This window comes from Pseudomonas sp. P1.31 (genome assembly GCF_001269815.1).
Classification (GTDB): domain Bacteria; phylum Pseudomonadota; class Gammaproteobacteria; order Pseudomonadales; family Pseudomonadaceae; genus Aquipseudomonas; species Aquipseudomonas rustica.
This window is the reverse complement of the sequence record NZ_LHVN01000005.1, coordinates 1-57,671: the sequence shown is the minus strand read 5'-3', so window position 1 is coordinate 57,671 and position 57,671 is coordinate 1. Positions and strand designations below refer to the sequence as shown.

General features: G+C 59.4%; 50 protein-coding genes and 1 tRNA gene (1 of these 51 running past the window's edge). 28 read left to right on the top strand and 23 right to left on the bottom strand.

What is annotated here, in order from left to right:
• The 12 genes from AD669_RS02885 to AD669_RS02830 all read left to right on the top strand — a co-directional run.
• Positions 1–857, top strand: the 3' portion of a protein-coding gene (locus tag AD669_RS02885; protein ID WP_053116884.1) for a PepSY domain-containing protein. The gene continues 523 nt to the left of window position 1, outside the view; only the last 857 of its 1,380 coding nucleotides appear in the window; the start codon falls outside the window, past its left edge; its stop codon occupies positions 855–857.
• 151 nt (positions 858–1,008) lie between these two features.
• Positions 1,009–3,132, top strand: coding sequence for a TonB-dependent siderophore receptor (locus AD669_RS02880; protein WP_053116883.1), 2,124 nt, complete (start codon positions 1,009–1,011; stop codon positions 3,130–3,132).
• A 113-nt stretch (positions 3,133–3,245) separates the two neighbouring features.
• Positions 3,246–4,034: an ABC transporter ATP-binding protein gene (locus AD669_RS02875; RefSeq protein WP_053116882.1), complete on the top strand. Its 789-nt coding sequence runs from the start codon at positions 3,246–3,248 to the stop codon at positions 4,032–4,034.
• Entirely contained in the window at positions 4,031–4,978 is a 948-nt protein-coding gene (locus AD669_RS02870) for an ABC transporter substrate-binding protein (RefSeq protein ID WP_053116881.1), read from the top strand. The genes AD669_RS02875 and AD669_RS02870 overlap by 4 nt, the downstream gene beginning before the upstream one ends.
• Positions 4,975–5,985, top strand: coding sequence for an iron ABC transporter permease (locus AD669_RS02865; protein WP_053116880.1), 1,011 nt, complete (start codon positions 4,975–4,977; stop codon positions 5,983–5,985). The genes AD669_RS02870 and AD669_RS02865 overlap by 4 nt, the downstream gene beginning before the upstream one ends.
• 221 nt (positions 5,986–6,206) lie before the next feature.
• On the top strand, positions 6,207–6,629 hold the full coding sequence (locus tag AD669_RS02860; RefSeq protein WP_053116879.1) for a hypothetical protein: 423 nt from the start codon (positions 6,207–6,209) through the stop codon (positions 6,627–6,629).
• A gap of 257 nt (positions 6,630–6,886) precedes the next feature.
• Entirely contained in the window at positions 6,887–8,152 is a 1,266-nt protein-coding gene (gene urtA / locus AD669_RS02855) for an urea ABC transporter substrate-binding protein (RefSeq protein WP_053116878.1), read from the top strand.
• A 143-nt stretch (positions 8,153–8,295) separates the two neighbouring features.
• The gene (gene urtB / locus AD669_RS02850; protein ID WP_053116877.1) at positions 8,296–9,798 is read left to right on the top strand and encodes an urea ABC transporter permease subunit UrtB; all 1,503 of its coding nucleotides are present in this window, start codon (positions 8,296–8,298) and stop codon (positions 9,796–9,798) included.
• Positions 9,798–10,877, top strand: coding sequence for an urea ABC transporter permease subunit UrtC (urtC, locus tag AD669_RS02845; RefSeq protein ID WP_053116876.1), 1,080 nt, complete (start codon positions 9,798–9,800; stop codon positions 10,875–10,877). Before urtB ends, urtC begins: the two co-directional genes overlap by 1 nt.
• Positions 10,874–11,743, top strand: a complete 870-nt coding sequence (gene urtD, locus AD669_RS02840; protein WP_008078129.1) for an urea ABC transporter ATP-binding protein UrtD — start codon at positions 10,874–10,876, stop codon at positions 11,741–11,743. The genes urtC and urtD overlap by 4 nt, the downstream gene beginning before the upstream one ends.
• A gap of 132 nt (positions 11,744–11,875) precedes the next feature.
• A complete protein-coding gene (gene urtE / locus AD669_RS02835; RefSeq protein WP_053116875.1) occupies positions 11,876–12,574 on the top strand; it encodes an urea ABC transporter ATP-binding subunit UrtE in 699 nt (232 codons plus the stop codon).
• Positions 12,575–12,617: 43 nt separating this feature from the next.
• Complete coding sequence (locus AD669_RS02830) at positions 12,618–13,457, top strand: urease accessory protein UreD (protein ID WP_053116874.1); 840 nt, start codon at positions 12,618–12,620, stop codon at positions 13,455–13,457.
• A 92-nt stretch (positions 13,458–13,549) separates the two neighbouring features.
• Here the strand turns inward: AD669_RS02830 and AD669_RS02825 are convergent, their stop codons facing one another.
• On the bottom strand, positions 13,550–14,965 hold the full coding sequence (locus AD669_RS02825; RefSeq protein ID WP_053116873.1) for a PLP-dependent aminotransferase family protein: 1,416 nt from the start codon (positions 14,963–14,965) through the stop codon (positions 13,550–13,552).
• Positions 14,966–15,055: 90 nt separating this feature from the next.
• Between AD669_RS02825 and AD669_RS02820 the strand changes: the two genes are divergently transcribed.
• Positions 15,056–15,994 carry a DMT family transporter gene (locus tag AD669_RS02820; RefSeq protein ID WP_053116872.1) on the top strand — a complete coding sequence of 313 codons (939 nt, stop codon included), beginning with the start codon at positions 15,056–15,058 and terminating at the stop codon, positions 15,992–15,994.
• A gap of 115 nt (positions 15,995–16,109) precedes the next feature.
• Here AD669_RS02820 and prpD read toward each other — a convergent pair whose 3' ends face one another.
• The 6 genes from prpD to AD669_RS02790 form a co-directional block, all read right to left on the bottom strand.
• Positions 16,110–17,594 carry a 2-methylcitrate dehydratase gene (gene prpD, locus AD669_RS02815; RefSeq protein ID WP_053116871.1) on the bottom strand — a complete coding sequence of 495 codons (1,485 nt, stop codon included), beginning with the start codon at positions 17,592–17,594 and terminating at the stop codon, positions 16,110–16,112.
• A 357-nt stretch (positions 17,595–17,951) separates the two neighbouring features.
• A complete protein-coding gene (gene prpF, locus AD669_RS02810) occupies positions 17,952–19,154 on the bottom strand; it encodes a 2-methylaconitate cis-trans isomerase PrpF (protein WP_053116870.1) in 1,203 nt (400 codons plus the stop codon).
• A 54-nt stretch (positions 19,155–19,208) separates the two neighbouring features.
• Positions 19,209–21,803 (bottom strand): Fe/S-dependent 2-methylisocitrate dehydratase AcnD, encoded by a 2,595-nt coding sequence (gene acnD, locus AD669_RS02805; RefSeq protein ID WP_053116869.1) that lies wholly within the window; start codon positions 21,801–21,803, stop codon positions 19,209–19,211.
• A gap of 175 nt (positions 21,804–21,978) precedes the next feature.
• Complete coding sequence (gene prpC, locus AD669_RS02800) at positions 21,979–23,106, bottom strand: 2-methylcitrate synthase (protein WP_053116868.1); 1,128 nt, start codon at positions 23,104–23,106, stop codon at positions 21,979–21,981.
• A 96-nt stretch (positions 23,107–23,202) separates the two neighbouring features.
• The gene (gene prpB / locus AD669_RS02795) at positions 23,203–24,093 is read right to left on the bottom strand and encodes a methylisocitrate lyase (RefSeq protein ID WP_007916432.1); all 891 of its coding nucleotides are present in this window, start codon (positions 24,091–24,093) and stop codon (positions 23,203–23,205) included.
• Positions 24,090–24,812, bottom strand: coding sequence for a GntR family transcriptional regulator (locus tag AD669_RS02790; protein WP_172680069.1), 723 nt, complete (start codon positions 24,810–24,812; stop codon positions 24,090–24,092). The genes prpB and AD669_RS02790 overlap by 4 nt, the downstream gene beginning before the upstream one ends.
• Before the next feature lie 404 nt (positions 24,813–25,216).
• Here AD669_RS02790 and AD669_RS02785 point away from each other — a divergent pair, with 404 nt between their 5' ends.
• The 4 genes from AD669_RS02785 (at position 25,217) to pabB (ending at position 29,899) form a co-directional block, all read left to right on the top strand.
• Positions 25,217–25,753: an ATP-dependent zinc protease gene (locus tag AD669_RS02785; RefSeq protein WP_053116866.1), complete on the top strand. Its 537-nt coding sequence runs from the start codon at positions 25,217–25,219 to the stop codon at positions 25,751–25,753.
• 5 nt (positions 25,754–25,758) lie between these two features.
• On the top strand, positions 25,759–27,294 hold the full coding sequence (locus AD669_RS02780) for an inactive transglutaminase family protein (RefSeq protein WP_053116865.1): 1,536 nt from the start codon (positions 25,759–25,761) through the stop codon (positions 27,292–27,294).
• Positions 27,294–28,280 carry an alpha-L-glutamate ligase-like protein gene (locus AD669_RS02775; protein ID WP_053116864.1) on the top strand — a complete coding sequence of 329 codons (987 nt, stop codon included), beginning with the start codon at positions 27,294–27,296 and terminating at the stop codon, positions 28,278–28,280. Before AD669_RS02780 ends, AD669_RS02775 begins: the two co-directional genes overlap by 1 nt.
• Positions 28,281–28,555: 275 nt before the next feature.
• Complete coding sequence (gene pabB, locus AD669_RS02770) at positions 28,556–29,899, top strand: aminodeoxychorismate synthase component I (RefSeq protein ID WP_053116863.1); 1,344 nt, start codon at positions 28,556–28,558, stop codon at positions 29,897–29,899.
• A gap of 128 nt (positions 29,900–30,027) precedes the next feature.
• Here pabB and thrH read toward each other — a convergent pair whose 3' ends face one another.
• Complete coding sequence (gene thrH / locus AD669_RS02765; RefSeq protein ID WP_053116862.1) at positions 30,028–30,645, bottom strand: bifunctional phosphoserine phosphatase/homoserine phosphotransferase ThrH; 618 nt, start codon at positions 30,643–30,645, stop codon at positions 30,028–30,030.
• 164 nt (positions 30,646–30,809) lie between these two features.
• On the opposite strand from thrH, the gene AD669_RS02760 reads away from it, so the two are divergent.
• From AD669_RS02760 to AD669_RS02750, 3 genes are all read left to right on the top strand, one after another.
• Positions 30,810–31,550, top strand: coding sequence for a phosphoadenylyl-sulfate reductase (locus AD669_RS02760; protein WP_053116861.1), 741 nt, complete (start codon positions 30,810–30,812; stop codon positions 31,548–31,550).
• A 527-nt stretch (positions 31,551–32,077) separates the two neighbouring features.
• Positions 32,078–33,616: an NCS1 family nucleobase:cation symporter-1 gene (locus tag AD669_RS02755; RefSeq protein ID WP_053116860.1), complete on the top strand. Its 1,539-nt coding sequence runs from the start codon at positions 32,078–32,080 to the stop codon at positions 33,614–33,616.
• Between the two features lie 55 nt (positions 33,617–33,671).
• Positions 33,672–34,400: an aspartate/glutamate racemase family protein gene (locus AD669_RS02750; RefSeq protein WP_053116859.1), complete on the top strand. Its 729-nt coding sequence runs from the start codon at positions 33,672–33,674 to the stop codon at positions 34,398–34,400.
• A 130-nt stretch (positions 34,401–34,530) separates the two neighbouring features.
• Here AD669_RS02750 and AD669_RS02745 read toward each other — a convergent pair whose 3' ends face one another.
• Entirely contained in the window at positions 34,531–35,457 is a 927-nt protein-coding gene (locus AD669_RS02745) for a LysR family transcriptional regulator (protein WP_053116858.1), read from the bottom strand.
• Positions 35,458–35,584: 127 nt separating this feature from the next.
• Here AD669_RS02745 and AD669_RS02740 point away from each other — a divergent pair, with 127 nt between their 5' ends.
• The gene (locus AD669_RS02740) at positions 35,585–36,331 is read left to right on the top strand and encodes a 3-oxoacyl-ACP reductase family protein (RefSeq protein ID WP_053116857.1); all 747 of its coding nucleotides are present in this window, start codon (positions 35,585–35,587) and stop codon (positions 36,329–36,331) included.
• A 74-nt stretch (positions 36,332–36,405) separates the two neighbouring features.
• Here AD669_RS02740 and AD669_RS02735 read toward each other — a convergent pair whose 3' ends face one another.
• On the bottom strand, positions 36,406–37,101 hold the full coding sequence (locus AD669_RS02735) for an HAD-IA family hydrolase (RefSeq protein ID WP_053116856.1): 696 nt from the start codon (positions 37,099–37,101) through the stop codon (positions 36,406–36,408).
• Positions 37,102–37,344: 243 nt separating this feature from the next.
• Here AD669_RS02735 and AD669_RS02730 point away from each other — a divergent pair, with 243 nt between their 5' ends.
• Both AD669_RS02730 and AD669_RS02725 read left to right on the top strand, forming a co-directional pair.
• Positions 37,345–42,123 (top strand): RHS repeat-associated core domain-containing protein, encoded by a 4,779-nt coding sequence (locus AD669_RS02730; protein WP_082341379.1) that lies wholly within the window; start codon positions 37,345–37,347, stop codon positions 42,121–42,123.
• Positions 42,120–42,554, top strand: coding sequence for a hypothetical protein (locus AD669_RS02725; RefSeq protein WP_053116855.1), 435 nt, complete (start codon positions 42,120–42,122; stop codon positions 42,552–42,554). Before AD669_RS02730 ends, AD669_RS02725 begins: the two co-directional genes overlap by 4 nt.
• Positions 42,555–42,701: 147 nt before the next feature.
• Here the strand turns inward: AD669_RS02725 and AD669_RS28535 are convergent, their stop codons facing one another.
• The 4 genes from AD669_RS28535 to AD669_RS02705 all read right to left on the bottom strand — a co-directional run bounded on the left by AD669_RS28535 (position 42,702) and on the right by AD669_RS02705 (position 44,439).
• Positions 42,702–42,869 carry a hypothetical protein gene (locus AD669_RS28535; RefSeq protein ID WP_007914082.1) on the bottom strand — a complete coding sequence of 56 codons (168 nt, stop codon included), beginning with the start codon at positions 42,867–42,869 and terminating at the stop codon, positions 42,702–42,704.
• Positions 42,870–42,996: 127 nt separating this feature from the next.
• A complete protein-coding gene (locus tag AD669_RS02715; RefSeq protein WP_053116853.1) occupies positions 42,997–43,416 on the bottom strand; it encodes a YMGG-like glycine zipper-containing protein in 420 nt (139 codons plus the stop codon).
• Between the two features lie 136 nt (positions 43,417–43,552).
• Positions 43,553–43,924, bottom strand: coding sequence for a hypothetical protein (locus tag AD669_RS02710; protein ID WP_053116852.1), 372 nt, complete (start codon positions 43,922–43,924; stop codon positions 43,553–43,555).
• Between the two features lie 326 nt (positions 43,925–44,250).
• Entirely contained in the window at positions 44,251–44,439 is a 189-nt protein-coding gene (locus tag AD669_RS02705; RefSeq protein ID WP_053116851.1) for a hypothetical protein, read from the bottom strand.
• A gap of 192 nt (positions 44,440–44,631) precedes the next feature.
• On the opposite strand from AD669_RS02705, the gene AD669_RS02700 reads away from it, so the two are divergent.
• Positions 44,632–44,982, top strand: a complete 351-nt coding sequence (locus AD669_RS02700; RefSeq protein WP_053116850.1) for a YceK/YidQ family lipoprotein — start codon at positions 44,632–44,634, stop codon at positions 44,980–44,982.
• 133 nt (positions 44,983–45,115) lie between these two features.
• Here the strand turns inward: AD669_RS02700 and AD669_RS02695 are convergent.
• Positions 45,116–45,205, bottom strand: a tRNA-Ser gene (locus tag AD669_RS02695).
• 84 nt (positions 45,206–45,289) lie between these two features.
• Positions 45,290–45,436 carry a hypothetical protein gene (locus AD669_RS28405; protein WP_156316123.1) on the bottom strand — a complete coding sequence of 49 codons (147 nt, stop codon included), beginning with the start codon at positions 45,434–45,436 and terminating at the stop codon, positions 45,290–45,292.
• Between the two features lie 64 nt (positions 45,437–45,500).
• On the opposite strand from AD669_RS28405, the gene AD669_RS02690 reads away from it, so the two are divergent.
• The 3 genes from AD669_RS02690 (at position 45,501) to AD669_RS02680 (ending at position 48,233) form a co-directional block, all read left to right on the top strand.
• On the top strand, positions 45,501–46,190 hold the full coding sequence (locus AD669_RS02690; RefSeq protein WP_053116849.1) for a crotonase/enoyl-CoA hydratase family protein: 690 nt from the start codon (positions 45,501–45,503) through the stop codon (positions 46,188–46,190).
• A 216-nt stretch (positions 46,191–46,406) separates the two neighbouring features.
• Entirely contained in the window at positions 46,407–47,129 is a 723-nt protein-coding gene (locus AD669_RS02685; RefSeq protein ID WP_053116848.1) for a 1-acylglycerol-3-phosphate O-acyltransferase, read from the top strand.
• 132 nt (positions 47,130–47,261) lie between these two features.
• Positions 47,262–48,233 (top strand): magnesium and cobalt transport protein CorA, encoded by a 972-nt coding sequence (locus AD669_RS02680; RefSeq protein WP_053116847.1) that lies wholly within the window; start codon positions 47,262–47,264, stop codon positions 48,231–48,233.
• A gap of 84 nt (positions 48,234–48,317) precedes the next feature.
• Here the strand turns inward: AD669_RS02680 and AD669_RS02675 are convergent, their stop codons facing one another.
• From AD669_RS02675 to AD669_RS02665, 3 genes are all read right to left on the bottom strand, one after another.
• Positions 48,318–49,040, bottom strand: a complete 723-nt coding sequence (locus AD669_RS02675) for an amidotransferase (protein WP_053116846.1) — start codon at positions 49,038–49,040, stop codon at positions 48,318–48,320.
• A 91-nt stretch (positions 49,041–49,131) separates the two neighbouring features.
• A complete protein-coding gene (locus tag AD669_RS02670; RefSeq protein ID WP_053116845.1) occupies positions 49,132–51,276 on the bottom strand; it encodes a 3-hydroxyacyl-CoA dehydrogenase NAD-binding domain-containing protein in 2,145 nt (714 codons plus the stop codon).
• Positions 51,277–51,301: 25 nt separating this feature from the next.
• Positions 51,302–52,507 (bottom strand): acetyl-CoA C-acetyltransferase, encoded by a 1,206-nt coding sequence (locus tag AD669_RS02665; RefSeq protein WP_053116844.1) that lies wholly within the window; start codon positions 52,505–52,507, stop codon positions 51,302–51,304.
• A gap of 584 nt (positions 52,508–53,091) precedes the next feature.
• On the opposite strand from AD669_RS02665, the gene AD669_RS02660 reads away from it, so the two are divergent.
• Positions 53,092–53,913, top strand: a complete 822-nt coding sequence (locus AD669_RS02660; RefSeq protein ID WP_053116843.1) for a cytochrome c — start codon at positions 53,092–53,094, stop codon at positions 53,911–53,913.
• 119 nt (positions 53,914–54,032) lie between these two features.
• Here AD669_RS02660 and AD669_RS02655 read toward each other — a convergent pair whose 3' ends face one another.
• The 4 genes from AD669_RS02655 to AD669_RS28650 all read right to left on the bottom strand — a co-directional run.
• On the bottom strand, positions 54,033–54,836 hold the full coding sequence (locus tag AD669_RS02655; RefSeq protein ID WP_053116842.1) for a transglutaminase family protein: 804 nt from the start codon (positions 54,834–54,836) through the stop codon (positions 54,033–54,035).
• Complete coding sequence (locus tag AD669_RS02650) at positions 54,833–55,783, bottom strand: alpha-E domain-containing protein (protein ID WP_053116841.1); 951 nt, start codon at positions 55,781–55,783, stop codon at positions 54,833–54,835. The genes AD669_RS02655 and AD669_RS02650 overlap by 4 nt, the downstream gene beginning before the upstream one ends.
• Before the next feature lie 12 nt (positions 55,784–55,795).
• Complete coding sequence (locus AD669_RS02645) at positions 55,796–57,205, bottom strand: circularly permuted type 2 ATP-grasp protein (RefSeq protein WP_007914061.1); 1,410 nt, start codon at positions 57,203–57,205, stop codon at positions 55,796–55,798.
• Between the two features lie 276 nt (positions 57,206–57,481).
• On the bottom strand, positions 57,482–57,671 hold a 190-nt coding region (locus AD669_RS28650), incomplete at its 5' end, for a hypothetical protein (RefSeq protein WP_218187424.1).

Genomic DNA, 57,671 nt, shown 5'->3' with positions numbered 1-57,671 from the left:
CACGGCTGAACAGTCGCGGTCGTGTGTTGTGGCGGGATCTGCACGCGGTCACCGGGTTCTGGGGCGCGACATTGCTGCTGGTGATGCTGCTCAGTGGCATGACCTGGACCGGTTTCTGGGGCAAGCAATACGCGCAAGTGTGGAACGTGTTCCCGGCAGCGATGTGGGACAACGTGCCGACCTCCGATGTTGAAGCGCGAACCCTTAACAGCGCCACCCGCCAGACCGTGCCTTGGGCGATGGAAAACACGCCGATGCCGATGTCCGGCGACCACGCCGAACACATGGTCCACGGCGGCGCCAACGCTGGCCCGGCGGCACCGAGCATTAGCCTGCAAGACGTGCAAAACATCGCCACCGCGCGCAAGGTCGAACCGGGCTACAGCATCACGTTGCCGACCACCGCCACCGGCGTGTTCACCATCGCCGTGTTCGCCGATGACCCGCGCAACGACGCCACCCTGCACGTCGATCAATACACCGGCAAAGTCCTCGCCGATGTGCGTTTCGAACAGTACGGCACGGTTGCCCGTGCCACCGAAATCGGCGTGATGCTCCACGAAGGCAAGATGTTCGGCACCTTCAATCAGATCGTCGTGCTGCTGATCTGTCTGATGATTCTGCTCAGCGCCGTCAGCGGCGTGGTGATCTGGTGGAAACGTCGGCCACAAGGCAAATTCGGCGTGCCACCGCTGCGGCATGACCTGCCGAAATGGAAAACCGGCGTGATGATCATGCTCGCGCTGGCGGTGATTTTTCCGCTGGTGGGCGCTTCGCTGGTGGTGGTGTGGTTGCTGGATCGACTGCTGCTGTCGCGGTTTGGTCGCCAACCTGAATCTGCCTCAACTTCATCATGAAGCAGGCGAGATGCGCGATTTAGACAGCTCTATAGACTGCCGGGGCTTATATGCCGGCAATTTTTAGTGTTACTGTATAACGCGAATTTGCCATTCTGCCCACGACCACAAGTCGTGGGCTTTTCATTTGATGAAGTGATTCACCGTACCGATGAACAAGTACCTCTTGTCCAGCCTCTGCCTGTTCGCCATGAACAATGCCCACGCCGACAGCGCCCCCCTGACGTTGCCCACCGGCACCATCAGCGCGCCCGCCGTTGACGATGCAACCGTCAGCCTCACCACGCCGACCACCGCCGGTTCGCGGCTGAACCTCAGCGCCATGCAAACCCCGGCCAGCGTTGAAAGCCTCAGCGGCGAGCAAGTCCGCGCGCGCGGCGATCGCAGCGTGCAGGACGCGGTGTCGCGCAGCACCGGCATCAGCCGCACCGGGACGCCGGGCGATGGCGGCACATCGTTGCAGGCGCGCGGTTTCACCGGGCAGAGTTCGGTGATGCAGTTGTATGACGGCAACCGCATGTACACCGGCATGGGCACCGTCACGTTCCCGGTCGACACCTGGTCGGTGGAGCGTGTCGATGTGCTGCGTGGCCCGGCGTCGGTGTTGTACGGCGAAGGCGCGACCGGCGCGGTGGTCAACGTCATTCCGAAGAAGCCATTCGAGGGCGACATCGAAAATCATCTGCGCGTCGGTTATGGCTCTTACGATAGCCAACAGCAGGCCTTCGACAGCGGCGGCTCACTGAGCGATACGTTGAGCTATCGCCTCAATCTCAATCGTCTGCGCAGCAACGGCTGGATCGATCGCGGCGACGCCTCCAGCGACTTCATCAGCGCCGCCCTGCGCTGGCAGGCCAGCGAAGATCTGGCGTTTACCCTCGCCCACGATTACGGCGATCAGCGCCCGCAAAACTACTTCGGCACGCCGTTGATCAATGGCCATTTGCAGGACAGCCTGCGTTACAAGAACTACAACGTGCGCGATGACAAACAGCATTACAACGATCAGTGGACGCGTCTGACCAGCGACTGGCAGATCAACGACTCGGTCAGCGCCAGCAACGAGTTGTATTACCTCAAGGCCCAGCGCCGCTGGCAGAACGCCGAGAACTACAACTTCGACGCGGGCACGCAGCAATTGAGCCGCAGCGGTTATTTCGGCATCGGCCATAAACAAGAACAGGTTGGCGACCGTCAGACCTTCACCTTCAAACACTCGCTGTTCGGCCTCGACAGCCAGACCGTCAGCGGCGTCGAGTACAACCGCATCCGCTTCCAGCTCAACAGCAACTCGCCGTTCAACGACGTGTTGCCGAACGGCCAGGCCGTGGATCTGTATCACCCGCAGGCCGGCACTTTCGAGAGCGCCGACCCTTATCGCGATCAGTTCGACAGCACCACCAAACAGATGTCGGTGTTCGCCGAGAACCGCACGCAACTGAGTGAGCGCTGGTCGCTGGTGACCGGTGTGCGCCGCGATTACGTGCACGTAGATCGCAACAATCTGCTCGATGGCAGTCAGAGCGACAAGACACTGACCGGCAACAACTGGAAGGCCGGGCTGGTGTTTGCGTTGACGCCGGACACCTCGTTCTACGGCCAGATGGCGACCAGCACCGACGGTATTGGCGGGCTGATTTCTCTGAGCCCGAGCCAGCAGCAATACGATCTGTCGACGGCACGCCAGACTGAAGTCGGCATGAAGCAGTTGTTCTGGGATCAGCGCGGCGAGTTCACCTTGGCGGCGTATCGCATCGTCAAGAAAAAGCTGCTGACTGACGATCCGGGCAACCCGACGCTCAAGCAGCAGGTGGGTCAGCAGTCGTCTAACGGGCTGGAAGCGAGCCTCGATCTGCAACTGCCGCACGCCTGGCAACTGCAAGCGAACGCGGCGATCGTGAAGGCCAAGTACGACGATTTCTCGGAGGTGGTGAACGGCCAGACGCTGTCGTATAACGGCAATCGTCCGGTGGACGTACCAAGGCGTACGGCCAACCTTTGGTTGAACAAAGCGCTCAGCGATGATCTCAAGGCCGGCGCCGGTGTGCGGTATGTTGATGCGCGTTACGCCGACATGGCCAACCGCAACGAGCTGCCGAGTTACACCGTGGTCGACGCGACGTTGTCGTGGCAAGCGCTGCGCAACACGACGCTGGGCTTGCAGGTGAACAACCTGTTTGACCGCCGGTATGCGCAAAGCCAATACAATGAGGGGCAGCAGTGGATCCTTGGCGAACCGCGCTCGTTTTTTGTCAGCGCTGATTACACCTTTTGATTTAGTAACGCCTTCGCGGGCAAGCCTTGCTCCTACAGATTAACGCTACCTGTAGGAGCAAGGCTCGCCCGCGAAAGCTTCATCAGCATCACCAAACATCCCAGAGCAGAAGCATGACCTCACTCACCCTCACCGACCTCGCCTGGACACCGCTGGGCCACGGCCACTGTCATCACCAGTTCCAGCTGCGTGACGCCTCGTTGCAGGTGGCCGCCGGTGAGTTCGTCGGGTTGATCGGCCCCAACGGCAGCGGCAAAACCAGCCTGCTGCGCTGCGCCTATCGCTTCAGCCCGCCGGAAAGCGGTGAGGTAAAACTCGATCACCACAACGTCTGGAAACAATCCTCACGCTGGTGCGCGCAACGCATCGCCGTAGTCTTGCAGGAATTCCCCGATGCCTTCGGCCTGACCGTCGAAGAAGTCGTCGCCATGGGCCGCTCGCCGCACAAACGTCTGTTCGAAGGCGACACCCGGGAAGACCGTGATCTGGCAACCCAAGCGTTGAAATCCGTCGGCCTCGAAGGCTTCGAAGACCACGCCTTCGCCACCCTCTCCGGCGGCGAAAAGCAGCGGGTGATTCTCGCCCGCGCCCTGACTCAACAACCGCAACTGCTGATCCTCGACGAGCCGACCAATCACCTCGACCCGCGCTATCAGCTCGAATTGCTGCAACTGGTCAAACGCCTGAAGATCGGCACCCTCGCCAGCATCCACGACCTGAATCTGGCCGCCGCGTTCTGCGACCGTTTGTACGTGATCAATCACGGCCGCATCGTCGCCAGCGGCACGCCGCAAGAAGTCCTCACTGAACAATTACTGCGCGAGGTGTTTGGCGTCGAGGCGTTGATCGACGCGCATCCCCTCCACGGCTACCCGCGAATCACCTGGATAACCCGACCATGACCCTGCGTTCCCTGCTTTGCGTCGCCCTTCTGTTGTGCAGTGCCGAAGCCTTGGCCGAATCGACGAAATACCCGCTGACCGTGCACAGCTGCAACCGCGACGTGACTTTCAAGGAAGCGCCAAAACACGCGGTCAGCCACGACATCAACATGACCCAGATGATGCTCGCCCTCGGCCTCAAATCGCGGATGGCTGGCTACAGCGGCGTCAGTGGCTGGAAGTCGGTGACACCCGAGATGCAATCGCTGCTCGACGGTCTGCCGGAGCTCGCGGCGAAGTACCCGTCGGTGGAAACCCTGCTCAACGCCAACGTCGATTTCTTCTTCGCCGGTTGGGATTACGGCATGCGCGTCGGCGGCGACCTGACGCCGCAAACCCTGCAACCGCTGGGCATCAATGTCTACGAGTTGACCGAGTCCTGCGCTTTCGTGATGAAGCGCCCGGCGGCGACGCTGGATGACACTTACAACGACCTGCGCAACCTCGGCAAAATCTTCGACGTGCAGGATCGCGCCAATGCCCTGATCGCCGACATGCAGGCGCAAGTTGCTGCCGTGCGCAAAGACCTGCCAGCAGAAAAGCCGCGCGTGTTCCTTTATGACAGCGGCGAAGACCGCGCGATGACCTCTGGCCGCCTCGGCATGCCGCAAGCACTGATCGATGCGGCGGGCGGGCGCAATATTCTCGATGACGTCGACGCGAGCTGGACGCGGGTCAATTGGGAAACCGTGGTTGAACACAATCCACAGGTGATCGTGATCGTCGACTACAGCGAAATCACGGCGGAGCAGAAGATCCAGTTCCTGCTCGATAACCAAGCCCTGCAATCGGTCGATGCGATCAAGAACCAGCGCTTCATCGTTATTCCGTATGTGCAAGCCACGCCGGGCATCGACAACGTGTTGGCCGTTGAAACCCTGGCCAAAGGTTTCCACGGCGAATGATCAACCGTCGCTATGCCTTGCTGCTGCTCGCCCTCGGCGCCGTGTTGCTGGTGTCGTGCGTGGTCTCGCTCGGCTTCGGCCCGGCGCGGGTGCCGGTGGACGTGGTGTGGCAGATTTTGCTGCACAAGGCCTTCGGTGTTGGCGAGGTGAACTGGAGCGCCGGACAGGAACATATCGTCTGGCTGATCCGCGTGCCGCGCATGCTCCTCGGCGCGCTGGTCGGTGCCGGGCTGGCGCTGATCGGCGCGGTGCTGCAAGCGGTGACGCGCAATCCGCTGGCCGATCCGCATCTGCTCGGCGTCACCTCCGGGGCCACGCTGGGCGCGGTGATCGTGGTGCTGCACGTCGGCGAAATTGTCGGGTTGTTGACCTTGCCGATCGCCGCGTTCATCGGCGCGTTGTTGAGCATGCTGGTGGTGCTGGCGATTGCCAGTCGCCATGGCCGGCTCGACAGTGACCGCTTGCTGCTGTGTGGCGTGGCGGTGTCGTTCGTGATGATGGCGATCGCCAATCTGCTGCTGTTCATGGGCGACCACCGCGCCAGTTCGGCGGTGATGTTCTGGATGCTCGGCGGCCTCGGGCTGGCGCGCTGGGAGTTGCTCGCGGTGCCAGCGGCCAGCGTGCTGCTCGGGTTGATGTTGCTGCTGGGCATGGCGCGACCGTTGAACGCATTGATGGCCGGCGAGCAGACCGCCGTGACCCTCGGTTTGAATGCGCGCGCGGTGCGTTTACGGGTGTTCGTCATCGCCTCGTTGATGACCGGTGTGCTGGTATCGATCAGTGGCTCGATCGGTTTTGTCGGGCTGATGGTGCCGCACATCGCGCGGCGCCTGGTCGGTGCCGAGCATCGGCGTTTGCTGCCGGCGTGCGTGCTGCTTGGCAGCATCTTTCTGGTCTGGGTCGATGTCGCAGCGCGCACGTTGATCGCGCCGGAAGACTTGCCGATCGGCATCGCCACCGCGGCTATCGGTGGTCTGTTCTTCATCGGATTGATGCGTCGTCGCTGAATCCGTTAGATCGCCAGAGCCCTGCCCGGAACCAGATTTCCTGTCGACAACTACATCTGCCAAAACCACGAAAACGGAAATTTCCTACGAACTTTTCAGGTTGTCTGTCAGACGTCCGCTCCTTAGCCTCTCGCCATCGCTGAACCGTTGGCGATCAGATGCGCAATATTCGGCGTGTATCCGTCGAAAGGCGTCTGTCCACAGAAGATAGGGTAAGCACGATGCTCAAAAAAATAATCGCATCCATCGCATTTATCACCGCGCCAGCCTGGGCGGCGCAAGCGCCGTTTACCGGCACGGACTACAGCGGCACCTACGCATGCACCGGCATGGACAGCCACATCGGCGAGTTCAAGGGCACTGTCGATATGCAACTGAATGCCGGGCAGAGCACGGGTGAATACGGCGCATACGCCTTCACTCTGACGCTGGCGGACAAGTCGCTTTACAACGGTTTCGCGGCCGCCCAGGCAACATCACTGGCCATCTACTTCGCGCATACCGACCCGGCACTCAAAGATTTTGGCGTGGGTATCGCCAAAATGAGCACGTCGTCTGACGGCAAAGCGTCCTTTACCAAGTACTACTACGGCCCTGAATACGAAGGCGGCGGTCACGGCATGGAAAACTGCGTCAAGAGCTGAACCCCCTTCATACCGTGGGAGCAGTTCTGCTCCCACGTCCGCTGTTCAGCGACCTGTCCCTCCGCGCCCCAAAGTGGCGCGACCGCATGCACCAACGCGCCCTGCGCGTCCCTTCGTGGTGCAGCGCAAAACCGCACAAGCGCTCTAACACGACATTTTCCTGCCTGAACCCGACCGGGCACAGCCCTTGCAAAACAGCCTTCAGTCGTCCGCATCTGCCAACCAAAAAAACTTCAAATGTTCATGGAGATCGCACAATGAAGCGTCGCAGTTTGATCAAGGCTTTCACACTCACGGCATCGATTGCCGCGATGGGCATGACCTGGACTGTCCAGGCCGCCGAGACCATCAAGGTCGGGATTCTGCATTCGTTGTCCGGCACCATGGCGATCTCCGAAACGTCGCTCAAAGACATGGCGCTGATGACCATCGACGAGATCAACGCCAAGGGCGGCGTCAACGGCAAGATGCTTGAGCCGGTGGTGGTTGATCCTGCGTCGAACTGGCCGCTGTTCGCCGAGAAAGGCCGGCAGTTGCTGACTCAGGACAAGGTCGCCGTGGTGTTCGGCTGCTGGACTTCCGTGTCACGTAAATCGGTGCTGCCGGTGTTCGAAGAGCTCAACGGTCTGCTGTTCTACCCGGTGCAATACGAAGGCGAAGAGATGTCGCCGAACGTCTTCTACACCGGCGCCGCGCCGAACCAGCAAGCGATCCCGGCGGTGGAATATTTGATGAGCGAAGAAGGCGGCAGCGCCAAGCGCTACTTCCTCCTCGGCACCGATTATGTTTATCCGCGCACCACCAACAAAATCCTGCGTTCGTTCCTGCATTCCAAAGGTGTGGCCGACAAGGACATCGAAGAGGTCTACACGCCGTTCGGTCACAGCGACTATCAAACCATCGTCGCCAACATCAAAAAATTCTCCGCCGGTGGCAAGACTGCGGTCATCTCGACCGTCAACGGCGACTCCAACGTGCCGTTCTATAAAGAACTGGCCAACCAGGGTTTGAAAGCCACCGACGTACCAGTCGTGGCGTTCTCGGTCGGCGAAGAAGAACTGCGCGGCATCGACACCAAACCACTGGTGGGCAACCTCGCGGCGTGGAACTACTTCGAATCCGTCGAGAACCCGGCGAACAAGAAATTCGTCGCTGACTGGAAAGCCTACGCGAAGAAACACAACCTGCCAGGCGCGGACAAAGCCGTGACCAACGACCCGATGGAAGCCACTTACGTCGGTATCCACATGTGGGCTCAGGCGGTTGAAAAAGCCAAATCCACTGACGTCGACAAGGTGCGTGAGGCGCTGGCCGGGCAGACCTTTGCGGCGCCATCGGGCTACACGCTGACCATGGACAAGACCAACCACCACCTGCACAAACCGGTGATGATCGGCGAGATTCAGGCCGATGGTCAGTTCAACGTCGTGTGGCAGACCGAAGGGCCGATCCGTGCGCAACCGTGGAGCCCGTTCATTCAGGGCAACGACAAGAAGCCGGATTATGCGGTGAAGAGCAACTGAGTTATCCCGCTCAACCTGATCGTTCCCACGCTCTGCGTGGGAATGCCTCAACGGACGCTCTGCGTCCGCTTTGGGGACGCGGAGCGTCCCGGGCTGCATTCCCACGCGGAGCGTGGGAACGATCACTACGCAAGGCCACGCATATGCGCACTGCCATACACCGCTTGCTTCTCGCCATCGCACTGTTGCTGCCAATGCTGGCCCACGCCGGCGATGCCGAAGACTTCGTCGCGGCCAATCCCGTGCAACAGGCCAAACTGCTGGAAACCTGGGCCGCGCAGCCCGACCCGGCGCGTATCGAATTGATCAGCGCCCTGCAACAAGGCGAGTTGACCATCGATGGCCAGCCGAAAACCCTGCGCCTGAACAATCGCCTGCGGGGTCTGATCGACACCGCCATGGCCAGCCACCAATTGCTCGCCGCCGACGCCAAAATCCGTCTGACTGCCGCGCAGCAATTGCAGAAAAGCGCGAAACCCGCGCAGCTGAAATTCCTCGACCAGCAACTCGCTGGCGAAAAAGATGACAACGTCCACGCCGCCCTGAGCCTGGCGCTGGCCAATCTGCAACTGGTCGACACTGACCCCGCCGTGCGACTCGCCGCAGTGAGATTGCTCGGCGAAACCGGCGATCCACTGGCCCGTACGCGCCTCGAAGGTTTGCTCGAACCCGGCGTCGAAGCCGATGCCACGGTGCGCACCGCCGCCGAAACCAGCCTTGCTCAAGTCAAACGCAAACTGCTGATCGGCGAGATCCTCGGTCAGGCCTTCAGCGGCATGTCCCTCGGTTCGATTCTGTTGTTGGCCGCGCTCGGTCTGGCCATCACCTTCGGTCTGCTCGGCGTGATCAACATGGCCCACGGCGAGATGCTGATGCTCGGCGCCTACTCGACCTACGTGGTGCAGTTGATGTTCCAGCGCTACGCACCGCAAGCCATCGAGTTTTATCCGTTGATCGCATTGCCGGTGGCGTTCTTCGTTACCGCCGCAATCGGCATGGCACTGGAGCGCACGGTGATTCGTCACCTCTACGGCCGCCCACTGGAAACATTGCTCGCCACGTGGGGCATCAGCCTGATGCTGATTCAACTGGTGCGCCTGTTGTTCGGCGCGCAGAACGTTGAAGTCGCCAACCCGGCGTGGCTGTCCGGCGGTATTCAAGTGCTGCCGAATCTGGTGCTGCCGTACAACCGCATCGTCATCATCGCTTTCGCGCTGTTCGTGGTGGTGCTGACCTGGTTGCTGCTGAACAAAACGCGCTTGGGCCTCAACGTCCGCGCCGTTACCCAGAACCGCAACATGGCGGCTTGCTGCGGTGTGCCGACCGGTCGCGTCGACATGCTCGCCTTCGGCCTCGGCTCGGGCATCGCCGGCCTCGGCGGCGTGGCGCTGAGCCAGATCGGCAACGTCGGCCCCGACCTCGGTCAGAGCTACATCATCGACTCGTTCCTGGTGGTGGTGCTCGGCGGCGTCGGCCAGTTGGCCGGCAGCGTGCTCGCAGCATTCGGCCTGGGCATCGCCAACAAGATTCTCGAACCGCAGATCGGTGCGGTGCTCGGCAAGATCCTGATCCTCGCGCTGATCATTCTGTTTATCCAGAAACGTCCGCAAGGCCTCTTCGCACTGAAAGGACGGGTGATCGACTGATGAACCAGCCTCTGTTAGTCACGGCCACGCAAAAGGCCGGGCCGAAAGTCACCATTGCCATCGGTGCGGTAATCCTCGCCCTGCTGATCGCCCTGCCGCTGCTGTCGTTGTTGTCGCCCGACAATGCGCTGCACATCTCGGCGTATACGCTGACGCTGGTCGGCAAAATCCTCTGTTACGCCATCGTCGCACTGGCGCTGGATCTGGTCTGGGGTTACGCCGGTTTGCTCTCGCTGGGCCACGGTCTGTTCTTCGCCCTTGGCGGTTATGCGATGGGCATGTACCTGATGCGTCAGGCTGCCGGCGATGGTCTGCCGGCGTTCATGACCTTCCTGTCGTGGAGCGAATTGCCGTGGTACTGGACCGGCACCAGCAGCTTCTTCTGGGCGATGTGTCTGGTGGTGTTGGCGCCGGGTTTGCTGGCGCTGGTGTTCGGTTTCTTCGCCTTCCGTTCGCGGATCAAAGGCGTGTATTTCTCGATCATGACCCAGGCCCTGACCTTCGCCGGCATGCTCCTGTTTTTCCGCAACGAGACCGGGTTTGGTGGCAACAATGGGTTCACCAATTTCCGCACGATTCTCGGTTTCGGCATCACTGAACCGGGCACCCGCGCGGTGCTGTTTCTGGCCACGGTGTTGCTGCTGGTGGCGAGCCTGTTTATCGGCTGGCGCCTGGCGCAGAGCAAGTTCGGTCGCGTGCTGACCGCGTTGCGCGATGCGGAAAACCGCTTGATGTTCTGTGGCTACGACCCGCGCGGTTTCAAGTTGTTCGTGTGGGTGTTGAGTGCGGTGTTGTGTGGTCTGGCCGGCGCGTTGTATGTGCCGCAAGTCGGGATCATCAACCCGAGCGAAATGTCGCCGACCAACTCGATTGAAGCGGCGGTCTGGGTGGCTCTTGGCGGTCGCGGCACGCTAATCGGGCCGTTGCTCGGTGCCGGGGTGGTCAACGGCATGAAGAGCTGGTTCACCGTGGCGTTCCCGGAATACTGGCTGTTCTTCCTCGGCGCGCTGTTCATCGTCGTGACGCTATACCTGCCCAAAGGCGTGATCGGCCTGCTGAAGAAACGAGGTGAACAATGAGAGTCACAGCGAGCGCTGAATTCATGTTGGAACCAGCCTTTTTTCCCGTCGAACCGAACAAGGACGCCGGCACCAGCCGCGACTCGATCGGCCTCGGCCAACGCGTCGGCCCGGGCCTCGACACGCGTCACGGCACGATCCTCACCCTGGAAGACATCAGCGTCAGCTTCGATGGCTTTCGCGCACTGAACAATCTGAATCTGTACATCGGCGTCGGCGAGTTGCGCTGCATCATCGGCCCCAACGGTGCGGGCAAGACCACGCTGATGGACGTGATCACCGGCAAGACTCGCCCGAGTCACGGCAAGGCGTGGTTCGGCGAAACGCTGGATCTGACACAAATGAGCGAAGTGCAAATCGCTCAGGCCGGCATCGGTCGCAAGTTTCAGAAGCCGACAGTGTTCGAGGCTTTGAGCGTGTTTGAAAACCTTGAACTGGCGCAGAAAACCGACAAGTCGGTCTGGGCCAGTTTGCGTGCGCGGTTAAGTGGTGAGCAGAAGGATCGCATCAGCGAAGTGCTGGAGACGATTCGCCTGACCACCTCGGTCAATCGCCCGGCAGGGTTGTTGTCCCACGGGCAGAAGCAGTTTCTCGAGATCGGCATGTTGCTGATGCAGGATCCGCAATTGCTCCTGCTCGATGAGCCGGTGGCGGGGATGACCGATGCGGAAACCGAGTTCACCGCTGAGTTGTTCAAGAGCCTGGCGGGCAAGCATTCGCTGATGGTGGTGGAGCATGACATGGGCTTCGTCGGCTCGATTGCTGACCATGTGACCGTGTTGCACCAGGGCAGCGTGCTGGCGGAAGGCTCGCTTGAGCAAGTGCAGGAAAACGAGCGCGTGATCGAGGTTTACCTCGGCCGCTGAAACTGCAAACACCTTTCCAATGTGGGAGCGGGCTTGCTCGCGAATGCGGTGTGTCATTCAAAGTTGATGGGACTGATCCACCGCATTCGCGAGCAAGCCCGCTCCCACAGGGGGATTTGAGGAGATCTGGAAATGCTGCAAGTCGACAAGCTGCACCAGTACTACGGCGGTAGCCACATCCTGCGCGGTCTCTCGTTCGACGTGAAAGTCGGCGAAGTCACCTGCCTGCTCGGGCGCAACGGCGTCGGCAAAACCACCCTGCTCAAATGCCTGATGGGCCTGCTGCCCGCCAAAGAAGGCGCAGTGAATTGGGAAGGCAAACCGATCACCACGTTCAAGCCGCATCAACGGGTTCACGCCGGAATCGCTTACGTGCCGCAAGGTCGGGAAATCTTCGGCCGCCTGACCGTTGAGGAAAATCTGTTGATGGGCCTGTCGCGGTTTCCCGGCAGTGAAGCCAAAGAAGTGCCAAGTTTCATTTATGAATTGTTCCCGGTGCTGCTACAAATGAAGCAGCGTCGCGGCGGTGACCTCTCCGGCGGTCAGCAACAGCAATTGGCGATTGGTCGCGCATTGGCCAGCCGTCCGCGTTTATTGATACTCGATGAGCCCACCGAAGGCATTCAACCCTCGGTGATCAAGGAGATCGGCGCGGTGATCAAAAAACTCGCGGCGCGCGGCGACATGGCGATTTTGCTGGTCGAGCAGTTCTACGACTTCGCGGCGGAGCTGGCCGATCAATACCTGGTGATGTCCCGGGGCGAGATCGTGCAGCAGGGTCGCGGTGAAAATATGGAGGCCGAAGGCGTGCGCGGGCTGGTCACGATCTAAGGCAACGATCTAATCTGTAGCTTCCTAACGATAATTACAAACCATGAATTCGACTGTTTCACCTGCCCTGTTTACCCCGAGCTGGCACGCCGAGCTGGAACTCGCTTACGCGCGTTTCGGCGATTGCACACGTCCGGTTCAGCGCCGGCACCTCGGCCCGCTGCGCGTGCAAAAGCACCTGTACGCCGAAGGCCCCGAGGTCTGCCAGCACATCATCGTCCACCCGCCGGGCGGGATTGCCGGAGGTGATCGCCTCGACATCAGCGTGCGCGTCGAGCAACAGGCCTGGGCGCAGATCACCAGCCCCGGCGCGGCCAAGTGGTATCGCGCCGGTGGCCCGGCTTATCAGAGACTCGACTTTAAAGTGGCAGCCGGCGCGACGCTGGAATGGCTGCCGCAGGAAACCATCGTCTACAGCGCCGCTCAGGCTGAGCTGAGCACGTCGATTGATCTTGAAGGTGATGCGCGGTTGTTTTATTGGGACGTGGTGGCGTTGGGTCGCCCGGCCAGTGGCGAGCGTTTTGATCGCGGGCATTTTCAGGCGCATCTGGATATTCGCCGCGACGGCCGATTGCTCTGGCATGAACGCCAGCGCATTGTCGGTGACGACGGTTTGCTTGATTCGCCGATCGGGCTGGATGGTCATCCGGTGTTTGCGACGTTGTTGGTCACCGGTGAGATTGATGCTGAGTTGCTGGAGCGTTGTCGTTCGCTGGGGCATGACGTGCGCGGGGATTTGACGCAATTGCCGGGGCTGTTGGTTGCCCGGTGTCTGGCTAACGAAGCATTGCTCGCCCGTGCGTGGCTGATCGATTTATGGCGCTTGCTACGCCCGGTGCTGCTGGGCCGCGAAGCCCAGCCACCCCGAATCTGGAACACCTGAAATGCATTCCCCTGTAGGAGCTGCCGCAGGCTGCGATCTTTTGATCTTGTTTTTAAACATCAACGTCAAAAGATCGCAGCCTGCGGCAGCTCCTACAGTGGGATGTATTGTGTGAGAGATTGGGCAAGAGCCTCAAACCCACTGAGCAACAACCGATCATCCCCCACCGAATTACACACACTCACCCGAATACACTGCGGCACCGCCGCATGCCCGACCGCAAACGCCTCTGCGGTCGCCACCAGATAATTATTCTCCTTCAACTCCGCCGCAATCTGCGACGCCCGCCAGCCTTCCGGCACCTCGACCCAAAAATGCGGACTGTGGCTGTGCGTCTTGTAATTCAAGCCCTCCAGCGCCCCGACCACCAACGCCTTACGCCGGCCAATCTCGTCAATCTGCTCATCCAGCAAGCGCTCGGCCAAGCCGTTTTCGATCCACAGACTCGCCACCTCCATCGCCAGCGGATTGGCCATCCAGCATGTACCGCGAATGGCTGAACTCAAACGGCCGATCAACGCTTGCGGCGCATGCAGATAACCCACGCGCAATCCCGCCGAAACAGCCTTGCTCAAACTGCCGATCAACACCGAACGCTCCGGCGCGAAATAACTCAGCGGTAAAGGACGTTGGCGATCCAGCACGGCGTGGGCTTCGTCTTCGAGGATCAGCAGATTGTGCTGACGGCAGACCTCGGCAATCGCCTCGCGTCGTGGGACGGACATCACCGCCGCCGTAGGATTCTGGATGGTCGGCGTGCAATACAGCGCCGAAACGCGATGCTGACGGCAGATTTCCTCCAGCGCTGACGGTAAAAGCCCTTCGTCATCCATCGCCGCGCCGATCAGCTTTATCCCGAGCTGGCGAGCGACACTGAGCAATCCGGGGTAGGACAAATGCTCGGTCACCACGGTGTCGCCGGCCTTGAGCAACCCCATCAACGCACACAACAAACCGTGCTGGCCGCCGTTGACGCACAACACCTGATCGGCGTGCGGCACAAACGCGCCGTGCTGCAACCACACCGCCCCGGCCTGCCGATGCCGCGCCATGCCGCCTTCCGCGCTGTATCCAGTCAATTGCTGCAACACTCGCGGATCATTGGCCAATGCTTGCAGACTCTGGCTCATAAACGCCGCTTCCTGCCCCGGAATCGGCTGATTGCGGCTCATGTCGAAACAGGCGGGCGGCTCATCGCTGACATTGCGAAAGCCTTTGTCCTGCGGCCGTTCCATCCCTCTCTGACGCACGTAAGTGCCATCGCCTACGCGGGCGACGACCAATCCCACACGCTCCAGCTCACCGTAGGCGCGGCTGATCGTACCGATGGTGACGCCGAGGCTATCAGCCAACAATCGGTGCGGCGGTAATTTGCAGCCAGCGTCGATCACGCCTTCAGCGATAGCTTTTTCCACTGCATCGGCGAGGCGCTGGTACTTCACGCCAACCCCGTGAGTGAGGCCATCACGGAGGATTGACACCATGGCAATACTTACTTTGACAGTCATTCGCGCCCCGAATAGCGTGCTGAAAACAGGTTCAATCAGGGATAGACCTTTTCTGTGACCAGGTCAATTCCGCCGCTCGGAGCACACCGCATGTCGACCGCCGTCAGCACACCGATCAGCATCAGCAAACCCTGGCTTGCCGGATTGATCACCAGCACGTTGTTTCTGATCGTCTGCCTGAGTTGGGGCACGACGTGGCTGGGGATCAAGATTGCTGTAGAAAGTGTGCCGCCACTGACCGCGGCCGGGCTGCGCTTTCTCATCGCATTTCCACTGTTTTTGAGTTTCGCGTTGCTGCGCAAAGAACCGTTGCTGTTCCCTCGGCAGAGCCGCTGGTTTTTTGTGTTCGTCACGCTGTCGTATTTCAGCCTGCCCTACTATTTGCTCAACTACGGCGAAATGCATGTCTCATCGGGCCTGACAGCGTTGCTGTTCAGCTGCATGCCAGTATTTATCCTGCTGTTTTCCGCGCTGTTTCTGCGCGAGAAAATCTATCCGTCGCAGATGCTCGGCATTGCCATCGGTTTTGGCAGTCTTTTCATGATTATTCGCAGCCAAGGTCTGCATCTGGATCAGGCCGAATGGCTGGGAGTGCTGGCGATTCTCTGCGCCGCCGTGATGCATGCACTGTGCTACGTGGTGACGAAAAAACACGGCAGCGCGATCAGCGTGATCACCTACAACACGCTGCCGATCGGCATTGCCGGGGCGATGTTATTTATTGTCGGATTGAGCGTCGAAACACCGGTGTTCGAGAACATCACGGCACGCTCATGGGGCGCGCTGTTCTACCTCGGGCTGGTGGCCTCGGTGGGCGGGTTTATCGTTTATTTTCTGCTGCTGAAACGCCTGAGCCCGATCATCCTGTCGTTCGTGTTTATCATTTTCCCGGTGTTCGCCGTGATCATCGGCGCCTGGTACGAGGGGCAAACCCTGTCCCGGGAGCTGATGATCTATTCGGCGATTTTGTTGAGCGGTTTTGCCATCACCAAATTGCCCATCGAAAAATGGCGAAAATCGTCCGTGTAGGAGCTGCCGCAGGCTGCGATCTTTTGATCTTTTTTTTACGATCAACATCAAAAGATCGCAGCCTGCGGCAGCTCCTACATGGATCGGTTTCATCCAGCCAGGGCGGCGTCGATCGTCAGATCACGAACAGGTCGACGAAGCGATTTACCGGGGTGGACTCGAGTCGGGTTTGATCCTTGCACAGTGCGAAGATCTCGCCGCTGCGCTGGCCGGTAAAACGCGTGGCCAGATTGGCTTTGAATTTGTCTTCGAGCAACGGAATGCCCTCGGCGCGGCGGCGACGATGGCCGATCGGGTATTCCACGACGACGTTTTCGCTGCTGCTGCCATCCTTGAAAAATACCTGCACGGCGTTGGCAATCGAGCGCTTGTCAGGCTCCAGGTATTCGCGGGTGAAACGCGGCTCCTCGACGATGACTATTTTCTCGCGCAGCACATCGATGATCGGGTGCGCCTTGTGGAAATCGTCTTCGTATTGCTCGGCGACCAGATTGCCGAAGGCCAGCGGCACGGCGGTCATGTACTGGATGCAGTGGTCACGGTCAGCGGCATTGGCCAGCGGCCCGACTTTGGAAATGATGCGGATCGCCGATTCGTGAGTGGTGATGACGATGCGGTCGATTTCGTGCAGACGATTGCGCACTTGCGGGTGCAAGGTCACCGCCGCTTCGCAGGCCGTTTGCGCATGGAATTCGGCGGGGAAGCTGATTTTGAACAGGACGTTTTCCATCACGTAACTGCCGAACGCGCGCGAGAAACTGAAAGCGCGTTTGTCTTCCGGTTTCAGCGCCAGATCGTTGTTGCCGTGGCTGAACAGCACGTCATAAAAGCCCCACTGTTTTGCCGTCAGCACCCCGGGAATGCCCATCTCGCCGCGCATGGCGATGTCGGCCAGGCGCACGCCACGACTCGACGCATCCCCCGCCGCCCAGGATTTTCGCGAGCCGGCGTTGGGGGCATGACGATAAGTGCGCAGCGCTTGGCCGTCGGCGAATGCATGGGACAACGCCGACAACAGTTGTTCGCGATTGGCGCCCATCAGTTTGGCGGTGACGGCGGTGGAGGCGACTTTCACCAGAATGACGTGATCAAGTCCTACGCGGTTGAAGGAGTTTTCCAGGGCGATCACGCCTTGAATCTCGTGGGCCATGATCATCGCTTCGAGCACATCGCGGATCGTCAGTGGCGCTTCAGCGTTGGCCACGCGTTTTTGCGAGAGATGATCGGCCACCGCGAGAATCGCACCGAGGTTGTCGGATGGATGGCCCCACTCGGCGGCGAGCCAGGTGTCGTTGTAGTCGAGCCAGCGAACGATGCAACCGATGTCCCACGCGGCTTTGACCGGGTCGAGACGATAGGAAGTGCCGGGGACGCGCGCGCCAAACGGCACAACGGTGCCTTCGACGATCGGGCCGAGGTGTTTGGTGCATTCAGGGAAACGCAGTGCGAGCAGGCCGCAGCCTAACGTGTCCATCAGGCAGTTGCGGGCGGTGTCGAGGGCTTCGGTGGATTCGGCTTTGAAGGTGAGGACGTAGTCGGCGATGTCCTGCAGGACACGGTCGTAGTCGGGGCGGTTGTTCAGGTCGACGTTGGCGCTCATTGCGGTTCTCCTGTGCGGGAATGATGAGTGGTGCGGTCTTCCTCAGGGCTTGGCTGGGTTGGTTGATTGCAGGTCTGGGATGCCTGCTTGATTTGCGTTTCTTCTGTGGGTGGCCCCTCACCCTAGCCCTCTCCCGAGGGAGAGGGGACTGATTGGGGGATGTTGTAGAGGTGCACCGACGTGAACGATCTACATTGAATCCATAATCGATCTGGTCAATTCACAATCTCAAACACTTCGGTCGGCCCCTGAATCCATAATCGACTCGATCTTTCAGGTCGATGTACATCTCCAGACACCTCGGTCGGCCCCCTCTCCCTCCGGGAGAGGGCTGGGGTGAGGGAAAAGGTTCGCTAGTCAGAAAGAATCTCCGGGGACGCGCACGTAGCCTTCCATCAGCACCCGAGCACTGCGGCTCATGATGGCTTTTTTGACGATCCACTCGCCGTTTTCCAGACTGGCTTCAGCACCAACCCGCAACGTCCCGGACGGATGCCCGAAGCGCACGGCATTGCGTTCAACGCCACCCGCCGCGAGGTTCACCAAGGTGCCGGAAATAGCCGCCGCCGTACCAATCGCCACCGCCGCCGTGCCCATCATCGCGTGGTGCAACTTGCCCATCGACAACGCGCGCACCAGCAAATCGACATCACCAGCGCCAATCGCCTTACCACTGGAAGCCACATAATCCGCAGGCTTGGCAACAAACGCGACTTTCGGCGTGTGTTGCCGTTTCGCCGCTTCATCCAGATTGGCAATCAGGCCCATGCGCAGCGCGCCATACGCACGAATCGTCTCGAACATTTGCAGCGCTTTCGGATCGCTGTTGATCGCGCCTTGCAACTCGGTGCCGGTGTAACCGATGTCTTCGGCGTTGACGAAAATCGTCGGGATGCCGGCGTTGATCATGGTCGCCTTGAACGTGCCAACCCCCGGCACTTCCAGCTCATCGACCAAGTTACCGGTGGGGAACATCGAGCCACCGCCGCCCTCTTCTTCCGCCGCCGGATCCATGAATTCGACTTGCACTTCGGCGGCCGGGAAAGTCACGCCGTCGAGCTCGAAATCACCGGTTTCCTGCACTTCGCCGTTGGTGATCGGCACGTGGGCAATAATGGTTTTGCCGATGTTGGCCTGCCACACGCGCACCACCGCAACACCGTTGTGCGGAATGCGGCTGGCCTCGACCAAGCCATTGCTGATGGCGAACGAGCCGACCGCTGCCGAGAGGTTGCCGCAGTTGCCGCTCCAGTCGACGAATGGCTTGTCGATGGAGACCTGACCGAACAGGTAATCGACGTCGTGATCAGCCTTGAGGCTTTTCGACAGGATCACGGTTTTGCTGGTGCTTGAAGTGGCGCCGCCCATGCCGTCGATTTGCTTGTCGTACGGGTCGGGGCTGCCGATCACGCGCAGCAATAAAGCGTCGCGAACCGGCCCGGGAATCTGCGCTGCTTCGGGCAAATCCTTGAGGCTGAAAAACACGCCTTTGCTGGTGCCGCCTCGCATGTAGGTGGCGGGGATTTTGATCTGCGGTGCGAAAGTAGGTGCGTGAGCCATGGTGCTCCTTATCCACAGGCGTGAGACCGAGATCTCACGCCTGCATCAGTAGATTTAAACGGCAACCGCCGACTCTTCAAGGAAGTCCTGAGCGAAACGTTGCAACACGCCGCCGGCCTCGTAGATCGACACTTCTTCAGCGGTATCCAGACGGCAAGTCACCGGCACATCAACGCGCTCGCCGTTCTTGCGATGGATCACCAGCGTCAGGTCCGCGCGCGGTTTGCGCTCGCCGATCACGTCGTAGGTTTCGCTGCCGTCGATGGCCAAGGTGTGACGGTCGGTGCCTGCTTTGAACTCCAGCGGCAGCACGCCCATGCCCACCAGGTTGGTGCGGTGAATGCGCTCGAAACCTTCAGCGGCAATCGCTTCGACACCGGCCAGACGCACGCCTTTCGCCGCCCAGTCGCGGGACGAACCCTGACCGTAATCGGCGCCGGCGATGATGATCAGCGGCTGTTTGCGTTCCATGTAGGTTTCGATGGCTTCCCACATGCGCATGACCTTGCCTTCCGGCTCGACCCGCGCCAGCGAACCCTGTTTGACCTTGCCGTTTTCCACGACCATTTCGTTGAACAGTTTCGGGTTGGCGAAGGTCGCGCGCTGTGCGGTCAAGTGGTCGCCACGGTGCGTTGCGTACGAGTTGAAGTCCTCTTCCGGCAGGCCCATTTTCGCCAGGTATTCGCCAGCGGCGCTGTCGAGCATGATCGCGTTCGAAGGCGACAGGTGATCGGTGGTGATGTTGTCGGGCAGCACCGCCAGCGGGCGCATGCCCTTCAGCGGACGCGCGCCGGCCAACGCGCCTTCCCAGTACGGCGGACGGCGAATGTAGGTACTCATCTCGCGCCAGTCGTACAGCGGCGTGACTTTCGGGCCGGTGTCTTCGTGGACGGCGAACATCGGAATGTAGACCTGACGGAACTGCTCAGGCTTGACCGAAGACTTCACCACGGCGTCGATTTCTTCGTCGCTTGGCCAGATGTCTTTCAGGCGAATTTCCTTGCCGTCGACCACGCCCAACACATCTTTTTCGATGTCGAAACGGATGGTGCCGGCGATGGCGTAAGCGACCACCAGTGGCGGCGAAGCGAGGAACGCTTGCTTGGCGTACGGGTGAATGCGGCCGTCGAAGTTGCGGTTGCCCGAGAGCACCGCAGTCGCATACAGATCGCGGTCGATGATCTCTTGCTGGATCACTGGATCGAGCGCGCCGGACATGCCATTGCACGTGGTGCAGGCGAAGGCGACGACGCCGAAACCGAGCTGCTCCAGTTCAGTGGTCAGCCCCGCTTCGTCGAGGTACAGCGCGACGGTTTTCGAACCCGGCGCCAGCGAGGATTTCACCCACGGTTTGCGGGTCAGGCCGAGCTTGTTGGCGTTGCGCGCGATCAGGCCAGCGGCGATGACGTTGCGCGGGTTGCTGGTGTTGGTGCAACTGGTGATGGCGGCGATGATCACCGCGCCGTCAGGCATTTGCCCGGGGACTTCTTCCCACTGACCGGAGATGCCTTTGGCCGCCAGATCCGAGGTCGCGACGCGGGCGTGCGGGTTGCTCGGGCCGGCCATGTTGCGCACCACCGAAGACAGATCGAAAGTCAGACCGCGCTCGTATTGCGCGCCTTTCAGGCTGTCTGCCCAAAGGCCGGTCAGCTTGGCGTATTGCTCGACCAACTGCACTTGCTGGTCTTCACGACCGGTGAGTTTCAGGTAATCGATGGTCTGCTGATCGATGTAGAACATCGCTGCCGTGGCGCCGTATTCCGGGGCCATGTTGGAGATGGTCGCGCGGTCGCCGAGGGTCAGCGCAGCGGCGCCTTCGCCGAAGAACTCCAGCCATGCGCCAACGACCTTTTGTTTGCGCAGGTATTCGGTCAGCGCCAGCACCATGTCGGTGGCGGTGATGCCCGGTTGCAGCTTGCCGGTCAGTTCAACACCGACGCTTTCCGGCAGACGCATCCACGAGGCGCGGCCGAGCATCACGCTCTCGGCTTCGAGGCCGCCGACACCGATGGCGATCACGCCCAAGGCATCGACGTGCGGCGTGTGGCTGTCGGTGCCAACGCAAGTGTCGGGGAACGCCACGCCTTCACGCACCTGGATCACCGGAGACATTTTCTCCAGGTTGATCTGGTGCATGATGCCGTTGCCCGGCGGGATGACGTCGACGTTCTTGAAGGCCTTTTTCGTCCAGTTGATGAAGTGGAAGCGGTCTTCGTTGCGCCGGTCTTCGATGGCGCGGTTTTTCTCGAACGCCTGGGCATCGAAACCACCGGCCTCGACGGCCAGCGAGTGGTCAACGATCAGTTGCGTCGGCACTACCGGGTTGACTTGCGCCGGGTCGCCACCCTGCAACGCGATCGCGTCGCGCAGACCAGCGAGGTCGACCAGCGCGGTCTGGCCGAGAATGTCGTGGCAGACCACACGCGCTGGAAACCACGGGAAATCGAGGTCGCGTTTGCGTTCGATCAGTTGCTTGAGGGAATCGGTGAGCGTGGCCGGGTCGCAGCGACGCACCAGGTTTTCCGCCAGCACGCGGGAGGTGTACGGCAGGGTGTCGTAACTGCCGGGCTGAATCGCTTCGACCGCCGCGCGGGCGTCGAAATAATCCAGAGGGCTGCCGGGCAGGGTTTTGCGGAATTCTGTGTTCATCGGGTCAGGACTCGGGTCACGGTAATTTCAAAGGGTGATGCCTTCTCGCCGATCCCCCCTGTAGGAGCTGCCGAAGGCTGCGATCTTTTGATCTTTGTTTTCAAGATCAAGATCAACAGATCGCAGCCTTCGACAGCTCCTACAGGGATTGCGATCAGGAGTTGGCACTCACCATTCAGCGACGTTCGATTGGCACGAACTTGCGCTGTTCGACGCCGATGTACTCGGCGCTTGGGCGGATGATGCGGTTGTTGGCGCGCTGTTCGAACACGTGCGCGGCCCAGCCGGTCAGGCGCGAGCAGACGAAGATCGGCGTGAACAGCTTGGTCGGAATGCCCATGAAGTGGTACGCCGAGGCATGGTAGAAATCGGCGTTCGGGAAGAGTTTTTTCTGTTCCCACATGGTCTTGTCGATCGCTTCGGAAACCGGGAACAACACCTTGTCACCGACTTCATCTGCCAGCTGTTTCGCCCAGCCTTTGATCACTTCGTTGCGCGGGTCGCTGTCCTTATAGATCGCGTGGCCGAAGCCCATGATCTTGTCCTTGCGCTCGAGCATGCCGAGGGTGCCTTTGATCGCGTCTTCAGGCGACGAGAAGCGTTCGATCATTTCCATCGCCGCTTCGTTGGCGCCGCCATGCAACGGACCGCGCAGCGAACCGATGGCTGCGGTGACGCAGGAATACAGATCGGACAGCGTCGAGGCGCAAACGCGGGCGGTGAAGGTCGAGGCGTTGAATTCGTGTTCGGCGTAAAGGATCAGCGACACGTTCATCACTTTGACGTGCAGTTCGCTTGGCTTCTTGTCGTGCAGCAGGTGCAGGAAGTGGCCGCCGATGGTTGGCTCGCTGCTCACGCAGTTGATGCGCTTGCCGTCGTGGCTGAAGCGATACCAGTAGCACATGATCGCCGGGAATGCGGCGAGCAAACGGTCGGTCTTGTCGCGCTGCTCGGAGAAATCTTTCTCCGGCTCGATATTGCCGAGGAACGAGCAACCGGTGCGCATCACGTCCATCGGGTGGGCGTCGGCGGGGATGCGTTCGAGCACTTCCTTCAGCGCTTGCGGCAGGTCGCGCAGCTTGCTCAGCTTGCCTTGGTATTCGTCGAGTTGCGCCTGGGTCGGCAGCTCGCCGTAGAGCAGCAGGTAGGCGACTTCTTCAAATTGCGCATCGGCTGCCAGTTCGCGCACGTCGTAACCGCGATAGGTCAGCCCGGCACCGGCCTGGCCCACGGTGGACAGTGCGGTTTGCCCGGCAACCTGGCCACGGAGCCCGGCGCCACTGAGTACTTTTGCTTCGGCCATTTCTATCTCCAATCTTGAATTTGTTAGGGAGTGTGGCGAAAAGATCGCAGCCTCGTTGCACTGTAGGAGCTGCCGCAGGCTGCGATCTTTTGATCTTTATTTCTTCGCAGCAAACAACGCATCGAGCTTCTGCTCGAACGTGTGGTAATCGATGCGATCGTAAAGCTCCATGCGAGTCTGCATGGTGTCGATGACATTCTGTTGCGTGCCGTCGCGGCGGATCGCGGTGTAGACGTTTTCCGCAGCCTTGTTCATCGCGCGGAACGCCGACAGCGGATACAGCACCAGCGACACATCGGCGCCGGCCAGTTGCTCGGTGGTGTACAGCGGCGTCGAGCCGAACTCGGTGATGTTGGCCAGAATCGGCGCTTTCACACGGTTGGCGAACAGCTTGTACATCTCCAGCTCGGTGATGGCTTCCGGGAAAATCATGTCGGCGCCAGCCTCGATGCACGCGGCGGCGCGATCCAGTGCCGATTCCAGACCTTCCACCGCCAGCGCATCGGTACGCGCCATGATCACAAAGCTGTCATCGGTGCGCGCATCGACGGCGGCTTTGATGCGGTCGACCATTTCCTGCTGGCTGACGATCTCTTTATTAGGACGGTGGCCACAGCGCTTGGCGCCAACCTGATCTTCGATATGAATCGCCGCCGCGCCGAACTTGATCATCGACTTCACCGTGCGCGCGACGTTGAACGCCGAAGAGCCGAAACCGGTGTCGACATCGACCAGCAGCGGCAGATCGCAAACGTCGGTGATGCGGCGCACGTCGGTGAGCACGTCATCCAGACCGGTGATGCCCAGATCCGGCACGCCGAGCGAGCCTGCGGCCACCCCGCCACCGGACAGGTAGATCGCCTTGAAACCGGCGCGCTTGGCCAGCAGCGCGTGGTTGGCGTTGATCGCGCCGACCACTTGCAATGGATGCTCGCTGGCGACCGCATCGCGGAAACGCTGGCCTGGAGTGCTGTGCTTGGAACTCATGACTCACCTCGTTCAGTGGCTGTCTTATTGTGGGCGCCGTCCTGGTAATGACGGGCGATGTTGCGTTTCGAGGCGCCGATGTGGCGGCGCATCAACAATTCCGCGAGCTCGCCGTCACGGTCGGCGATGGCATCGAGAATCCGGTGGTGTTCGGCAAAGGCCTGGCGTGGGCGGTTCGGCGTGGTGGAAAACTGGATGCGGTACATGCGCACCAGTTGATACAGCTCGCCGCAGAGCATCTGCGTCAGCGTGCGGTTGCCGCTGCCCTGAATGATCCGGTAGTGAAAGTCGAAATCGCCTTCCTGCTGGTAGTAGCCGACGCCGGCCTGAAACGCGGCGTCGCGCTCGTGGGTTTCCAGCACCCGGCGCAGTTCGTCGATTTCTTCGACGCTCATGCGCTCGGCCGCCAGACGGCAGGCCATGCCTTCGAGGGATTCGCGGATTTCGTAGAGTTCGATCAGCTCGGCATGATTGAGCGAGACCACGCGCGCGCCGACGTGCGGGACGCGCACCAACAGGCGCTGGCCTTCGAGTCGGTGAATCGCCTCACGCAACGGTCCACGGCTGATGCCGTAAGTGCGCGCCAGTTCCGGCTCGGAGATTTTGCTGCCCGGGGCGATCTCGCCTTTGACGATGGCCGCCTGAATACGCCGGAAGACGTTTTCCGAGAGCGTTTCGGAATCGTCACCGTTGATGACCGGGGGATCGAGTTGATCCAGCATGATTGTCGACACCTTTAAATCCAATGCGGCAAAAACTAGCTAATTCAGCCGAATCAGTCAAAGGATAAATGGGTATTGTCGACAATCGTCTAATAACCACAGGCAACCTTCCCTTAACACTTGACCCTGTGGGAGCGAGCTTGCTCGCGAAGACGGACTGACATTCAACATCAATGTCGACTGATCTACCGCTTTCGCGAGCAAGCTCGCTCCCACAGTAATCTCCGTGGGTTATAGACCGGTGCAGGCGCTGGCGCCATAAAACCACCGTGCTAGAATGCCGCCCGCATTTGCTGGCCATTTGTACGGCTTGTCATAAAAAGCTGCCAGGCACACGCAGGCGCTTGCGCAAGTCTTGCCAGGCACCTGAACCGACCACGGAACGCTGCGCACCAGGATTTATGAGACTCAAGCCTTTTCCCACATTCTTTGCCCTGTTTTGCCTGCCCGGCCTCGCCGCCGCGGGGGAAAAAACCGTGTACGGCCTCAACGAATACGCTTCGCTTGACGGCATCAATCTCGAAGTCGCGGCCAAACTCGACACGGGCGCGAAAACCGCCTCGCTGAGTGCCCGCGACATCAAACGCTTTAAACGCAACGGTGAGTCCTGGGTACGTTTCTACCTGGCGATCGACGCAGCGCATTCGCACCCGATCGAACGGCCACTGGCCCGCGTCAGCAAAATCAAACGCCGCGCCGGCGACTACGACCCGGAAGAAGGCAAGAAGTACACCGCCCGTCCGGTAATCGAGCTGGATATCTGCATGGGCACGGCGATGCGCAGCATCGAAGTGAACCTGACCGACCGAAGTGCGTTCCAATACCCGCTTTTGATCGGCTCCGAAGCGTTGAAACGCTTCGACGCGCTGGTCGACCCCAGTCTTAAATACGCTGCCGGCAAACCCGCCTGCACCATCGCCGCTCATACCGCCGAGTAATTTCCATGCGTTCTCTAACCTTCCACCTGAAAATCCTGATCACCATTTTGGTGTTACTGGGCGTTTCGGTTACGGCCTATCAGATTTTCGTACTCGGCATCCCGGTGACCGAAGATGCTACCGACGACTTGTGGAACATCGACGCCAAAGTCGAGTTCGTCGCCAGCACCAAGGATCCGGTGAAGATCCAGATGTTCGTACCGCCGCTGAGCCGCGATTACGTCAGCCTCAATGAAAGTTTCATTTCCAATAACTACGGCGTCGCGGTGAATCGTGTCGACGGCAACCGCAAGGTGACCTGGTCGGCACGTCGCGCCAAGGGCAACCAGACCCTTTATTACCGTCTGGTGCTGACCAAGCGTTACACCGCGGAAAAATCCAAGGTCAAAGGCCCGACTTTCCGCGACAGCATCGCCATCGAAGGCCCGGAAAAAATCGCTGCCGAGGCCCTGCTCGCACCGATCCGCCAACACTCCGCCGACGTCGAGACCTTCATCGGCGAAGCGATCAAACGCGTCAACAACCTCAACGACGACAATGTGAAACTGCTGCTGGCCGGCGATCCGTCGACTGCGCACAAAGCCAAAATCGTCGAATTGCTGTTGTCCATCGCCCACGTACCGGTGGAAAAAGTCCACACCATCCGCCTCGTCGCCGATCAACCGCAAATGCCCGAACTGTGGCTGCGCAGCTTCAACGGCAACGATTGGCTGTATTTCAACCCGGAAACCGGCGAGCAAGGCCTGCCGACCGACCGCCTGCTGTGGTGGACCGGCGATGAAAACCTGATCACCGTCGACGGCGGCAAGAAAGCCAACGTGACCTTCAGCCTGAACAACAGCGAGATGAACGCGATTCGTCTGGCCAAGCTGACCGACGAGAATACCGACGCCAACTTCCTCGAATACTCGTTGTACGGCTTGCCGCTGCAGACCCAGCAGACCTTCATGATCATGGTGATGATCCCGATCGGCGTGCTGGTGATCCTGATCCTGCGCAACCTGATCGGCGTGCAGACCCTCGGTACGTTCACCCCGGTACTGATCGCCCTCGCCTTCCGCGAGACGCAACTGGGCTTCGGTATATTGCTGTTTACCGTGATCACGGCGCTGGGCCTGTCATTACGCTCCTATCTGGAACACCTGAAGCTGCAAATGCTGCCGCGACTCTCGGTGGTGCTGACCTTTGTCGTGGTGTTGATCGCGGCGATCAGTCTGTTCAGCCATAAACTCGGTCTGGAACGTGGTCTGTCGGTGGCGCTGTTCCCGATGGTGATTCTGACCATGACCATCGAACGCCTGTCGATCACTTGGGAAGAACGCGGCGCCAGCCATGCGATGAAAGTCGCGATCGGCACGCTGTTCGCGGCGTCCCTGGCGCACCTGATCATGACCGTGCCGGAGCTGGTTTACTTCGTGTTCACCTTCCCGGCGATCCTGCTGATTCTGGTCGGCTTCATGCTGGCGATGGGTCGTTATCGCGGCTACCGCCTGACGGAACTGGTGCGTTTCAAGGCTTTCCTGAAGAAGGCTGACGCCTGATGTTCGGTTTCTGGAAGACCTGGAAGGCGCTGGAAGCGCGGGGGATCATGGGCATCAATCGGCGTAACGCCGACTACGTGCTCAAGTACAACAAGCGCAGCCTGTACCCGATCGTCGATGACAAGATCATCACCAAGGAACGCGCGATCGAGGCCGGCATTCACGTGCCGGAATTGTATGGCGTGATTTCCACCGAGAAGGAAATCGACAAGCTCGGCGAGATCATCGGCGGGCGCAGTGACTTCGTGATCAAACCGGCGCAGGGCGCTGGCGGGGACGGCATCATCGTCGTCGCCGACCGCTTCGAGGGCCGTTATCGCACGGTGTCGGGCAAGATTGTTGACCACGAGGAGCTTGAGCACCACATCTCGAGCATTCTCACCGGTTTGTACTCGCTGGGCGGCCACCGCGACCGCGCGCTGATCGAATACCGCGTGACCCCGGATCAGATCTTCAAAAGCATCAGTTATGAAGGTGTGCCGGACATCCGCATCATTGTGCTGATGGGTTATCCGGTGATGGCGATGCTGCGTTTGCCGACCCGGCAATCCGGCGGCAAGGCCAACCTGCACCAGGGCGCGATTGGCGTCGGTGTCGATCTGGCGACGGGTCTGACGTTGCGCGGCACCTGGCTGAACAACATCATCACCAAACACCCCGACACCACCAACGCGGTGGACGGCGTGCAACTGCCCTACTGGGACGGTTTCATGAAACTCGCGGCCGGCTGTTATGAGCTGTGCGGGTTGGGGTATATCGGCGTTGATATGGTGCTGGATCAGGAGAAAGGCCCGCTGATTCTGGAGCTGAATGCGCGGCCCGGGTTGAATATTCAGATCGCTAACGACTGTGGGCTGACGTTGCGTACCCATGCGGTTGAGGCGCGGCTGGAAGAGCTGAAGGCGCGTGGGGTGGTCGAGACGGCTGAAGAGCGAGTGGCGTTTACTCAGGAAATGTTTGGGCATATTCCCGCCGTCGAAGGCTGATCTCCCCCGATGATCGTTCCCACGCTCTGCGTGGGAATGCATCCCGTGACGCTCCGCGTCACAGTGGACGCAGAGCGTCCATGGCGGCGTTACCACGCAGAGCGTGGGAACGATCATTTTTGAAAAGCCCCCAATCTGCTCCCTTTCCCCTCGCCCCCTTGGGGGCGGTCCGACGTTTCGGGAGGGCTGGGGTGAGGGGGTGGCTTTTGACTTTGATCTGGCATCGGAGAGGACTACAATCCCCACCCCGCCTCAACGGCCGATCTGCCCCGCCCATGTTGACCTGTTCCGTACACCCGCTGCCCTACCGTGCCAATCCCGCCGACTATTTCGCGGCCATCCGCCACGCGCCCGGCGCCGTGCTGCTCGACAGCGGCCGGCCGAGCGCTGACCGTGGTCGCTACGACCTGCTCAGCGCCTGGCCGCTGGAACAACTGGCCATATTGCCGGACGAGAGCGGCAGTCATTTCCTCCAGCGGTTGCGCGACAATTTGCAGCGTTTGGGCGAGGCTGATTTACCGTTGGGTTTCGAGTTGCCATTCGCCGGCGGCTTGATCGGTTACCTCAGCTATGACTTCGGCCGGCATCTGGAAAACCTGCCAAGCCAGGCCCGCGATGATCTGCAATTGCCTGACGCACATTTCGGCCTGTACAACTGGGCGCTGATCAGCGATCACCAGACGTCAACCAGCCAATTGGTCTTTCACCCGTCCGTGATTGACAGCGAGAAGCAGCGGCTGATTTCGTTGTTCACGCAGCCGGTCGTTAGTGCTTTAACCCCGTTCAAGCTCAACAACCCGATGGCCGCCGATCTCTCGGCTGACGATTACCGTCAGGCTTTCGAACGCATTCAACATTACATCCAGGCCGGCGATTGCTATCAGGTCAACTTCGCTCAACGCTTCCGCGCTGAGTGCCAAGGCGATCCGTGGCTGGCCTATTGCGCATTGCGCGAAGCCTGCCCGACGCCGTTCTCCGGTTTCCAGAGCCTGCCTGACGGTGGCGCGGTGTTGAGCCTGTCGCCGGAGCGCTTTGTCAAAGTCAGCCAGCGCCAAGTGGAAACCCGCCCAATCAAAGGCACCCGCCCCCGAGGCCTGACCCCAGCCGAAGATACGGCCAACGCCGCCGAACTGCTGGCCAGCCCCAAGGATCGCGCGGAAAACCTGATGATCGTTGACCTGCTGCGCAACGACCTCGGCCGCACTTGCCGCATCGGCTCGGTGCGGGTACCGGAGTTATTCAGTCTGGAAAGCTATCCGAACGTGCATCACCTGGTCAGCAGCGTCACCGGCGAATTGGCGGATGATCGCGACGCACTGGATTTGATCGCCGGCAGCTTCCCCGGCGGCTCGATCACCGGCGCACCGAAAATTCGTGCGATGCAGATCATTGATGAGCTGGAGCCGACCCGGCGCGGGTTGTATTGCGGTTCGTTGCTGTACCTGGACGTGCGCGGCGAGATGGACAGCTCCATCGCGATTCGCAGTCTGTTGGTCAAGGATGGGCAGGTGTGCTGCTGGGGCGGTGGCGGGATTGTTGCGGATTCGGACTGGCAGGCTGAGTATCAGGAGTCGATCACCAAAGTCAGAATCCTCCTCGAAACCCTGCAAAACCTCTGAGTAATGATCGTTCCCACGCTCCGCGTGGGAATGCAGCCCGGGACGCTCGGCGTCCCATCCAAAGCCGAACGCGGAGCGTCCGTTGAGGCATTCCCACGCAGAGCGTGGGAACGATCATTTAGCCAGGCTTACAGGCTGAGGTCGCGGATGGAGGCTTTTAGGAATTCCTGCTTCAACTCAGCAAAGGTATGCACCGCCGGAAACTGCGGAAACTCGCGAATCACATTCTCCGGCGCATGGAACAAAATCCCCGCATCCGCCTCGCCCAGCATCGTCGTATCGTTATACGAATCCCCCGCCGCAATCACCCGGTAATACAGGCTCTTGAACGCCAGCACCGACTGACGCTTCGGATCTTTCTGACGCAACTGATAGCTGGTCACCCGCCCGGTTTCGTCAGTAATCAGACGATGGCACAGCAACGTCGGGAAGCCCAACTGGCGCATCAGCGGCTGCGAGAACTCGTAGAACGTGTCCGACAGAATCACCACTTGAAAGCGCTCGCGCAGCCAGTTGACGAACTCCACCGCGCCGTCCAGCGGCTTCAGCGTGGCGATCACTTCCTGAATGTCGGAGAGCTTCAAGCCGTGCTCGTCGAGGATGCGCAGACGCTGCTTCATCAGCACGTCGTAATCGGGAATGTCCCGGGTGGTGGCCTTGAGGGAGTCGATTCCGGTTTTTTCAGCGAAGGCGATCCAGATTTCCGGCACCAACACCCCTTCAAGATCCAGGCAAGCAATTTCCACAAGACACTCCCGTTTGTATTGATTATTTGAGTCGAGCGAGGCCGAACTCTAGCGACTCAAATCCACTCGCGCAACGCACAGCGCGCCCCGAGCCGCGCAGCTTTTTGTTACCATCGGCCCCATATAGAGCGCCCAGCGCCACCGACCTGTAGGAAGCCGCCCTGATGAGTGCAACGTTCGACGTCGTGGAACTCGCCACGACCTATGCCAACAAATCCGCGCAAGACATTCTCAAACTCGCCTTTGCCGAGTTCGGTGATGACCTGTGGATATCTTTCAGCGGCGCCGAGGATGTGGTGCTGGTGGACATGGCCTGGAAGCTCAACAAGAACGTCAAGGTGTTCAGCCTCGACACCGGCCGCCTGCACCCGGAGACCTACCGCTTCATCGATCAAGTGCGCGAGCACTACAAGATCGACATCGAACTGGTGTCGCCGGACTACACGAAACTGGAGCCGTTCGTGAAGGAAAAAGGCCTGTTCAGTTTCTACAAGGACGGCCACGGCGAATGCTGCGGCATCCGTAAGATCGAACCGCTGCGCCGCAAGCTGTCAGACGTCAAAGCCTGGGCCACCGGCCAGCGCCGCGACCAGAGCCCGGGCACGCGCAGTGCCGTGGCAGCGATGGAAATCGACACGGCGTTCTCTACTCCGGAACGCACCCTGTACAAGTTCAACCCGCTGGCGCAGATGACCAGCGAAGAGATCTGGGGTTACATCCGCATGCTCGAGCTGCCGTACAACAGCCTGCATGAACGCGGTTTCATCAGCATCGGCTGCGAACCGTGCACCCGCCCTGTCCTGCCAAATCAGCACGAGCGCGAAGGGCGCTGGTGGTGGGAAGAAGCGACGCAGAAAGAATGTGGGTTGCATGCGGGGAATATCATCAGTAAGTCCAACAGCTAAAAGATCGCAGCCTGCGGCAGCTCCTACAGGTGACCGCATTCCCATGTAGGAGCTGCCGCAGGCTGCGATCTTTTGATCTTGAAAAAATGTGTACACACGAATGTCACCATCGGTGCCATTTGTGTGTGCACTTTTTTGCTTCCGCGCCCTGAAAGGTTACATCCCCTCCGAAATCCCCACGCTTTTGCTCCCCGCCCAAATCCCCCACCGAAAATAAATACCTGTTCAATCGGTCAATTTTTAATCACCACATTTCAGTCACTTAGCGCTCATCGATAACTTTTCGAAATGAGCAACGCTGTCCATAGATCGGTAACTGGCACAAATCTGGCTTTAGTGCATACATGTTTTGTATACAAAACTGCAAAACATAAACACACTTTCGATCCGCAAGCCTGAAGCGCCCTATCCCGTACAGGCTGCAGATGCCCCGTAACCAGTGATGTTTCACTGCCACGACGAAGATTTGTCGAGCCTGACGGCTTAAGCACAGTCATCGCGGCGCTGAACATCAGGAGCCTGCCGGAATGCGTACAAGTCTCTCCAATAACATCGCGCTGAATCTGCCCGCCTCTGCCCTCGATCAACCGTCGTCCTACGACGGTCTGACCGAACCGTTACAACTGAGCCCCCGCCTGCACAACAGCGACCTCGCGCCAACCAAGGCCGAAGGTCGACGCTGGGGCAAATACAGCATCTTCGCCCTGTGGACGAACGACGTGCACAACATCGCCAACTATTCCTTCGCCATCGGCTTGTACGCGTTGGGCCTGGGTGGCTGGCAGATTTTGCTGTCGCTGGGGATCGGCGCGGCGCTGGTGTACTTCTTCATGAACCTGTCCGGTTACATGGGGCAGAAAACCGGGGTGCCGTTTCCGGTGATCAGCCGGATCAGTTTCGGCATTCACGGTGCGCAAATTCCTGCATTGATCCGGGCGGTTATCGCCATCGCCTGGTTCGGCATTCAGACGTATCTGGCGTCAGTAGTCCTACGAGTACTGCTCACGGCAGTGCATCCCGGTTTCGCCGAATACGACCACAACTCGATCCTCGGACTGTCGACGCTGGGCTGGGCATCGTTCGTGGCGATCTGGTTCGTGCAACTGGCGATTCTCGCCTACGGCATGGAAATGGTGCGTCGTTACGAGGCGTTCGCCGGGCCGGTGATTCTGCTGACCGTTGCCGCGCTTGCCGCATGGATGTACTTCCAGGCCAACGCGACCATCGCCTGGTCAACCCGCGATCCGCTGACCGGTGGCGAGATGTGGCGCAACATCTTTGCCGGCGGCGCGTTGTGGCTGGCGATCTACGGCACGTTGATCCTCAACTTCTGCGACTTCGCCCGCTCTTCGCCATGCCGCAAGACCATCAAGGTAGGAAACTTCTGGGGTTTGCCGGTGAATATTCTGGTGTTCGCTGCGATTACCGTGCTGCTCTGTGGCGCGCAATTTCAGATCAATGGCCGAATCATCGAAAGCCCGACGGAAATTATCGCGTCGATTCCCAACACGTTCTTTTTGGTGCTGGGTTGCCTGGCCTTCCTGATCGTCACCGTGGCGGTGAACATCATGGCCAACTTCGTCGCCCCGGCTTTCGTGCTCAGTAACCTGGCGCCGAAGTACCTGACCTTCCGCCGCGCCGGGCTGATCAGCGCGACCATCGCCGTGCTGATCCTGCCGTGGAATCTCTACAACAGCCCGCTGGTGATCGTGTATTTCCTGTCCGGCCTCGGCGCCCTGCTCGGCCCGTTGTACGGGGTGATCATGGTCGACTACTGGCTGATCCGCAAAGGCCGGATCAACGTGCCGCAGCTCTACAGCGAAGACCCGAACGGCGCTTATTACTACAGCCGTGGCGTCAACCTGCGCGCCGTTGCCGCGTTCATTCCAGCGGCGCTGATCGCCATCGTGCTGGCGCTGGTGCCGGGTTTCCACAGCGTCTCGCCGTTCTCCTGGCTGATCGGTGCCGGCATCGCCGGAATGCTCTACCTGATCATCGCCAAACGCGAAGCGCACTACGCCGACGTCAGCGGCGAGTCCATCGCGGTCGACAACGTCTGCCATTAATTTCCCTCGCGGCCCGGATGTTGGGCCGCAGAACTGCCCGCTATAAGGATTTCCCATGCGTATTCTCGTGGTCAACGTCAACACCACCGAGTCCATCACCCAAGCCATCGCCCGCTCGGCCCAGGCCGTCGCGTCATCGGGTACCGAGATCGTTGGCTTGACGCCGTTTTTCGGCGCCGACTCGATTGAAGGCAACTTCGAAAGCTACCTCGCCGCGATTGCCGTGATGGATCGGGTGATGGCCTACGACCAACCGTTCGACGCGGTGATTCAGGCCGGTTATGGCGAACATGGTCGCGAAGGTTTGCAGGAATTGCTCAACGTGCCGGTGGTGGACATCACCGACGCGGCGGCGAGCACCGCGATGTTTTTGGGCCACGCGTATTCGGTGGTGACGACGCTGGATCGCACCGTGCCGTTGATCGAGGATCGGCTGAAATTGTCGGGGCTGTGGGATCGTTGCGCTTCGGTGCGAGCCAGTGGTTTGGCGGTTCTGGAGCTGGAACACGAACCGCAGCGTGCGCTGGAAGCGATCGTGCATCAGGCCGAACTGGCGGTGACGCAGGATAAGGCCGAGGTGATTTGCCTGGGTTGCGGCGGCATGGCCGGGCTGGATGAGCAGATTCGTCGTCGTACCGGCGTGCCGGTGGTGGATGGCGTGACGGCGGCGGTGACGATTGCGGAATCGCTGGTGCGGTTGGGGTTGTCGACGTCGAAGGTGCGGACTTATGCGACGCCGCGGCCGAAGAACATCATTGGCTGGCCGGGGCGGTTTGCCCGGTAGACCGCGTTATCGTTCATCGCGAGCAAGCTCGCTCCCACAGGTTCTGAGTTGCCCACAGATTTTGCGCACAACGCAAAACCCTGTGGGAGCGAGCTTGCTCGCGAAGGCCGCGCCTCGGTATCAAGTTTGCTCAAATCGCACTAAACCGCCGCGCCAACCCCCGCTCCGCAAACTGCTCAATCAAAAAATCCACAAACGCCCGTGTCTTCCCCGGCAACAACTTATGCTCGGCGTAGTAGACCGAAATATTGCCATCATCAACAAACCACTCCGGCAACACCCGCTGCAACCTTCCCGACTCCAGATACCCCACCGCAAACGGCATGCTCACCAACGCAATCCCCAACCCTTGCGCCGCCGTTGCGCACGCGGCTTCGGAATCGCTCAGGGTCATGCGCGCCTTGAGCATCAACGGCCGACAGTTCTGCGGATCGCGCCCGGTCAACTGCCAGGAACGCACGCGTCCGGTTTGCGGCGAACGGATCAGAATCCCGTCGTGATGGCTGAGATCGTCCGGCTCGGTGATCTCGGGATTGGCCTGTAGATAATCGGCAGACGCCACCAAAATCCGGTGCGCCGGGCTCAACTTGCGCGCGATCACCCCTTGCGGCAGATCGAAGCCGCCACCGATGGCTGCATCAAATCCCTGCCCGATCAGATCAACCTGGCGATTATCGAAATGCCAGTCCGGACTGATCGCTGGATATCGCTGCAAAAACTCACCGAGCATCGGCACGACGTGCAAACAACCAAACGCGGCGCCCATGCTGACTTTCAGCGTTCCCGCCGGCAGCCCTTCGACACTGGACAGATTGGCCACGGCATTCTGAATGGTGGTCAGGCTGCCACTGACCTGATTCAAAAACAGCTGCCCGGCCTCGGTCAGCGTCAGGCTGCGTGTACTACGCTGGAACAGCCGCACACCGAGCCGCACCTCAAGTTTGGCAACACTTTTGCCAACGGCCGCCGGGGTCAGACTCAAGCGCCGTGCAGCCTCGGCAAAGCTGCCGACCTCGGCACTGCGCACGAAGCATTCGATGCTGCTGAAGGTTTCCATGATCACCACTATAAACTTCTGGTTTACACAGACTATAGCAATCATGGTCTACACAGTTGTCGATACCAAGTCGATACTCGCCACCAATACCAAGGCATTCCCGCCTTGAACACTCTGGAGATCGAACATGACCACTCAACACCTCAGCGGTAAAGTCGCTCTGATTCAAGGCGGTTCCCGCGGTATCGGCGCTGCCATCGTCAAACGTCTGGCCGCTGAAGGCGCTGCAGTAGCCTTCACCTACGTCAGCTCCACCGCCAAAGCCGAAGAGTTGCAAAACAGCATCACCGCCAACGGTGGCAAAGCCTTGGCGATCAAGGCCGACAGCGCCGACGCCGCCGCCATCCGCCACGCCGTTAGCGCCACCGTCGAAGCGTTTGGCCGAGTGGATATTCTGGTCAACAACGCCGGTGTGCTGGCCGTCGCACCGCTGGAAGACTTCAAACTGGAAGACTTCGACCAGACCGTGGCGATCAACATTCGCAGCGTGTTCATCGCTTCGCAAGAAGCCGCCAAACACATGGGCGAAGGTGCGCGCATTATCAACATCGGTAGCACCAACGCCGACCGCATGCCCTTCGCCGGTGGCGGCGTGTATGCGATGAGCAAGTCGGCACTGGTCGGTCTGACTAAAGGCCTGGCCCGCGATCTCGGCCCACGCGGCATCACCGTCAACAACGTGCAACCTGGCCCGGTCGACACCGACATGAACCCGGCGCACGGCGATTTCGCCGAAAGCCTGATCCCGCTGATGGCCGTCGGCCGCTACGGTAAAGCCGAAGAAATCGCCAGCTTCGTCGCCTACTTGGCAGGCCCGGAAGCCGGTTACATCACTGGTGCCAGCCTGACCATCGACGGTGGTTTTGGCGCCTGATATTTCCAAGTCGCCTGAACGAAAAACGCCGCCGCTCTTTTCACAGAGCGGCGGCGTTTTTTCGTCTCAAGCGTTTACGCCCATTCCAGCGCCGGCAAACCGCAAGCACTCGGGGTGAAGGCTTTCAACGTACGAAGAATCCCGTCCGCGTGTGCGTACTTTTCATCAGCCATGGCGGCGTCCGGAATCGCAATCGCGGTCATGCCGGCGGCTTTCGCTGCGGTCACGCCAAACGGTGAATCCTCGAACACCAGACAATCCTCAGGCGCGACGCCCAGACGTCGCGCGGCGGTGAGGAAAATATCCGGTGCCGGTTTCGCCGCGCCGACTTCCGGATCGTCGGCGGTAACAATGAAGTCGAACAGCGCAAACCATTCTTGGTGCAGCGTGGTTTTCTGGCCAAACGACTGACGCGATGAACTGGTGCCCACGGCGATCGGAATGTTGTGCGCCTTGAGGTGACGAATCAGTTCCTCGGCACCCGGCATCGCCTGCGCTTTCGGGAAACGCTCACGCATCAACGGCTCGCGGATCTCCAAGAACTCTTCGGCGGTGATCGGCAGATCCAGCGCCTGCACCACGTAATTGGCCAGATCGTTGGCACCGCGACCGATGATGTTCTGTTTGACGCTCCAGTCGAAGGTGCGCCCGTAGCGCTGGGCAATCAGCGACGTGACCTCGGTGTAAATGCCTTCGGTGTCGAGCAACAAACCGTCCATATCGAAAATCACGGCCTTGATCGGGCCGAACGCCTTCAGCGCTGCATTCATCATCGGATCCGTTTTCAAAGACATCCCAGGCGGCATCGCGCCGCTGCTCGGATCTGATTAAAGGGTTCAGCAGCATAACGAGCGCGACAGACATTGAGCAACGGGCAATGTCTGTTGCGCCGATGAACTACTCGCGAATATTTAGCGAAACGTCCTACAGGCATCACCTACTTGGCCGACTTCTTTCCTTACTGATCCCCCGCAAAGTCCGTGCTCCTCCTTGATGTGCGCGAGCGACTGCGAATGTTTCAACCCGATCGGCTACTGGCCCTGAACAACAGCATTGGCCTGCTGATAGTTGCCGCACTGAACCCGGATCACCCGGATTTCGAAACCCTGATCGGCGAATTTCGCCTGTGCCTCAATAATTACGAGGCCTGGGCCGAACAGTACTGGACGGGCACAGCGCTGGATGTCGAGCAGGTGTTTACCGTCGGCAACGACGTACGCCTCAGCGCCCCGATCAAATCCCGCAAACCGATCAGCTCATCCGTAGTCATGTGCCCCGCCAGCGGATCTTTGACCCTGGTACACATGTTCGAAGCCGCCCGCTTCGTACCGATCGGCAACACCCCGGTGACGCTCGAACCGGTGATTGGCGACGTCGGCGGTGTCCTGACCTTCGGCGAAGCGCTGCGCCATACGATCGGCCCGAGCGGGATATTGCAGGTGACCGATTGCGATCGGGGCCAGCGTTATCGCATCACCTTCTTTCCCGATGTTTCCACTGCGCATGTTCGTGAGTTGTATGACTCCTACGAAAGCATTCTCGGTGACCTCGAACGCTGGTTGCGTGCCGAGTGGACAGGTTTTCAGCCGTTATGGGCGGAGTTCTCCAACGCCGGATTTTCTGACCGTTACCGGCAGTTGCAACGGGCGGATTGGCGCGGCTTCGAGAAAGCGCTGAACGGTGTCTGGGATGACATCAAGCAACTGTTCGCCCTCCTCGCCGATCTGCAGGCCAACAGCGAAAAGCTCCTGGAATACCTCAGCGCCGCCGAGCTTGAAGCCCTGCTGCAAACCTCCAGCGACGCGATTGCCAATGCACTGCTGATGCTCAGCGATGAGCCGCTGATGTTCATTCATCTGGCCGCGTTCACCAGTTGGCTGAAGATGCTGCCGCCGCAGTATTTGGCCGAAGTCGTGGCTGAGGTGCGCGTCGAACTGTTGATCAGTTTCCTGCTGATGCGCGTGTCGGGTGGCGTCGGCGTGCCGCTGCGCTTGAGCAGCAAAGTGCTGGCAAAGATCAAATCGCCGCGAGCGCGGGAATGGCTGGCGGCCTCGGCGTTGCGCCTGGCTGAGCTGACCTCTGCGCCGGAGCTGACCCAACATGCGAGCACGCTGAGACCGTTGATGCTGAGTGCGCGTGAAGTGCAGTTGAAACCGACGCCGTCGATTCCGCTGAACATTCGGCAGGCAGATGAAGTGGTGTTGACGGTGCCAAACCCGGCGCCGATTGCACGGGACAAGGCACATGGCAATACGCGTATGGAGCGTCATGAGCCTCACGATGACGCTTCGGATCAGGCGAAAAATCCCAATGGGGACAGCGCTGATTGTGTACCGCGTACCTGCACCAACGGCTGTCCGGTGTCGATGGTCACGGGTGAGGAACTGCTGACGCTGACTGATGGCGTGCTTGATGGCGTGTTGCCGTTTGAATTCACCCGGTTGTATCGCACGAGTGCGGTGGAAATCGATGTCGGCCTGGGGTTTGGCTGGAGCCATTCGCTGGCGCATCGGCTGGAATTTGATGGCGACACGGTAGTTTGGGTCGATCACGAGAATCGGCGCACACGGTTTCCGCTGCCGAATGTTGAGCGGCCTTCTATTCACAACAGTTTGTCGCGGGCAGCAATTTTTCTCGGGGATGAACCGGAGGAATTGATCCTAGCGCTGGCTGGGGAAACGGCGCGGTTTTACCACTTTCGGGCCGGGCGTCTGACGTCGATCAGCGATGCCTATGGCAATCGTCTGACGGTGCATCGCGATCGGTCTGACAGGGTTCAGCGACTGGATAACGGTGCCGGTCGCTCGTTGTTGCTGCGTTACGACCGCGCGCAATTGATCGCGATCGATTACCAAAGTTTGCAAAACGCTGAATGGGCGACGGAGCAAATTCTCGTTCGCTATTGCCACGACGCGCGCCAGCGCTTGTTGGCGGCAACCAATGCATTAGATGAAAGCGAGCGCTACGACTACGACGATGCGCACGTCATCCTGCAGCGACAGCTGACCGGTGGCGCGAGTTTTTTCTGGGAATGGGAACGGGCTGGCAAGGCTGCGCGTTGCGTACGGCACTGGGCGTCGTTTTCGCAAATGGACACGCGTTATGTCTGGAGCGACGACGGCAGTGTGGCGGTGCATTACGTCGATGGCACCGAAGAGGTTTACGTCCACGACGACCGCGCGCGACTGGTGCGCAAGGTTGAGGCCGATGGCGGTGAGCAACTCAAGGCGTACGACGATCAGGGACGGTTGGTCGCTGAACAGGATGCTTTGGGTTCTGTCACCGAGTACCGCTATGACGATGTCGGACGGCTGGTTGCGCTGATTCCTGCGGCGGATGCGCCAACGTCCTACGAGTATCGCAACGGTTTTCTGCATCGGCGTTCGCGCGGCGATACGGTTTGGATTTATCGGCGCAATGCCGAGGGCGACATCACCGAGGCCGTCGATCCTGACGGACAGGTCACTCATTACTACTACAGCGTGCGTGGGCAACTGGTGTCGATCCGGTATCCGGACACCAGCCGTCATCTGCTGGCCTGGAATGACCTCGGCCAACTGGTTGAAGAGACGTTGCCTGAGGGTGGTGTACGGCGTTTTTCCTACGATGCTTTGGGACGGCGGACGACCACGGTTGATCAGCATGGCGCCGTTACCCGACAGCTGTGGGACGCCGTTGGCCGACTGGTTCAGACGACTTTTCCTACGGGTGCCACGCGTGCATATAGCTACGGCGCTTACGGGCAAGTCACCGCCGAGCGTGATGAGCTGGGGCATGTCACCCGGTATGAGTACGACGATGACCTGCATCTGGTCTCCCGTCGCATTAACCACGACGGCACGCGGATTCAATACCGCTACGACCATGCCCAACTGCTGCTCACGGAAATCGAGAACGAATCAGGTGAGAAATATCGGCTGGACTACACACCGACCGGATTAATCCGACAGGAAACTGGTTTCGATGGGCGCCGAACTGCTTACGTGTATGACCTCAACGGTCACCTGCTGGAAAAGACCGAGTTCGGTGATGACGACTCTCGGCTAGTCACCGCTTATAAGCGCGATGGCGCCGGACGCCTGCTGGTGAAAACCCTGCCGGATGGGGTGAAGGTCAGTTATCAGTACGACCCGTTAGGGCGCCTGACTAGCGTCGATGATGGCCAGAACCATCCGCTGGCCTTCGAATACGACCGCCAGGATCGGCTGATCACCGAGCATCAGGGCTGGGGCACTCTGCGCTATGCCTACGACGCCTGCGGTCAGCTCAAAAGCATGCGTTTGCCGGACAACAGCAAACTCGACTATCAACACGCCAAGGGTGGCGCCCTCGCCGGCATCGACCTCAACGGCGCCCCACTCACCCGCCACGTCTACCAGTCCGGTCGCGAACAACAACGCGAGCAAGGCCTGCTGCTCAGCGAATACTCCTACGACGAACAGGGCCGACTGCTCGCCCATGCCGTGGGCCATAAACGCGATTCGATGTATCGCCGCGATTATGCCTACAGCGCCAACGGCAATCTGTCGTACATCGCCGACACTCGCCACGGCCAACGCACCTACGGCTACGACACCCTCGACCGTTTGATCCGCGTCCGCCACTCCCGCGACGAACTCCCGGAAACCTACGCCCACGATCCCGCTGGCAACCTGCTCATGCAGGATCGCCCCGGCCCGAGCCAGATCAAAGGCAACCGCCTGCTGATGCAGGGCGATCGTCACTACGACTACGACGCCTTCGGCAACCTGATCCGCGAACGTCGCGGCACAGCGCACAAACTTGTCACCGAATACCGCTACGACTGCCAGCACCGCCTGATTGGCCTGACTCGCCCTGACGGGAAAACCGCGTCTTATCAATACGACGCCTTCGGCCGGCGCATCAGCAAAACCGTCGACAGTGCCACCACTGAATTCTTCTGGCAAGGCGACAACCTCGTCGCCGAAAGCAGCGATACCGAATACCGCAGCTACGTCTACGAACCCGGCACCTTCCGCCCATTAGCGCTGCTCGACGGTAAAGGCCCGAAAAAGGCCTGCCCGTTTTACTACCAGAACGACCACCTTGGCACGCCGTTGGAGCTAACGGATTACAGCGGGGAAATCGTCTGGTCGGCGCAATACGACGCTTACGGGAAAGTCGCGGCGGTGACGTTGGCGGCTGATGAGTATCTGGATCAGCCGCTGCGGTTTCAGGGGCAGTATTTCGATGCGGAGAGTGGGCTGCATTACAACCGACATCGGTATTACGACCCGCGGCTGGGACGGTATCTGACGCCGGATCCGGTGAAGCTGGCGGGTGGGTTGAATCAGTACCAGTACACGCCGAATCCGATTGGGTGGGTGGATCCGTTGGGGTTGAACTCCAATTGTCCGCCGCCTAATAGGCCTGGGTGTGAGGTGCCGGGGGGGATTGGTGAGGCTAAGGTAGGCGAAGGCGACCCGCAATTACCAAGTTTGATCCATGGTGTTGACCCAAAACCATTGAAGCGTACACATGCAATCTCGGGAAAAGGATCAACTAAACGGGTCGAAGATTTAGGAAAAAAAATGCGAGCTGATGGATACGACAGTAGCTTTCCCATAGACGTAGCGGAATATCAAGGCACCCTTTATATTCTGGATGGACACCACCGTGCAGCAGCTGCAAGACAAACAGCAACGCCGATAACTATGCAATTGATCACCAACATCAGAGAACACAAGGGCACCCTTAACACTATCGAAGAAGTAATCGAATCTGCTGAAAATGTAGGGCACGACCGACTGGAGCATCACAGAAGAAGATGAAAAATACCGACACGTCGCTTGAAGAGCTAATTACCGACTTTCTTTCGAAAGTAGACTACGGCACGGAGCTATTACGTAAAAAATTTGGCACCCGCAATATTTTAAGACTTTGGCGGAGCAAACAAATCGAACGCTGTGGAGAAATAACAAATGGAGTTGAATACGAGCTCCACGGTATCGGATGCGCTATTCACTTCCCTTCGGAATCAGTGGATTTCGATTACGGATCAAATGACAGAATCGACGGCTTCGATGTGTGGCGGCTATACATTTACGCTAGTGATAGACCATTGAAATATAAAAAATACTGTGACCAAAAAATAGTTGAGAACGAATTTAACGAATACATCGCACTTGGTCGAATAGAGAAGATGTCAGCCTCGGACAATCTTTACATCCTCAGTAAATCTGAATCAACTGAGCACAGGTAAAAATCTGTTCGTCAACGTCCATTCATCCTTCTACAAGCCTTAGCTGCTATCAACCTTATGGTCGTTAACTAGTTTCCAGAACCAAAGGGCCTAAAATCCTAGGCCCTATAGAGCTCAACGCAATATCAGGTTCGACTCGCAGAGCAGTCACTGCTCATCCTCATCCTCTTCATACTCCATATCCGCCTCATCCGAATCATTCAGCGGCACCGTCGCATCATCCATCAGCGATCCCGGATCCTCATTCCCCGGATCATTGATAAACGGCAGCCCACTAGAGCCTTTCTCTTCCTTGCCTTCAGTTTCAGGAGTCATGGCGAACCTCATCATTTCCGCGGAGTGTAGACGTTCGAAAAGTCCTACAGCCAATCGTTCCAGCATCTGACCGGCAAATACGAAAAACCCGGCAAATAGCCGGGCTCTCGCTAAACCATTCCATCAATCAATGATGGCGGTTCTTGTGTTTGTTCTTGTGCTTGTGACCCCCACCGGAGTGGGATCCGCCGTCGTCACCGAGGTTGTTACCGACCGCGCCACCCGCCGCGCCGCCCAATCCTGCACCGACAGCCGAACCGGTTGATCCGCCGACGCTATTACCAATCACCGAGCCACCCGCCGCGCCGAGGCCACCGCCGATGGCAGCTTCGGTGCGATTGTTTTTATTCGCTCCAACCGCACCGCCGGCCGCGCCGCCGACACCTGCGCCGACTGCCGCACCGGTGCTGCCGCCGAGTTGTCCACCGACCACGTTGCCCAGCACGCCACCGAGCCCACCGCCCACGGCGGCCGAGCCATCGCCGGCTGCCATTGCGCCTTGCGCCACGAGCAATCCGAAAAACAGTGCAGATAATGACAATCGCATGTGTACCTCACAGTTCCCGAATCGGGACAGTTCGCCCCAGCGGGGGCCTATGTGAGATTGGAGAGGTTTGCGGGAAAAACGTTCAGCCATGAAAAAGCCCGGCATCGAGCCGGGCTTTGTCTGCAAGCGATCAATCTCAGTGACGCTTGTGGCCTTTGGCCAAGTTGCTGCCGACGGCACCGCCCGCCGCGCCGCCCAGACCAGCACCGATGGTGGCGCCATTTCGGCCGCCCAGGCTGTTACCGATTACCGAACCGCCCGCCGCGCCAACACCGCCACCAATGGCCGCTTTCGTCCGGCTGCCTTTGCGTGCAGCCACTGCGCTACCGGCCGCGCCCGCTACACCTGCACCAATCGCTGCACCGGTGCTGCCGCCCATTTTCTGACCGACGACATTACCCAGCGCGCCACCCAGACCGCCGCCCAATGCAGCGGTGCCGTCGCCGGCAGCCATTGCTCCTTGAGCGAACAGAAGGCCGAGAACCAGAGCGGGCAGTGTTAAACGCATGACGAAAACCTCAAAGACAGAGAAACAAAAAGGGGCGCGATTGAATGCCGTCACAGCGGCAAAGTCCAGATAAAAACGGACGCATCCGCGCAATGGGCGCCGATTGGACAGTGATTTCAGAAAAGGTTTTATGACGGGCAAAAAAAAGCCCGCTGGGGAGACGGGCTGGAGACTTGCTTTCTAACGGATGGCTTCACCCTACTTAAGCGAACGTGAAAAGTTTGTGAAAGAAACACAGATCCTGACGACCGTCTGTAGGTCTAGTCCGAAATCAAATCTCTGAGCATAAAAAACCCCGTTCTTAGACGGGGTTGGTTGGCGGAGAATCATTTTCGGGCGCGTGCCGTGACCTTGGGTAAAAACTTCGCTTTCGGCCCTTTCGGCACCGTGGACTTGATCTTGCCGGTGTGAACCGGATCCTCGCCGAAACCAGACTGATACTCGGTCTGGCCACAACGAACGCAGTTGTTAAACGGAAACTCGGCGCCATCGTCTTCGATATACGGTTCTGTCATACCTTCGCCCCTGCGATGCGGATCGACACCGGCAAAACTTTTTTGCCTGAAAAAATATCGACCTCCAAGGCTTTTGAGACTAGCCGGTCATTACTGGACCTTTGGTTCAGATCGACCGATGCCCGACGAATGGCCTACCCCAATCAAACACGCTAATCTGGCAACCTCATCTCATTGCCAAGGATTGCGAGCATGACAATAAAAACCATCGCCTTGCTGCTTTCAGCGCTAGCCGTTACTGGCTGCGGCACGATCAGCAGTGTCGTGCAGGAAGACACCGTCGCCGGAAATGATCTAAAAAAACGCCAAACCTACTGCGATTCGATTTCCCGAATTTACAGCGGCGTCGGCTACGACTTCTGCATCCTGCACGCACCCGATCTGCCGATAAAATCCTGGAAGGGTCGCCCTTCAGCCCCGCTGGTTTTGATAGATCTGGCAGTCTCCGGTGTGACAGATACGTTGGTATTGCCATACACCGTGTATCAACAGGTAAAACACGGCAATATCGAAATCTACCAGGCACAAACGTCCGATCAGTGAGCAGCGCAACTTCACGGCGGTGCCAGTCGGCCTACTGATCTCGAAATCAAATCCGCTGTCCAATAAATTCCAGACGCCTGAAACCACAAAACCCCTGACTTCTTTCGAAATCAGGGGTTTTGTGTACTGAATGTGGCGGTGAAGGAGAGATTCGAACTCTCGATACAGTTTCCTGTATACACACTTTCCAGGCGTGCTCCTTAAGCCACTCGGACACTTCACCGTATCTCTTCAAACATGTTCTGTCTGTCGAGGCGCGCTAATGTAGTCGAAAGCTTTTCCGATGGCAAACTTTTTTTTAAGATTTTCATGCGCTTAAGAGAAAAAGCCGTTTGCCCTGCCGACGGCCCATGGCAAACCGGCCAATCTTCGGTGGGCGCGGCCCTTCTATATAGAAGCAGAATGGCGTGCGGCGCTGGATCAGCCGGGATTCGGTGACCGGCGGGTCAGTCACGGCGCTTTACCTGGCCTGCGGTGGTGGGTAACGTCTGCTCATCTTTCTTACAAGGAATCGCGTCATGAGTGAGTTGATTGCCTACCACCTCGAAGACGGCATCGCGACCCTGACCTTGAGCAACGGCAAGGTCAATGCCATTTCCCCGGACGTGATTGCGGCGTTTAACGCGGCGCTGGATCAGGCGGTGACTGATCGTGCCATCGTGATCATTACCGGTCAGCCGGGGATTCTGTCGGGCGGCTACGATCTGAAAGTGATGACCGCCGGCCCTAAAGAAGCCGTGGCGCTGGTGACCGCTGGTTCCACCCTCGCCCGTCGTCTGCTTTCTCACCCGTTCCCGGTGATCGTCGCTTGCCCGGGTCACGCCGTGGCCAAGGGTGCATTCCTGCTGTTGTCGGCCGACTACCGCATCGGTGTTGACGGCCCTTTCAGCATTGGTCTGAACGAAGTGCAGATCGGCATGACCATGCACCACGCCGGTATCGAGTTGGCGCGTGATCGTCTGCGTCGCTCGGCATTCCACCGGTCGGTGATTAATGGCGAGATGTTCGACCCGAAAAGCGCGGTGGACGCCGGTTTCCTCGACAAAGTGGTTTCTGCCGAAGAGCTGCAAGGTGCCGCCCTTGCCGCCGCGCGTCAGTTGAAGAAGATCAACATGCTCGCGCACAAGAACACCAAGCTGAAGGTGCGCAAAGCGCTGCTGGAAACCCTGGACAACGCGATTGTTCAGGATCAGGAGCATCTGGGTTAACCCCCGTATCCTGCGTCGAAGAAAAGCCCGACCCGCGTGTCGGGCTTTTTCTTGCGCGCTCGGTTGAAAACGCCGTGGCTGCTCTAGGACGGGTCTGACAAGCAATTCGGAAACATGCGCTTAAACATCGCCTATCTCCGGACTCTATAGTGGCAATTGCCGAACACAGTGCACATCCGTACACTGCGCCACCTTTTGCGCCGGTGGGGCCTGAAAATGCTGTTCGTGTTTCGTATGTTATTGATGAGCCTGCACTTTATTCTGGCTGGCGTGCTTGGGGTGATCCTCGGCATATGTCGTCCGTTCAATCCGGACAACAGCCGTCTGTGTGCGCGCCTCTATGCATTGCCGGCCATGTGCATCTTGCGCCTGCGAGTGAAAACCGACGTCAGCGGTTTGATGAACAAACCTGCCAGTTGCGTGATCATCGCCAACCATCAGTCCAACTACGATCTGTTTGTGTTCGGTAACGTTGTGCCCTACCGCACGGTGTGCATTGGCAAGAAGAGCCTGAAGTGGGTGCCGTTATTCGGGCAGTTGTTCTGGCTCGCCGGCAACGTGTTGATCGACCGTGGCAATGCGCACAAGGCGCGCCAGTCGATGCTTACCACCACCAACACGCTGCAAAACAAAAACACCTCGATCTGGGTATTCCCGGAAGGCACGCGCAACCTCGGCGAAGAGTTGCTGCCGTTCAAGAAAGGCGCGTTTCAGATGGCGATTGCCGCTGGTGTGCCGATCGTGCCGGTGTGTGTCAGCAGTTACATCAAGCACATGCGTCTGAACCGCTGGAACAGTGGGGAAATTCTCATACGCTCGCTGCCGGCGATTCCTACAGCCGGATTGACCATGGAGGACATGCCTAAGCTCATAGAGCAATGCCGCGAGCAGATGCGCGAATGCATCGAATCAATGGATCGGCAGTTGCAAGCCGCCTGAAACCGAACCCGCCTTGTGCGGGTTTTCTTTTGCCGAATGAACGGTGCAGATTTCACTGACTCTCAAGTAGCGACACGGCTAAGCTGAAGCCTTGTATTCCTGCCACCTGCCAAGAAGAAGTGAATCACCACCATGGGTCGAGTTGTTGCTGCTGCTGTGTACAGCGCCGGTAAGAAAGTCACCAATATTTCCCTCGACGAGGGAGCCGCCTGGGCCGCGAAAACCGGCCACTTTGTCTGGATCGGCCTCGAAGAGCCGGACGCTCAGGAGCTGTCCAACCTGCAACGCCAGTTCAATCTGCACGAGCTGGCGATTGAAGATGCGCTGGAAAAACACAGCCGGCCGAAGCTGGAAACCTTTGGCGACGCTTTGTTTATCGTCACCTACTCGCCGATCCGTGAAAACGGCGTGCTGCAATTCATCGAAACGCACATCTTCGCCGGCAAGGGCTACATCATCACCGCGCGTAACGGTCACTCGGCGTCCTACGCACATGTGCGCCAACGCTGTGAGGCGCGTCCGCTGTTGCTGGAGCATGGGGAAGATTTCGTACTCTATGCGCTCCTCGATTTCGTCATCGAGAACTACCAACCGGTCGGTGAAGCGATCCATGCCGAGATCGATGAGCTGGAGCGCAACGTGCTGTGCAGCGCATTGAATGAGCGTGATATCCAGAAGCTGCACGGCTTGCGTCGTGATGTCGTGCGCCTGCGTCGCTATGCGGCACCGATGGTGGAGATCGGCGAGGAACTGCAGAAGCTCAGCTTCCCGTTTATCGACAAGAACATGCGCCCGTACTTCCGTGATGTGCAGATTCACGTAACGCGGCAGATGGAAGACCTCAGCACGCTGGCCGACATTGCCAGCCAGACTATCGAGATCGGTGTGTTGCTGGAGGCGTCACGGCAGAGCGTGGTGCAGCGCAAGTTCGCTGCGTGGGCGGCGATTCTGGCGTTCCCGACGGCGGTGGCGGGGATTTACGGGATGAACTTTCAGAACATGCCGGAGCTGAGTTGGCATTACGGTTACTTCGGGGTGCTGGGGTTTATTGCGGTGGGGTGTGTGAGTTTGTGGGCGAGCTTCAAGAAGTCTGGGTGGTTGTAGAAAAGCAAAAGATCGCAGCCTTCGGCAGCTCCTACAGGGTCTCAGCGTAGGAGCTGCCGAAGGCGGCGATCTTTTGATCTGCTGTTAAGCGACCTCAGGCTTGTGCGCCACAAACCGCATCATCCATTCCGCAACCGTCGCGCCGTGGTGTTCCTGCTCCAGGCTGGCCACACCTTTGCTGTAAATCTGCGAACCCAGCGCTTCCTGACGCAAATCCAGCAGCGCCCGCGAGTAATCGTGGATGAACTCGGGATGGCCCTGGAAGCACAGCACTTGATCGTTGATGTGGTACGCGGCAAACGGGCAGAAATCGCTCGAGGCGATGACGGTGGCGTTTTCCGGTAACGACGTCACCTGATCCTGATGGCTGATCAGCAACGTCAGTTCTTCACGCACCGGGCTCATCCACGGCGCCTTGGCCGCGAGTTTGTAGTTGTGGGTGCCAACGCCCCAGCCCTGCGTCGCACGCTCGCTCTTGCCGCCCAGCAGCAGCGCCAACAGTTGATGGCCGAAGCACACGCCGAGCAGTTTGTCGCCACGCTCGTAACGGCTCAGCAGGTATTCCCTCAGCGTTTCAATCCACGGGTCGGTACCGAATGAATCGGCCTTGCTGCCGGTGACCAGGTACGCGTCAAAGGTCTGCTCGTCGCTTGGGTATTCGCCCTGCATCACGTTGTAGACGGTGAACTCGGCGGCAATCGGTTGCTGCGAGAACAGGCGCTGAAACATCTGCCCGTAACCCTGATATTGATCGACCAATTCGGGACGCAGGATGTCGGTTTCCAGAATGCAGATGCGTAGCGACATAAAAAATACCTGACACGTGATGGGAATAATGAACACCCCAGAGCCTGCCTTGAAACACCCTGACAAGGCAAGCCCCGGAATGCTCGCCCCCTTAGAACATTTCACCTTTCGCCGCTTTATCCAGCAGCAACGCCGGCGGGGCGAAACGCTCGCCGTACTGTTCGGCCAGATACTGCGCGCGAGCGATGAAATCCTTCACCCCGTACTGATTGATGAACTGCAACGCACCGCCCGTCCACGCCGCAAAACCGATGCCGAAGATCGAGCCGATGTTGGCGTCCGCCGTCGAGGTCAGCACGCCCTCCTCCACGCAACGCACGGTTTCAATGGCTTGCACGAACAGCAAGCGATCACGCACATCCTTCGGGGAAATCTGCCCGTCGGCTTTCTCGAAGCGCGTTTTCAGTTCCGGCCACAAATGCTTCTGGCCACCGGCCGGGTATTCATAAAAACCACCGCCAGCCGCCTTGCCCGGACGTTTGTATTCGTTGAGCAGCAAGTCAATCACGGCGAAGGCCGGGTGCTCAATCAGCGGTTTCCCTTCTGCCTGTAGGTCTTTGGCCGTTTGCTTGCGGATATGGCTCATCAGGCTGAGGGAAACTTCGTCGGAGATCGCCAGAGGCCCGACCGGCATCCCGGCCTTGCGTGCTTCAGTCTCGATCATCGGCGCACTGACGCCCTCACCAAGCATGGCGATGCCTTCGTTGGTGAAGGTGCCGAAAACCCGCGAGGTGAAGAAACCGCGACTGTCGTTGACCACGATCGGGGTTTTCTTGATTTGCAGAACGAAATCGAAGCCGCGCGCGAGGGTTTCGTCGCTGGTTTGCGCGCCTTTGATGATTTCCACCAGGGGCATTTTTTCCACCGGACTGAAGAAATGCAGGCCGATGAATTTGCTTTGATCCGGTACGGCACTGGCAAGGCCAGTAATCGGCAAGGTCGACGTGTTGGAGGCAATAACGGCGTCGGCGCCCACGACTTTTTGCGCAGCCACAGAAACCTTGGCCTTGAGCTCGCGATCCTCAAACACCGCTTCGATGATCAGGTCGCAACCGGCCAGATCGGCATCGCTTTCAGAGGGTTTGATCCGCGCCAGCACTTCATCGCGCTGGGCTGCATTCATCTGGCCACGGGCAACTTTTTTGTCGAGCAACGCGGCCGAGTGCGCTTTGCCTTTCTCGGCAGCTGCAAGGTTGATGTCCTTGAGTACCACGTCGATACCCGCCGAAGCACTGACAAACGCGATCCCCGCGCCCATCATCCCGGCACCGAGCACGCCGACCTTCTGCGTCTTATAAGGTGCAAAACCCCGCGGCCGCGAACCGCCGGCATTGATCTCGTTGAGCTGAAACCAGAACGTGCCGATCAGGTTTTTCGAAATCTGCCCGGTGGTGAGTTCGGTGAAGTAGCGGGTTTCGATCAGGTGCGCGGTATCGAAATCGACCTGAGCGCCTTCCACCGCCGCACACAGAATCTTCTCCGGCGCCGGCAGTGTGCCTTGGGTTTTCGTGCGCAGGATCGACGGTGCAATCGCCAGCATCTGCGCGACTTTCGGGTTCGACGGCGTACCGCCAGGAATCTGATAACCCTTCACATCCCAACGCTGCACTGCCGTTGGATTGGCAACAATCCACGCGCGCGCCTTGGCCAACAGTTCATCGCGATCCGCCGCCAGCTCATCGATCAAACCGGCCTGCAACGCCTGTTGCGGACGCACTTTTTTGCCTTCGAGCAGATACGGCAGCGCCTTCTCGATCCCGAGCATGCGCACCATGCGCACCACCCCGCCGCCGCCCGGCAGCAGGCCCAGCGTCACTTCCGGCAGGCCGAGTTGCACCGAGGCGTCGTCCAGCGCCACGCGATGATGGCAGGCGAGACAGATTTCCCAGCCGCCGCCCAACGCCGCGCCGTTGATCGCTGCAACCACCGGTTTGCCGAGGGTTTCCAGGGTGCGCAATTGGCCTTTGAGGGTCAGCACCATGTCGTAGAAAGCTTTGGCTTCAGGCTTGCCGACTTTGATCAGTTCGTTGAGGTCGCCGCCGGCAAAGAAGGTTTTCTTCGCCGAGGTGACGATGACGCCGGCAAGGCTGTCTTTTTCTGCCACCAGACGGGCCACGCACGCGGCCATCGCCTCGCGGTACACGGCGTTCATGGTGTTGGCGCTCTGGCCCGGCATGTCGATGGTCAGCACGACGATGCCGTCCTGACCTTTTTCGTAACGAATGGCTTCGCTCATAACAAGGTTCCTTGAATTCGGGGGCTCAGAGACGTTCGATGATGGTGGCAATGCCCATGCCGCCGCCGACGCACAGCGTCGCCAGGCCATAGCGCAGGTGCCGCGCTTCCAGTTCATCGAGCAAGGTGCCGAGGATCGCGCAACCGGTGGCGCCCAGTGGATGGCCCATGGCGATGGAGCCGCCGTTGACGTTGACCTTGTCCGGGTCGACGGCCATGTCTTTGATGAACTTCAGCACCACCGAAGCAAACGCTTCGTTGACCTCGAACAGGTCGATGTCTTCCACGCGCAGCCCGGCCTTGGCCAAAGCCTTGCGCGTAGCCGGCGCCGGGCCGGTGAGCATGATGGTCGGGTCGGTGCTGGTGACCGCCGTGGCGACAATTCGCGCCCGCGGTTGCAGGCCCAACGCGCGGCCCTTGGCTTCGGAGCCGATCAGCATCAACGCCGCACCGTCGACGATCCCGGAACTGTTGCCGGGTGTGTGCACATGATTGATCCGTTCAACGTGGCTGTAGACCCGCAGCGCCGTCGCGTCGAAACCCATTTGCCCGATCATTTCAAAACTCGGCTTGAGCTTGCCGAGCCCTTCCAGCGTCGATTCAGCACGAATGAATTCATCGTGATCGAGCAGGATGATGCCGCTCTGATCCTGCACCGGCACCAGCGACCTGTTGAACGAGCCATCGGCCCGGGCCCGCGCGGCTTTCTGTTGCGAGTGCAGCGCGTAGGCATCGACGTCGTGACGGCTGAAACCTTCGAGCGTGGCGATCAAATCGGCACCGACGCCTTGGGGGGTGAAGTGGCTGTGCAAGTTGGTCTGCGGATCCAGTGCCCACGCACCACCATCGCTGCCCATCGGCACGCGCGACATCGACTCGACGCCACCGACCACCACCAGGTCTTCAAAACCCGAGCGCACTTTCATCGCGCCGAGGTTCACTGCCTCAAGCCCGGACGCGCAGAAGCGGTTGATTTGCACCCCCGCCACGCTGACGTCCCAATCAGCCACTTGCACGGCGGTTTTGGCGATGTCCGAGCCTTGATCGCCAATCGGCGTGACACAACCAAGCACCACGTCATCGACCTGGCTGGTGTCCAGCGAAGTACGTTGTTGCAGCGCGGTCAGCAGCCCCGCTACCAGATTCACCGGTTTGACGCTGTGCAAGGCGCCGTCGGCCTTGCCTTTGCCGCGTGGCGTGCGTAGCGCATCGAAAATCAAAGCTTGGGTCATGACGTCCTCGAACCTGTGCGGTGAGTGATTTCTTGTGCTTGCACTCTTGTCCCGGACGGCCACGGATTCAATGACCACAGTGCTCAATGCGGTTGACGGACACGCTCAGACGGACGGTCATTGGCCGTCGGGTGAACCGGTTCAGGTCACGGAGTTGTCTAGCAAGCGGGCGGCGCAGAAGCTGGCAATACGCCTCATGCCTTTTTAATCGCCGTTGGCAGCAACTCCATATGAAATGGATCTAAGCCAAGCGTGACGCGGGCCCTAAGGTAGTACATGTACGTCAGAGTCGTCGGGTTTTGCCGAGGCCGGCGTCCTTCAACAGGAAGTGCAGCGCTTGCCGTCATGGATATGCAGGCAGGCATCAGGAAATAACAATAAAGGCGGTCAAGCCATGTTCAAACAACCGAAAGTTCGTCAAGCAGGGCTCATTCTTTTCGCCACGACGCTGTTGTTGATTTTGCCGAATCTGACCAAGGTCATCGGCTGAATCGAGCGACGGGTTTATCTATCGCCACTGAAAATGTGACTGGCCCGCTACCCGGGCCAGCGTGGCTGTGCCAACCTTTGCGCACTTCCACGACATGGACGGCGATCATTTGAAAGCGCTCTTCGTACTCGGGGCCATGCTGCTGAGCATGCCTCTGTCTGCCGCACAGTTGGATTTGCAACTGGGCGAGCACAGCCGCACCTGGCAGACCGAGGAATTGCTCAAGCATCCTCAGGTGCAAAACATCACCATCAAAAACGATGTGTCCTATAAGAAGGACATGCTCTATCGCGCCGTGCCTGTGGCGGCGTTGTTGACGGGAATAAAGGCTGAAGATCATCTGCAAGCGGTAGCGCTGGACGGTTTTGCCGCAGAGTTGGCGGCGGCGCCGTTGCTCAATCGTGAAGGGGCGCGCGCGTGGCTGGCGATTGAAGACCCGGCCCATCCGTGGCCGCCGTTGTCGAAGGACAAGCACAGCGCCGGGCCGTTTTACCTGGTGTGGACGGATCCGCAGGCCGGCAATATCAGCCCCGAGCAGTGGCCGTTTGAAGTGGCGAGCATCAAGCGCATGGCGCCGGTGGCCGAACGCTTCCCTGCCCTCCTGCCGGATCCGGCGTTGAAGAAAGATGATCCGGTGAATCTGGGTTTTGCGTTGTTTCAGAAGAATTGCTTGGCCTGTCACCGATTGAACGGTGCGGGGGATGCGCAGTTTGGGCCGGATCTGAATATTCCGTACAGTCCGACGGAGTATTTTGGGGCGGATTTCTTGAAGCGCTACATTCGTGATCCGCAGAGTTTGCGCCAGTGGCCGCAGGCGAAGATGCCGGGGTTTTCGGCGGAGGTGTTGCCGGAGGGGGATTTGGATTTGCTGGTGGGGTATCTCAAGCACATGGCCGGACGCAAAATTAAACCCTGATATCAATCCCCTGTGGGAGCGAGCTTGCTCGCGAAAGCGGCGTGTCAGTCACTGCATTGCTGGCTGATAAATCGCTTTCGCGAGCAAGCTCGCTCCCACAGAGTTTGGTGTGATGCCAGTTATTGTTGTTGCACGGAAATGACCGGGGTCGGTGAGACGAACACTTTCGCGTGCATCTGCTCGCAGCCGCCGCCCCGGCGCATACCGCGTACCGGGCAGGCGTCGAGGTAATCGAGGCCCACCGCCAGTTTCAGATGTCGCTCCGGCCGCGCCAGTTCGTTGGTCACGTCAAAGCTGTACCACGCGTCATCCAGCCACGCTTCCGCCCAGGCGTGGCTGGCCAGATGTTCGCAATCCTCGCTGTACAAATACCCCGACACGTAACGCGACGGCACGCCCAGGCTGCGCGCGCAGGCCAGAAAAGCGTGGGTGTGATCCTGACAAACCCCGGCGCGTCCGGCGAAGGCTTCGGCGGCGCTGGTGTCGACTTCGGTGGAGCCCGGCGTGTAGGTCATGTGCTGATTCAAACCGTGCATCAAATCGATCAGCGCGGTGCGATCGCGCCGCTGCTTGCAGGATCTTTCCGCGAACGCTCGCAGCGCCTCATCGGCCTCGGTCAACCGGGTAAAGCGCAGAAACGGCAGCGCCGACTGGCTCTCATGTTCCGCCTCGCGCAATTCATCAATATCGACCTGCCCGCGCGCGCCAATGATGATCGCTTCGTGCGGCTCGTCCATGGTCAGCACATGCAGGATGTTGCCGAACGGATCGAGTTGCGCGCGCACCGGGCGCGGCAGGTCGAGTTGCCAGCTCAGCACATGTTGACGCTCGCTGTCGTGGGGGGTCAGCCGCAGGTACTGGATGCTCGCCCGCACCTTATCTTCGTAGTGATAGGTGGTTTCGTGGCTTATGGAAAGTCTCATGCAGCCTCCAGGTAGGAACTGTGAATGGCGTTGCCCAACTGGCGCACCAGCGGGATGAATTCGGTCAGCCAGGCGTGCAGGCCTTCCTCGAGGATTTCGTTGATGCCGGTGTAGCGCAGGCGCGCGTCCATCTCGGCGGCCAAGCGTTGCGCGGGACGACCGTTGGCACCGGGCAGTTGCGCGAGAATCTGGTCGATTTCTTCGGTGCAGGCGCGCAGCGAACGCGGTACATCGGCGCGCAGCAGCAGCAACTCGGCGACGTGCCGGGCGCCGGGCGCGTCGCGATAGATTTCGGTGTAGGCCTCGAACGACGACAGCGCACGCAGCAATGCACTCCACTGGTAGTAGGCGTGGGCCGTGCCGTCGCTGACCGCTTCGGCTTGATCGCCGGCCATTTCGTAGCGGGCATCAAGCAAGCGCAGGGTGTTGTCCGCGCGCTCGATAAACGTGCCGAGGCGAATAAACCGAAACGCATCGTTACGCATGATCGTGCCGTAGGACGCGCCACGAAACAGGTGCGAACGCTCCTTGATCCACTCGCAGAAACGGCTCATGCCATAGCGACTGAGGCCCTGCTCGGCGATCCCGCGAATCTCCAGCCACGTCGAGTTGATGTTCTCCCACATGTCCGCCGTGATCCGTCCACGCACTGCATGGGCACTGGCCCGTGCGGCGCCGAGGCAGCTGTAAATGCTTGCCGGGTTGGCCGCATCGAGGGCGAAAAAGTGCAGCAGCCGTTCGGCATGCAATGCGCCGTGACGCTCCAGATAATCCTCAAGGGTGCCGGTGATCAACAGCGGCATCGCCAGCTCATGCAAACCGTCGCCGCGTCCGTCCTGCGGCATCAGTGAAAGCGAATAACTGATATCGAGCATCCGCGCGAGGTTTTCCGCCCGCTCCAGGTAACGCGACATCCAATACAGATCCGAGGCAGTTCTACTTAACATGGCAAGCTTCCTTCAATCCTCGACCACCCAGGTGTCCTTGGTTCCGCCGCCCTGTGATGAATTCACCACCAGCGAGCCTTCGCGCAGCGCCACACGGGTCAAACCGCCGGGCACCACGCGGGTTTCACGACCGGACAAGACAAATGGACGCAAATCGATATGGCGCGGCGCAATGCCGTTTTCGACAAAGGTCGGACAGGTCGACAGCGACAACGTCGGTTGCGCGATGTACGCGTGGGGTTTGGCCTTGATGCGTTCGCGGAAAGCATCGATTTCCGCTTTCGTCGACGCCGGCCCCACCAGCATTCCGTAACCGCCGGAGCCTTGGGTTTCCTTTACCACCAGATCTGGAAGATTGGCCAGCACGTGGGAAAGTTCAGACGGGTTGCGGCATTGCCAGGTCGGCACGTTTTTCAGGATCGGTTCTTCGTCGAGGTAGAAACGGATCATGTCGGTGACAAACGGATACACCGATTTGTCGTCCGCCACGCCGGTGCCGATGGCGTTGGCCAACACGACGTTGCCGGAGCGATAGGACGACAGCAGCCCCGGCACGCCGAGCATTGAGTCCGGGTTGAACGCCAATGGATCGAGGAAAGCGTCGTCGAGGCGGCGGTAAATCACATCCACCGCTTTCGGGCCGTCGGTGGTGCGCATGAAGACTTTGTCGTCACGCACGAACAGATCCGCGCCTTCGACCAATTCAACACCCATTTCCCGCGCAAGAAACGCGTGTTCGAAGAACGCACTGTTGAAGCGCCCCGGCGTCAGCACGACCACACTCGGATCATCAATCGGGCTGGAGCTTTTCAGCGTGTCGAGCAGCAGGTTCGGGTAGTGATCGATCGGGGCGATGCGTTGCGCGGCGAACAACTCCGGGAACAAACGCATCATCATTTTGCGATCTTCGAGCATGTAGCTGACGCCGCTCGGCGTGCGCAGGTTGTCTTCGAGCACGTAATACGTGCCGTCGCCATCGCGCACCAGATCGACTCCGGAGATGTGCGAATAGATATCGCGGTGCAGATCCAGGCCTTGCATCGCCAACTGATATTGCTCGTTGGCCAGTACCTGTTCGGCAGGAATGATCCCGGCCTTGATGATGCGCTGCTCGTGATAAAGGTCGGCGAGGAACATATTCAACGCCTTGACCCGCTGGATGCAGCCGCGCTCGACGATCCGCCACTCGCTGGCGGGGATGCTGCGCGGAATGGTGTCGAAAGGAATCAGGCGCTCGGTGCCCTGCTCGTCCCCATAGAGCGTGAAAGTAATCCCGGCGCGATGGAACAGCAGATCGGCCTCGCGTCGCCGTTGGGCCAGCAGCTCGTCAGGCGTGTCGGCCAGCCATCGGGCGAACTCCCGATAATGCGGGCGAACCTGGCCGCCGGCATCGTACATCTCATCAAAATAGGTGCGGATCATGCCGTACTCCTTGTCACCCGGACATACAGGCCTTCGCAAGGCCCGTGCCATCGGCATAAACGCTTTGATTTCAATCGGTTGGATATTCACGCCGCAGGCGCCGCACCATTCCTGTGCGGCAAATGCCCCAACCTGATTGCCCCCGCTTCATTGCGACGCACTGCATCGCCTATTAGCAGCATAGTCAGAGTTGATTTCACTGCCCGGGATCGGCTGCGGATAATCCGCGCATTCGCTGCCAAACTTCGCCGCTCCCCGCACCGCGAAGTGGTCAGCTCAATTGATTGGGATTGCCCCGGCAGCCCGCCCAGCCTCAACCCTGACCGGTTTCCTCTCCTTATCGGTCTTCCCTTTTAGCCACCCTCTCCGGTGGCTTTTTTTTGCCTTTTGGAAATGTTTTGAAAGCAAAAGCAAAAGATCGCAGCCTTCGGCAGCTCCTACATGAATCTGTGTAGGAGCTGCCGAA

What these genes read in the sequence shown, in the direction of transcription:
- AD669_RS02880 (WP_053116883.1), top strand. Translation starts at nt 1,009, where the DNA reads ATGAACAAGTACCTCTTGTCCAGCCTCTGCCTGTTCGCCATGAACAAT.
- AD669_RS02875 (WP_053116882.1), top strand. Translation starts at nt 3,246, where the DNA reads ATGACCTCACTCACCCTCACCGACCTCGCCTGGACACCGCTGGGCCAC.
- AD669_RS02870 (WP_053116881.1), top strand. Translation starts at nt 4,031, where the DNA reads ATGACCCTGCGTTCCCTGCTTTGCGTCGCCCTTCTGTTGTGCAGTGCC.
- AD669_RS02865 (WP_053116880.1), top strand. Translation starts at nt 4,975, where the DNA reads ATGATCAACCGTCGCTATGCCTTGCTGCTGCTCGCCCTCGGCGCCGTG.
- AD669_RS02860 (WP_053116879.1), top strand. Translation starts at nt 6,207, where the DNA reads ATGCTCAAAAAAATAATCGCATCCATCGCATTTATCACCGCGCCAGCC.
- urtA (WP_053116878.1), top strand. Translation starts at nt 6,887, where the DNA reads ATGAAGCGTCGCAGTTTGATCAAGGCTTTCACACTCACGGCATCGATT.
- urtB (WP_053116877.1), top strand. Translation starts at nt 8,296, where the DNA reads ATGCGCACTGCCATACACCGCTTGCTTCTCGCCATCGCACTGTTGCTG.
- urtC (WP_053116876.1), top strand. Translation starts at nt 9,798, where the DNA reads ATGAACCAGCCTCTGTTAGTCACGGCCACGCAAAAGGCCGGGCCGAAA.
- urtD (WP_008078129.1), top strand. Translation starts at nt 10,874, where the DNA reads ATGAGAGTCACAGCGAGCGCTGAATTCATGTTGGAACCAGCCTTTTTT.
- urtE (WP_053116875.1), top strand. Translation starts at nt 11,876, where the DNA reads ATGCTGCAAGTCGACAAGCTGCACCAGTACTACGGCGGTAGCCACATC.
- AD669_RS02830 (WP_053116874.1), top strand. Translation starts at nt 12,618, where the DNA reads ATGAATTCGACTGTTTCACCTGCCCTGTTTACCCCGAGCTGGCACGCC.
- AD669_RS02825 (WP_053116873.1), bottom strand. Translation starts at nt 14,965, where the DNA reads ATGACTGTCAAAGTAAGTATTGCCATGGTGTCAATCCTCCGTGATGGC.
- AD669_RS02820 (WP_053116872.1), top strand. Translation starts at nt 15,056, where the DNA reads ATGTCGACCGCCGTCAGCACACCGATCAGCATCAGCAAACCCTGGCTT.
- prpD (WP_053116871.1), bottom strand. Translation starts at nt 17,594, where the DNA reads ATGAGCGCCAACGTCGACCTGAACAACCGCCCCGACTACGACCGTGTC.
- prpF (WP_053116870.1), bottom strand. Translation starts at nt 19,154, where the DNA reads ATGGCTCACGCACCTACTTTCGCACCGCAGATCAAAATCCCCGCCACC.
- acnD (WP_053116869.1), bottom strand. Translation starts at nt 21,803, where the DNA reads ATGAACACAGAATTCCGCAAAACCCTGCCCGGCAGCCCTCTGGATTAT.
- prpC (WP_053116868.1), bottom strand. Translation starts at nt 23,106, where the DNA reads ATGGCCGAAGCAAAAGTACTCAGTGGCGCCGGGCTCCGTGGCCAGGTT.
- prpB (WP_007916432.1), bottom strand. Translation starts at nt 24,093, where the DNA reads ATGAGTTCCAAGCACAGCACTCCAGGCCAGCGTTTCCGCGATGCGGTC.
- AD669_RS02785 (WP_053116866.1), top strand. Translation starts at nt 25,217, where the DNA reads ATGAGACTCAAGCCTTTTCCCACATTCTTTGCCCTGTTTTGCCTGCCC.
- AD669_RS02780 (WP_053116865.1), top strand. Translation starts at nt 25,759, where the DNA reads ATGCGTTCTCTAACCTTCCACCTGAAAATCCTGATCACCATTTTGGTG.
- AD669_RS02775 (WP_053116864.1), top strand. Translation starts at nt 27,294, where the DNA reads ATGTTCGGTTTCTGGAAGACCTGGAAGGCGCTGGAAGCGCGGGGGATC.
- pabB (WP_053116863.1), top strand. Translation starts at nt 28,556, where the DNA reads ATGTTGACCTGTTCCGTACACCCGCTGCCCTACCGTGCCAATCCCGCC.
- AD669_RS02760 (WP_053116861.1), top strand. Translation starts at nt 30,810, where the DNA reads ATGAGTGCAACGTTCGACGTCGTGGAACTCGCCACGACCTATGCCAAC.
- AD669_RS02755 (WP_053116860.1), top strand. Translation starts at nt 32,078, where the DNA reads ATGCGTACAAGTCTCTCCAATAACATCGCGCTGAATCTGCCCGCCTCT.
- AD669_RS02750 (WP_053116859.1), top strand. Translation starts at nt 33,672, where the DNA reads ATGCGTATTCTCGTGGTCAACGTCAACACCACCGAGTCCATCACCCAA.
- AD669_RS02745 (WP_053116858.1), bottom strand. Translation starts at nt 35,457, where the DNA reads ATGGAAACCTTCAGCAGCATCGAATGCTTCGTGCGCAGTGCCGAGGTC.
- AD669_RS02740 (WP_053116857.1), top strand. Translation starts at nt 35,585, where the DNA reads ATGACCACTCAACACCTCAGCGGTAAAGTCGCTCTGATTCAAGGCGGT.
- AD669_RS02735 (WP_053116856.1), bottom strand. Translation starts at nt 37,101, where the DNA reads ATGAATGCAGCGCTGAAGGCGTTCGGCCCGATCAAGGCCGTGATTTTC.
- AD669_RS02730 (WP_082341379.1), top strand. Translation starts at nt 37,345, where the DNA reads ATGTTTCAACCCGATCGGCTACTGGCCCTGAACAACAGCATTGGCCTG.
- AD669_RS02725 (WP_053116855.1), top strand. Translation starts at nt 42,120, where the DNA reads ATGAAAAATACCGACACGTCGCTTGAAGAGCTAATTACCGACTTTCTT.
- AD669_RS28535 (WP_007914082.1), bottom strand. Translation starts at nt 42,869, where the DNA reads ATGACTCCTGAAACTGAAGGCAAGGAAGAGAAAGGCTCTAGTGGGCTG.
- AD669_RS02715 (WP_053116853.1), bottom strand. Translation starts at nt 43,416, where the DNA reads ATGCGATTGTCATTATCTGCACTGTTTTTCGGATTGCTCGTGGCGCAA.
- AD669_RS02710 (WP_053116852.1), bottom strand. Translation starts at nt 43,924, where the DNA reads ATGCGTTTAACACTGCCCGCTCTGGTTCTCGGCCTTCTGTTCGCTCAA.
- AD669_RS02705 (WP_053116851.1), bottom strand. Translation starts at nt 44,439, where the DNA reads ATGACAGAACCGTATATCGAAGACGATGGCGCCGAGTTTCCGTTTAAC.
- AD669_RS02700 (WP_053116850.1), top strand. Translation starts at nt 44,632, where the DNA reads ATGACAATAAAAACCATCGCCTTGCTGCTTTCAGCGCTAGCCGTTACT.
- AD669_RS02690 (WP_053116849.1), top strand. Translation starts at nt 45,501, where the DNA reads ATGAGTGAGTTGATTGCCTACCACCTCGAAGACGGCATCGCGACCCTG.
- AD669_RS02685 (WP_053116848.1), top strand. Translation starts at nt 46,407, where the DNA reads ATGCTGTTCGTGTTTCGTATGTTATTGATGAGCCTGCACTTTATTCTG.
- AD669_RS02680 (WP_053116847.1), top strand. Translation starts at nt 47,262, where the DNA reads ATGGGTCGAGTTGTTGCTGCTGCTGTGTACAGCGCCGGTAAGAAAGTC.
- AD669_RS02675 (WP_053116846.1), bottom strand. Translation starts at nt 49,040, where the DNA reads ATGTCGCTACGCATCTGCATTCTGGAAACCGACATCCTGCGTCCCGAA.
- AD669_RS02670 (WP_053116845.1), bottom strand. Translation starts at nt 51,276, where the DNA reads ATGAGCGAAGCCATTCGTTACGAAAAAGGTCAGGACGGCATCGTCGTG.
- AD669_RS02665 (WP_053116844.1), bottom strand. Translation starts at nt 52,507, where the DNA reads ATGACCCAAGCTTTGATTTTCGATGCGCTACGCACGCCACGCGGCAAA.
- AD669_RS02660 (WP_053116843.1), top strand. Translation starts at nt 53,092, where the DNA reads ATGGACGGCGATCATTTGAAAGCGCTCTTCGTACTCGGGGCCATGCTG.
- AD669_RS02655 (WP_053116842.1), bottom strand. Translation starts at nt 54,836, where the DNA reads ATGAGACTTTCCATAAGCCACGAAACCACCTATCACTACGAAGATAAG.
- AD669_RS02650 (WP_053116841.1), bottom strand. Translation starts at nt 55,783, where the DNA reads ATGTTAAGTAGAACTGCCTCGGATCTGTATTGGATGTCGCGTTACCTG.
- AD669_RS02645 (WP_007914061.1), bottom strand. Translation starts at nt 57,205, where the DNA reads ATGATCCGCACCTATTTTGATGAGATGTACGATGCCGGCGGCCAGGTT.